This window comes from Pedobacter boryungensis (genome assembly GCF_013204825.1).
Classification (GTDB): Bacteria; Bacteroidota; Bacteroidia; order Sphingobacteriales; family Sphingobacteriaceae; genus Pedobacter; species Pedobacter boryungensis.
Map to the genome: position 1 here is coordinate 576494 of NZ_JABMKV010000002.1, position 57671 is coordinate 634164.

The 57671-nt window shown below is 34.7% G+C and carries 49 protein-coding genes (2 of these 49 running past the window's edge); 19 read left to right on the forward strand and 30 right to left on the reverse strand.

Going from position 1 to position 57671, the window contains the following annotated elements:
- The 4 genes from HQN85_RS09100 to HQN85_RS09115 form a co-directional block, all read right to left on the reverse strand.
- Positions 1-4914, reverse strand: partial view of a PKD domain-containing protein gene (locus HQN85_RS09100; protein ID WP_173271435.1) — the 5' portion only. It extends 1068 nt beyond the left edge of the window; the window shows 4914 of its 5982 coding nt (coding positions 1-4914); the start codon lies at positions 4912-4914; its stop codon lies off the left edge, out of view.
- Between the two features lie 112 nt (positions 4915-5026).
- A complete protein-coding gene (gene groL, locus HQN85_RS09105) occupies positions 5027-6667 on the reverse strand; it encodes a chaperonin GroEL (protein WP_173271437.1) in 1641 nt (546 codons plus the stop codon).
- A gap of 110 nt (positions 6668-6777) precedes the next feature.
- On the reverse strand, positions 6778-7071 hold the full coding sequence (gene groES / locus HQN85_RS09110; RefSeq protein ID WP_048907794.1) for a co-chaperone GroES: 294 nt from the start codon (positions 7069-7071) through the stop codon (positions 6778-6780).
- A gap of 372 nt (positions 7072-7443) precedes the next feature.
- Positions 7444-10152, reverse strand: coding sequence for a TonB-dependent receptor (locus HQN85_RS09115; protein ID WP_173271439.1), 2709 nt, complete (start codon positions 10150-10152; stop codon positions 7444-7446).
- A gap of 86 nt (positions 10153-10238) precedes the next feature.
- Between HQN85_RS09115 and HQN85_RS09120 the strand changes: the two genes are divergently transcribed.
- Positions 10239-11465 (forward strand): carboxypeptidase-like regulatory domain-containing protein, encoded by a 1227-nt coding sequence (locus tag HQN85_RS09120; RefSeq protein WP_173271441.1) that lies wholly within the window; start codon positions 10239-10241, stop codon positions 11463-11465.
- Between the two features lie 55 nt (positions 11466-11520).
- Here the strand turns inward: HQN85_RS09120 and HQN85_RS09125 are convergent, their stop codons facing one another.
- The 11 genes from HQN85_RS09125 to HQN85_RS09175 all read right to left on the reverse strand — a co-directional run bounded on the left by HQN85_RS09125 (position 11521) and on the right by HQN85_RS09175 (position 20906).
- Positions 11521-11970, reverse strand: coding sequence for a hypothetical protein (locus tag HQN85_RS09125; protein ID WP_173271443.1), 450 nt, complete (start codon positions 11968-11970; stop codon positions 11521-11523).
- Positions 11971-11982: 12 nt separating this feature from the next.
- On the reverse strand, positions 11983-12441 hold the full coding sequence (locus HQN85_RS09130; RefSeq protein WP_173271445.1) for a hypothetical protein: 459 nt from the start codon (positions 12439-12441) through the stop codon (positions 11983-11985).
- A gap of 61 nt (positions 12442-12502) precedes the next feature.
- Positions 12503-13036 (reverse strand): hypothetical protein, encoded by a 534-nt coding sequence (locus tag HQN85_RS09135; protein WP_173271447.1) that lies wholly within the window; start codon positions 13034-13036, stop codon positions 12503-12505.
- A 7-nt stretch (positions 13037-13043) separates the two neighbouring features.
- Positions 13044-13727 (reverse strand): lipocalin family protein, encoded by a 684-nt coding sequence (locus HQN85_RS09140; protein WP_173271449.1) that lies wholly within the window; start codon positions 13725-13727, stop codon positions 13044-13046.
- Positions 13728-13738: 11 nt separating this feature from the next.
- Complete coding sequence (locus HQN85_RS09145) at positions 13739-14188, reverse strand: hypothetical protein (RefSeq protein WP_173271451.1); 450 nt, start codon at positions 14186-14188, stop codon at positions 13739-13741.
- Positions 14189-14192: 4 nt separating this feature from the next.
- Positions 14193-15749: a hypothetical protein gene (locus tag HQN85_RS09150; protein ID WP_173271453.1), complete on the reverse strand. Its 1557-nt coding sequence runs from the start codon at positions 15747-15749 to the stop codon at positions 14193-14195.
- A gap of 154 nt (positions 15750-15903) precedes the next feature.
- Positions 15904-16281, reverse strand: coding sequence for a preprotein translocase subunit SecG (secG, locus tag HQN85_RS09155; protein ID WP_173271455.1), 378 nt, complete (start codon positions 16279-16281; stop codon positions 15904-15906).
- Positions 16282-16295: 14 nt separating this feature from the next.
- On the reverse strand, positions 16296-17483 hold the full coding sequence (locus HQN85_RS09160) for a hypothetical protein (RefSeq protein WP_173271457.1): 1188 nt from the start codon (positions 17481-17483) through the stop codon (positions 16296-16298).
- 33 nt (positions 17484-17516) lie between these two features.
- Positions 17517-18026: an LptE family protein gene (locus HQN85_RS09165; RefSeq protein ID WP_173271459.1), complete on the reverse strand. Its 510-nt coding sequence runs from the start codon at positions 18024-18026 to the stop codon at positions 17517-17519.
- Positions 18027-18109: 83 nt separating this feature from the next.
- Positions 18110-19339, reverse strand: coding sequence for a sigma-54 interaction domain-containing protein (locus tag HQN85_RS09170; RefSeq protein ID WP_173271461.1), 1230 nt, complete (start codon positions 19337-19339; stop codon positions 18110-18112).
- Positions 19340-19364: 25 nt separating this feature from the next.
- Positions 19365-20906, reverse strand: coding sequence for a MiaB/RimO family radical SAM methylthiotransferase (locus HQN85_RS09175; RefSeq protein WP_173271463.1), 1542 nt, complete (start codon positions 20904-20906; stop codon positions 19365-19367).
- Positions 20907-21041: 135 nt separating this feature from the next.
- Here HQN85_RS09175 and HQN85_RS09180 point away from each other — a divergent pair, with 135 nt between their 5' ends.
- Together HQN85_RS09180 and HQN85_RS09185 are read left to right on the forward strand one after the other, a co-directional pair.
- Positions 21042-22808, forward strand: coding sequence for a hypothetical protein (locus tag HQN85_RS09180; RefSeq protein ID WP_173271465.1), 1767 nt, complete (start codon positions 21042-21044; stop codon positions 22806-22808).
- A 330-nt stretch (positions 22809-23138) separates the two neighbouring features.
- Complete coding sequence (locus HQN85_RS09185; RefSeq protein ID WP_246249708.1) at positions 23139-24953, forward strand: hypothetical protein; 1815 nt, start codon at positions 23139-23141, stop codon at positions 24951-24953.
- A 77-nt stretch (positions 24954-25030) separates the two neighbouring features.
- On the opposite strand, the gene HQN85_RS09190 is transcribed toward HQN85_RS09185, so the two are convergent.
- The 5 genes from HQN85_RS09190 to HQN85_RS09210 all read right to left on the reverse strand — a co-directional run bounded on the left by HQN85_RS09190 (position 25031) and on the right by HQN85_RS09210 (position 30430).
- Positions 25031-26095, reverse strand: a complete 1065-nt coding sequence (locus HQN85_RS09190) for a branched-chain amino acid aminotransferase (protein WP_173271467.1) — start codon at positions 26093-26095, stop codon at positions 25031-25033.
- A gap of 63 nt (positions 26096-26158) precedes the next feature.
- Positions 26159-27118, reverse strand: coding sequence for a tryptophan 2,3-dioxygenase family protein (locus HQN85_RS09195; protein WP_173271469.1), 960 nt, complete (start codon positions 27116-27118; stop codon positions 26159-26161).
- Between the two features lie 235 nt (positions 27119-27353).
- Complete coding sequence (locus HQN85_RS09200) at positions 27354-27977, reverse strand: transposase (RefSeq protein WP_173271471.1); 624 nt, start codon at positions 27975-27977, stop codon at positions 27354-27356.
- 122 nt (positions 27978-28099) lie between these two features.
- Positions 28100-29398: an HAD-IB family phosphatase gene (locus HQN85_RS09205; protein ID WP_173271473.1), complete on the reverse strand. Its 1299-nt coding sequence runs from the start codon at positions 29396-29398 to the stop codon at positions 28100-28102.
- Between the two features lie 6 nt (positions 29399-29404).
- The gene (locus tag HQN85_RS09210; protein ID WP_317170031.1) at positions 29405-30430 is read right to left on the reverse strand and encodes an NAD-dependent epimerase/dehydratase family protein; all 1026 of its coding nucleotides are present in this window, start codon (positions 30428-30430) and stop codon (positions 29405-29407) included.
- 13 nt (positions 30431-30443) lie between these two features.
- Between HQN85_RS09210 and HQN85_RS09215 the strand changes: the two genes are divergently transcribed.
- Together HQN85_RS09215 and HQN85_RS09220 are read left to right on the forward strand one after the other, a co-directional pair.
- Entirely contained in the window at positions 30444-31625 is a 1182-nt protein-coding gene (locus HQN85_RS09215) for a formimidoylglutamase (protein WP_173272566.1), read from the forward strand.
- A gap of 75 nt (positions 31626-31700) precedes the next feature.
- Positions 31701-32840 carry a TlpA disulfide reductase family protein gene (locus tag HQN85_RS09220; RefSeq protein WP_173271475.1) on the forward strand — a complete coding sequence of 380 codons (1140 nt, stop codon included), beginning with the start codon at positions 31701-31703 and terminating at the stop codon, positions 32838-32840.
- 67 nt (positions 32841-32907) lie between these two features.
- On the opposite strand, the gene purD is transcribed toward HQN85_RS09220, so the two are convergent.
- A complete protein-coding gene (purD, locus tag HQN85_RS09225) occupies positions 32908-34179 on the reverse strand; it encodes a phosphoribosylamine--glycine ligase (protein WP_173271477.1) in 1272 nt (423 codons plus the stop codon).
- A 201-nt stretch (positions 34180-34380) separates the two neighbouring features.
- Between purD and HQN85_RS09230 the strand changes: the two genes are divergently transcribed.
- The 10 genes from HQN85_RS09230 (at position 34381) to HQN85_RS09275 (ending at position 46643) form a co-directional block, all read left to right on the forward strand.
- On the forward strand, positions 34381-34683 hold the full coding sequence (locus tag HQN85_RS09230; protein WP_173271479.1) for a hypothetical protein: 303 nt from the start codon (positions 34381-34383) through the stop codon (positions 34681-34683).
- Positions 34684-34829: 146 nt separating this feature from the next.
- Positions 34830-38132, forward strand: coding sequence for a preprotein translocase subunit SecA (secA, locus tag HQN85_RS09235; protein ID WP_173271481.1), 3303 nt, complete (start codon positions 34830-34832; stop codon positions 38130-38132).
- A gap of 109 nt (positions 38133-38241) precedes the next feature.
- Positions 38242-38682 (forward strand): SPOR domain-containing protein, encoded by a 441-nt coding sequence (locus tag HQN85_RS09240; protein WP_173271483.1) that lies wholly within the window; start codon positions 38242-38244, stop codon positions 38680-38682.
- Positions 38683-38698: 16 nt separating this feature from the next.
- Entirely contained in the window at positions 38699-39880 is a 1182-nt protein-coding gene (locus tag HQN85_RS09245; RefSeq protein ID WP_173271485.1) for a M20 metallopeptidase family protein, read from the forward strand.
- Positions 39881-39940: 60 nt separating this feature from the next.
- The gene (locus tag HQN85_RS09250; RefSeq protein ID WP_173271487.1) at positions 39941-40885 is read left to right on the forward strand and encodes a hypothetical protein; all 945 of its coding nucleotides are present in this window, start codon (positions 39941-39943) and stop codon (positions 40883-40885) included.
- A gap of 84 nt (positions 40886-40969) precedes the next feature.
- Positions 40970-42532, forward strand: a complete 1563-nt coding sequence (locus HQN85_RS09255) for a serine hydrolase (RefSeq protein ID WP_173271489.1) — start codon at positions 40970-40972, stop codon at positions 42530-42532.
- Between the two features lie 4 nt (positions 42533-42536).
- Positions 42537-43202, forward strand: coding sequence for an SGNH/GDSL hydrolase family protein (locus HQN85_RS09260; RefSeq protein WP_173271491.1), 666 nt, complete (start codon positions 42537-42539; stop codon positions 43200-43202).
- A 72-nt stretch (positions 43203-43274) separates the two neighbouring features.
- Entirely contained in the window at positions 43275-45215 is a 1941-nt protein-coding gene (gene dnaG / locus HQN85_RS09265) for a DNA primase (RefSeq protein WP_173271493.1), read from the forward strand.
- Entirely contained in the window at positions 45215-45580 is a 366-nt protein-coding gene (locus HQN85_RS09270) for a YraN family protein (RefSeq protein WP_173271495.1), read from the forward strand. Before dnaG ends, HQN85_RS09270 begins: the two co-directional genes overlap by 1 nt.
- Positions 45558-46643: a glutaminyl-peptide cyclotransferase gene (locus HQN85_RS09275; protein ID WP_173271497.1), complete on the forward strand. Its 1086-nt coding sequence runs from the start codon at positions 45558-45560 to the stop codon at positions 46641-46643. Before HQN85_RS09270 ends, HQN85_RS09275 begins: the two co-directional genes overlap by 23 nt.
- A gap of 2 nt (positions 46644-46645) precedes the next feature.
- Here HQN85_RS09275 and HQN85_RS09280 read toward each other — a convergent pair whose 3' ends face one another.
- From HQN85_RS09280 to pgi, 7 genes are all read right to left on the reverse strand, one after another.
- Positions 46646-47173: a DUF4251 domain-containing protein gene (locus HQN85_RS09280; RefSeq protein ID WP_173271499.1), complete on the reverse strand. Its 528-nt coding sequence runs from the start codon at positions 47171-47173 to the stop codon at positions 46646-46648.
- A gap of 146 nt (positions 47174-47319) precedes the next feature.
- Positions 47320-47790: a Rieske 2Fe-2S domain-containing protein gene (locus HQN85_RS09285; protein WP_173271501.1), complete on the reverse strand. Its 471-nt coding sequence runs from the start codon at positions 47788-47790 to the stop codon at positions 47320-47322.
- A gap of 11 nt (positions 47791-47801) precedes the next feature.
- Positions 47802-48743, reverse strand: coding sequence for a DUF5777 family beta-barrel protein (locus HQN85_RS09290; RefSeq protein ID WP_173271503.1), 942 nt, complete (start codon positions 48741-48743; stop codon positions 47802-47804).
- Positions 48744-48745: 2 nt separating this feature from the next.
- Positions 48746-49309, reverse strand: a complete 564-nt coding sequence (locus tag HQN85_RS09295; protein ID WP_173271505.1) for a YceI family protein — start codon at positions 49307-49309, stop codon at positions 48746-48748.
- A complete protein-coding gene (locus HQN85_RS09300; protein WP_173271507.1) occupies positions 49290-50501 on the reverse strand; it encodes an outer membrane beta-barrel protein in 1212 nt (403 codons plus the stop codon). Before HQN85_RS09300 ends, HQN85_RS09295 begins: the two co-directional genes overlap by 20 nt.
- A gap of 3 nt (positions 50502-50504) precedes the next feature.
- On the reverse strand, positions 50505-51056 hold the full coding sequence (locus tag HQN85_RS09305; protein WP_317170032.1) for an RNA polymerase sigma factor: 552 nt from the start codon (positions 51054-51056) through the stop codon (positions 50505-50507).
- Between the two features lie 193 nt (positions 51057-51249).
- Entirely contained in the window at positions 51250-52896 is a 1647-nt protein-coding gene (gene pgi, locus HQN85_RS09310; RefSeq protein WP_173271511.1) for a glucose-6-phosphate isomerase, read from the reverse strand.
- A gap of 132 nt (positions 52897-53028) precedes the next feature.
- Here pgi and prfB point away from each other — a divergent pair.
- The 3 genes from prfB to HQN85_RS09325 all read left to right on the forward strand — a co-directional run bounded on the left by prfB (position 53029) and on the right by HQN85_RS09325 (position 55643).
- Positions 53029-54103, forward strand: a protein-coding gene (gene prfB / locus HQN85_RS09315; RefSeq protein WP_173271513.1) for a peptide chain release factor 2 whose coding sequence is annotated in 2 segments (ribosomal slippage) — positions 53029-53088 and positions 53090-54103 — 1074 coding nt in all. Because the reading frame shifts where the segments join, the coding sequence is not laid out codon by codon here.
- An 85-nt stretch (positions 54104-54188) separates the two neighbouring features.
- Positions 54189-55097, forward strand: coding sequence for an alpha/beta hydrolase (locus tag HQN85_RS09320; RefSeq protein WP_173271515.1), 909 nt, complete (start codon positions 54189-54191; stop codon positions 55095-55097).
- 9 nt (positions 55098-55106) lie between these two features.
- Positions 55107-55643: an NADPH-dependent FMN reductase gene (locus tag HQN85_RS09325; RefSeq protein WP_173271517.1), complete on the forward strand. Its 537-nt coding sequence runs from the start codon at positions 55107-55109 to the stop codon at positions 55641-55643.
- A gap of 1 nt (position 55644) precedes the next feature.
- Here HQN85_RS09325 and HQN85_RS09330 read toward each other — a convergent pair whose 3' ends face one another.
- The gene (locus tag HQN85_RS09330; RefSeq protein ID WP_173271519.1) at positions 55645-56502 is read right to left on the reverse strand and encodes a transglutaminase-like domain-containing protein; all 858 of its coding nucleotides are present in this window, start codon (positions 56500-56502) and stop codon (positions 55645-55647) included.
- A gap of 5 nt (positions 56503-56507) precedes the next feature.
- On the opposite strand from HQN85_RS09330, the gene HQN85_RS09335 reads away from it, so the two are divergent.
- Positions 56508-57329 carry an O-methyltransferase gene (locus HQN85_RS09335; RefSeq protein ID WP_246249709.1) on the forward strand — a complete coding sequence of 274 codons (822 nt, stop codon included), beginning with the start codon at positions 56508-56510 and terminating at the stop codon, positions 57327-57329.
- A gap of 56 nt (positions 57330-57385) precedes the next feature.
- On the opposite strand, the gene HQN85_RS09340 is transcribed toward HQN85_RS09335, so the two are convergent.
- Positions 57386-57671, reverse strand: partial view of a hypothetical protein gene (locus HQN85_RS09340; RefSeq protein ID WP_173271521.1) — the 3' portion only. 173 nt of this gene lie beyond the right edge of the window; only the last 286 of its 459 coding nucleotides appear in the window; its start codon lies off the right edge, out of view; its stop codon occupies positions 57386-57388.

Consider the following 57671-nt stretch of genomic DNA (forward strand, 5'->3'; position numbering starts at 1 on the left):
AGGGGTAATTGTATTTGGTGAAACCTGTATCGAATATTGAGATACATCTGAACTGCAATCGTTTTGGGCAGTCATGGTAACGATATAAGTTTTAATGCTATTGCCTGTTGTATAGATGTGAGAAACCGAGTTTTTATTGTTGGTAGTTATGAGAGCACTTCCATCGCCAAAATCATAAGTATAGGTATTTGTTCCACCTGGAGAGGTATTACTAAAGTTTACTGTAAAAGGCGAGCAGCCAACAACTTTATCAGGAGAAAAGACTGAAATTGGATTTGCTTTTATAAACACAGTTGATGAAGTAGAACTAGAACCACAAGGTGTTGTAGCTGTTAATGTAATGGTATAGGTAATATCTTTTCCAGTCGGATCTACTAAAAATCTTATTGGCGGTGGGCTTGCTAGGTTAGATGTTGTACCATTGCCAAAATCCCATAGAAATGTTACTCCAGTTAACGATGTGGAAGTATTGGTAAAGGTAACGTCTAATGGACCGCAACCTTCTGTTGCTGTTTGTCTATAAGACGATGTAATAGTTTGCCTTGTGCTAAACGTATGTTTCATTTCGTCTTGAACACAGCCCAAGCTACTCGTTACAACTAATTTAATTTCTACACTACTATTATCTGTATTTATAGTATAACCTGCACTTGGGAAATTAACTCCTGTTCCAATCTGTGTTCCGTTTGCAAACCATGTGTACGTTGCATTACGAGTTGGATATGGTACTGCTTTAACGTTATTGCCATCAATTTTAAAAGGAACACAACCTACATCGGCAGTAAAAGTAAATTCTGCTTTTGCATTGAGGTTAACCGTAATTTTTACCACATTACTTATGCTTTGTTGGCTACCTGTACAGGCACCGCTACTAACTAAACGACGGTATACTGTTGTTTGTGTAATAGCAGGTGGAGAATAATTAGGTGAATTACCAGCTGGTGCCAAGCTCCAAGTTGTTCCATTATCTATACTTTGCTCCCATTGGTAAGTATAGTTTGTTCCATCTCCTCCCGTTGGTTGTGTGCCTGTAAGTTGAGTAGGAGTTGTAGTGATACAAATGGTTTGATCGCCAGCAATTGTATTTGTCGCAATTGGGGGTAAAACCGTTATTGCAATAGGGTTGCTAGGAGTTGAGCATGTTCCACTATTTACGATACGACGATACGATAAACTAGTAGAAACGGTTAGTGTAAGATCGCGGTTAGTTTGACCGTTAATTGTGTTCCAAGTTGTGCCACCATCTGCGCTGCTTTGCCATATGTAAGTATAGATATTATTTCCACCAGTTGGTGCACTACCTACTAAGGTGATGGTTTGACCGTTACATACTATAGTTGTTGGAGTAGAAATAATATTGTTTTGCAATGCTGATAAATTGGTAATGGTTACCTCGTCACTTGTTGCAGGACATGGTGCCAACCCAGAAACCGTCCAACGGAAAATATAAGTTTGACCACCAACTAAGCCAGTTACTCTAGTGTCAAATTGATTGGCTGTAAATAATACTCCGGTTTGTCCAGAAATTAAGGTCCATACCCCAGTATTTGGAGAAGGGTTATTTCCAGCAAGGGTAGTTGTATTCTCATTACATAGAACTTGATCCATACCGGCACTTGCTGCTACTGCGCCTTGATTTACAGTTATTATAGAAACGCTAGAGTTTGCAGGTGCGCATGCTCCACTTTGTACAACCGCTCTATATTGAGTTGTAGCATTTAAATTGTTATATGTTAATGTAGTTGTGGTATTTGTTATTGGTGACCATGTAACTCCATTATCTGTAGAACTTTCCCATCTTATTACATTCCCAATTTGACCGCTCAATGTAATTGTACCTGTATTACTGCCAGCACATACAGGTGCATCACCAGACGTAGTACCCCCAACAGACACAGGATTAACGGTTATTAAAACATCATCAGAGGTTGGTGTGCAACTCGCAGATCCAGTTATTGTCCATCTAAAGGCATAGGTATTGCCAGGTTGTAAACCACGAGCAGTTGTATTGTACAAGGTTTCATCATCAAAAGTAACTCCCCCAATGTTAGAAATCTCAGTCCATTTCCCCGTGCCTACATCAGGTCGATTTCCTTTCAAGGCATAATCATTAGCATTGCAAATACTTTCATCTACTCCTGCATTTGGAGGAGTAGGTTGGGGTTCAACAGTTATGGTAATTGGTACTGGTGTTCCAGGACATCCATTGGCAGAAATAGGAGTGATGGTATAGGTTACTGTGCCAGTCGCATTGCCTATGTTTGTTAAAATTTGGTTTATCCTAGCTGTTGTAGTAGGAGTAGCGTTAGGTGTATTTCCGGTTACTCCTCCTGTTGCACTAGTTGTCCATGTGTATTTTGTTGTAGGTCCAAGGTTAGAAGTTAACGTAATTCCAGCACCTTGTCCACTACAAATAGTTGGATTTGCAGCAGTTGGCGTAACAATTGGATTTGGAGTTACTGTAACTGTGAATGTAAAAGGATTGCCTACACAGCCGTTTGCAGTGGGAGTAATGGTGTATGTTACGGTTGCATTAACATTAGGGTCGCTATTTGTAAGTACATCCGAAATAGTTAAGCCGCTCCCATTGTTGAAACCGCTCGCATTTGTATTCCCTGATGCTGTCCAAGTAAAACTAGCTCCAGCAGTTGTAGAAGTGATGTTATAGTTTACATTATTTCCTGTACAAATAGTTTTAGCATTCGCACTGCTTACAATTACGTCCTTTCTAATCGAGATAATTATATCATTATCTATTTGATTACACGGAGCTGGTAAAGAAGTTGTAGCTCTTAAAGTTAATGTTACCTGACCTGCATTTCTCTCAGTAGTTGTTGGCGTATAAGTAGCATTTATTGCATTTCTATTAGGTAGGAAAACTCCATTACCACCTACCCAAACTACATTTGTAGTAGTGCCTGTAACACTTCCATTTAAATTTACTAATGGATCATTATAACAAATAATTTGATCAATACCTGCATCTACAACTGGTGCACTTGTAAAGGAAATAGTTTGACTTCGTGTAAGCGTACCACAAGAATTAGTATGGGTAACAGTTACAGTATAAGTGGTATAATCAGAAAATTGAATGGATGGATACTTTGTGTTAGCATTTGTTCCACCTGTGAAAGTATAAGCCCCTCCTGTAACTGTCCATGTATATGTTGTTGGTAAATCAACCTGTGTACCTGTAAATGAAGTTTTGGTTGGCCCATTTGTAGTTGGGTTAAAATCGTATGTGCTTATATTACAAAGAGCAGCATTAGGAGATAAACTTATGGTAGGTGGGCCATTCACTATAACAGTTTGTGATGTAGAAGATACTGTGCCACATGATGCTGTTGAAACAGATAAAACCACTTGATAAATGCCAGGTGTTGTAAAGTTGAATTCTGGCTCGGCGCTGTTTGCGTTTGTTCCGTTTGAAAATGTAACAGCAGGTGATACCGACCATGAATATGTATTATTTGGATTACAAATATTATCTATAATAGATGTATTTGTTGGTTTTAAAATACTTGGAACACAAACTGTTGCACCATTATTTCCATTAAAGTTAAAACTTGGCACAGGTGGGTCTTGAATACAAATGGTTCTTATTTCTTCAGATGGTGTACAAATTCCAACATTATTCTTTGCTATTAATTTAACTTGATAAACTCCGTGTGTCGTGAAAGTGTGTGTGAAATTTTGTGATACCGCTGTTAATATGCCATTTACATACCATTCATATAACATTGTTGTACTACAATTAGAGTTATTACCTGCTACGGTATTATTGGTAAAAGTAACGGGCTGATTTGTACAGGCAGTTGGTAAGCTTGGGTTTATTCGTGCAATTGGCTTAATAAATATTTTAGCAAAAGTTGTTGCTGAATTCGGGTCTGCTGAACAGAAGGGATTTATCGTACTGATACTTACATTAAATGCATTTTGGACAATATTACCATTGCCTAAATTGATTGCAGGTTGACCGCATGAGGTTGCCATAAAATTATGGGAAATAACCCCATTTTGATTAATTAACTGACAATGGGTAAATACATCAGAAGATGTCCCATCACCCCAATTGATGCTATATCTAGATCCTGGATAATTATTTCCAATCCCAGTTGTTGTATTAATATTTACTGAATAAGAAACCATAGCGCCAAGTCCAGTAGTAGGATCAATACATCCAAAGCCATCGCCTGTTGATTCTATACTGACTTTAGAGGAACTATTAAGAAGTAAATATGATTTTATTGATTTAATAGTTTCCCCAAGAACAACACGAGATCCTTCTAGAACTGCTGTGTAATATGAATTATTGATATTAGTTATTTGAAAGCCAACTGGACCAGGAGCATAATTTTGAGTTGTATTTGAAAGCTCATTTTTAACAGTCAAATTTAAACTGGTCCATGAACTATGACTGTTATTTGTTAATATGATAGATTGATTATCACTAATTGAGCTTCCGCAGTAACCGTAGGTATCTATTCCAAGCACTTGATCTGCTTGAGACGGTGTTACTGCAGCGTTCTGAACTGCAATCGCTCTAATGCGTATCGTTCCTGGATAAGTTACAATCGTATTGTTTCCTGAAACTTTAATCCTTAGTTTATAATTATCACTTGGGAGTAGAGGAGGCAATGTAGGAATGACTCCATTTATAAAGGTGGAATAAAACCCATTATATTCCCCAATTTTCTGTTCAGTTAGAAAACTTCCTGTTGCATCAGAAATAAAAAGTTCAAATCTATTGTTTATCGGTAAGCAATTGCCTGTAGTAGGAACAATTATGGGGACTGTAATATTACTCCCATAACCATATGGCCCTGGGTCTACTGTGCCAATCGTGATTTGTGCAAACGCAGGAAACGCAAGCGCACAAAAAAAGCTGATAAGCAGTATACGGGCTAATTTCACGATAAAACAAATAGGGTATCGTAAATATAAAAAATTAACTATAATTTTTGAGCACAAAAAAACCCTTAGAGCATATTGCTCTAAGGGTTTTTATTAGTGTGAATTGGAGGGATTACATCATTCCACCCATACCGCCACCACCCATTGGAGGGTGAGCACCAGCTGCACCAGCTTCTTCTGGTTCATCAGCTAAAACAACTTCTGTAGTTAATAACATTGCTGCAATAGATGCTGCATTTTCTAATGCTACACGAGAAACTTTAGTTGGATCTATAACACCAGCACCAATTAAGTTTTCATAAACATCGGTACGAGCATTATAACCATAATCTGCAGTACCTTCTTTTACTTTTTGTACAACGATAGAACCTTCAATACCTGCATTTTCACAGATTTGACGTAATGGCTCTTCGATAGCACGTTTTACGATAGCGATACCGGTGTTTTCATCTTCGTTAGCACCTTTTAAATAAGATAAAGAAGCAACAGCACGGATGAAAGCAACACCACCACCAGCAACAATACCTTCTTCTACAGCTGCACGAGTTGCATGTAAAGCATCATCAACACGGTCTTTTTTCTCTTTCATTTCAACTTCTGAAGCAGCACCAACATAAAGTACAGCAACACCACCAGAAAGTTTAGCTAAACGCTCTTGTAATTTTTCTTTATCGTAATCTGAAGTAGTAGTCTCAATTTGAGCTTTAATTTGTCCAACACGAGCTTTAATATCTTCTGATTGACCAGCACCGTTAATTACAGTTGTATTGTCTTTGTCAACAACAACTTTCTCAGCAGAACCTAAATATGTTAAATCTGCGTTTTCTAATTTATAACCTCTTTCTTCTGAGATCACGATACCGCCAGTTAAGATAGCGATGTCTTCTAACATTGCTTTTCTTCTATCGCCAAAACCTGGAGCTTTAACAGCAACAACTTTCAAAGAACCACGGATTTTGTTAACTACCAAAGTAGCTAAAGCTTCGCCATCTAAGTCTTCTGAAATAATTACTAAAGGTTTACCAGTTTGAACAGTTTTTTCTAAAACAGGCAACAATTCTTTCATGTTGCTGATTTTTTTGTCATAGATTAAAATGTAAGGGCTTTCTAATTCCGCTTCCATTTTATCCGCATTAGTTACAAAGTATGGAGATAAATAACCTCTGTCAAATTGCATACCTTCTACTGTTTTAACTTCAGTTTCAGTACCTTTTGCTTCTTCAACAGTAATTACACCATCTTTACCAACTTTGCTCATTGCTTCAGCAATTAACGAACCGATAACGTCGTCGTTATTAGCAGAAATTGAAGCAACTTGTTTAATTTTATTATTGTCATCACCAACTGCTTGAGATTGAGTTTTCAAGTTTTCAACTACTGCAGTAACCGCTTTATCAATACCACGTTTTAAATCCATTGGATTTGCACCAGCAGCTACGTTTTTAATACCTGCAGTTACAATAGCTTGCGCTAAAACAGTAGCTGTAGTAGTTCCATCACCTGCAATATCTGCAGTTTTAGAAGCCACTTCTTTAACCATTTGAGCACCCATATTTTCGATTGGGTCTTTTAATTCGATTTCTTTTGCTACAGTTACACCATCTTTAGTGATTGCTGGTGAACCAAATTTCTTATCGATAATTACGTTACGACCTTTTGGTCCTAAAGTTACTTTTACTGCATTTGCTAAAATGTCAACACCTCTTTTCAAGGCGTCTCTCGCTTCAACGTTATATTTTACTTGCTTTGCCATTTTTACTCTTTGTTTGAATGTTTGAATGTTGGAAGGCTGAAATGTTAATCCAACGGTTAATGATTTACGCTAACATTGCAACATTAAAACGTCGCAACATTGCAGCGTTTTTAAAGTGTTCCTAAAATATCAGAATCTCTCATGATTAAATACTCTGTACCTTCTATAGTAACTTCAGTGCCACCATATTTGCTGTATAAAACTTGATCACCCACTTTAACGCTTAAAGGGATTAAATTTCCAGTTTGATCAGCATATTTTCCTGGTCCAACAGCAACAACAATACCTTGCTGAGGTTTTTCTTTAGCAGTATCAGGGATATAGATACCAGAAGCCGTTTTTTCTTCTGCAGCAGCAGCTTCAACAACTACTCTGTCTGCATTAGGTTTAAAGTTTAAAGCCATAAATACTTTTATTTTTAGTTTTCTGTAAATTAAATTAATTCGTAATGTAATACGATGAAAAGGAATAAACAGTTTTTATGCCAATACGTTTTTACTTGTCAAATTTACATTTGATGTCAGTTATTAGATTTTAGGATATAATTTCGGGTGTCAGACTGGCAGAAAATAAAAAACTCCTTAGCGTAAGCTTAAGAGTTTTTACTTAAAAGATTAATCAACAAACTTTACTATTACATTATTTTGTAATGACATCTTTTTATTTCGGCAATTCTATTATTTTTTGAAATATTGATTGTATCACTAAGAAGTGCACTTTTTTCTTAACTATAACCTGTATTTGCAAGAAAGATAAAGCAACATATTAAAATTATTTTAAATCCCACTTTTTACTTGATAATTAAAACTTACTCTCGATAACTGTCCGATCTTGTTCATGCCCTCGATTACCACACGATAATTGCCCTTTGCCTTGGTATTAAAAAAGCTGATGTCGTAAATCCCTTTTTCTTCTTTTATAATGTTCGGATCCCAAAATACCGTTGTCCGGTAATCAGCAGGAATGTTATTCCCATCTTGGTTATACTGTGGAACATAGAACTTCCTAGCCGTATAAAAACCTTTGGGCTGGATGTTAGCATAATTAAAATCAACTCTCGCGGGTTTTTTTGAGGAGTAGCCGGGCCCTCTTTTGGTGGTCACTAATATAATGGCGATGTCATTAGGGTCATAGAGCGCAACTTTACCAGGGCTGGTTAACACCTCAACAGCCTGTACATCCATTGCCATGATATTACTAAGATCACTATCAGAATATCGGGTACCGTTAACATATAAAGCCATTGCTTTGGTGTTTGCCCAACCCCTGTAGTTCCTTATCAAATAAGCTTTTCCTCTAATAATTTTAACACCATGAATCATGTTGCCCAGTGCCAGGTCCAAGAGTGAGTAGTATGGTGGTAGTTCATCTGCGGTAATGGTCTGATCTGCATTTCCAGGACCATTTAAGTTGGCTGAGTTCTCGAAGTGCTTTTGGCGTTTTTCGGTGGTGATCGTTACCGTATTAAGCTGTATGGTCTTCTTCAAAAAACCCATTTGTTCCATTCCGCGGAATAAGGGCTCGCTTTGTCCCACATATTTCTTTAAAGTACTGTTCACATTCGGGTCCATCTCTGCTGGAGTTCTGTTATAGGTCATGGCCTGGTTAATTTGCTCATCAACCCTAAGCTCTAAAAAAGAACCCTTCTTTAAAGGACTGGCCTGAACCAGGAACCGCAGACTGTCTTTAAAAACCAGCTGATCGAAATTGAATTTCCCTTCTTTGTCAGTGAGTGTATCTCGTACAATATTCCCTCCGTTCTTGGACATCAGGAATACAGGTATCTTTGACAGCACTTTCTTTCCGTTTACCACTTTGCCAGATACGGCAATTGCTGTCTCGGGCTTAAAACTGATCGTTGGTGTATTGTTCTCAATTACGTCTTGCCAGCTAAACCTTCTCCATCCCTGAGTCATCATTAGGTTATCGAGCTCTCTATTGGTTTGTTGGTCATCGTTGAGGAAATAATGATTGGGCTTTTCGATATACCCTACAAGGTCGCCAGTAAGCAACAAGGAAGTAAGGATGTTTCCTTCGCTATTCAAATCGGGGGCTACAAGGTCGCTGTTGGTAACTGATACAGAAAAACTACCGCCAAGTTCACCGGCGGTAAATTTGATATGCGATTTTCCACTTGGGGCATGCGATAACCCTGAAGTATCTATCTTCAGTTCTAGGATATCGGAAGGCTGTTTGATGAATACCAAGCGTTCTGCAACGGGTTTGTTATCTGGCGAAAAAATAGTGATCTGTGTAATGCCGGCAGTGAATTTCTTCTTTGGTAAGGTAGCTACCAATGTTTGACTATTCAATTTTCCGCTTAAAACAAAGCGGATGTTTCCTGCCTGTTGACCTACGATTTTGATCTCACCACCATTAGCAAGGGCTGTACTAGCCGTTACCCTAACGCTTAGGTTGGTAGCGTCCATGTTGTTTACCGATAGCGTATACCCTTGGGCAGATACCGCTGGTAACTGCACTTTCTTTTGCGAACCATCTGTAAACCTAACATCGGCAAAATATTTCTTATCTGCCTGTAACTGTGTAACAAAGCTGCCCATGCCAATATAATCGGTACGAAAACTGGTAATAAGGGTACCCGATTCATCCACTACATTGCCCGTAACATCTATTCCATGACCTTTAGGGTCAGTAGCTTTAATGGCTATTCGCTGTGGATGATCCTCTACTAGCTGTCCGCCTTCAGGAAAGAACTGAACATCCGAATTGGTGGCAAAGGAACTAATGGCAATGGTTTTGGAAACGGTCTTGTTGCGATCTATACTTATCTCTAGTTTGATGGTGCCAGCCTTAGTTGTGCTATTTGGGCTTGAGAAAGCAATTTCTACATTCCCTGCTGCATCTGTTCTGGCCCAGCCTTTGTCAACCACCGTAACTCCAGAAAAGACTTCATAGCCTACGCTCTTGTTCTGGTAAGGTTTTTCATTTTGATCATTTAAGCGGATGCTTGCAATTGTCTTTTCAATGTTTTTATCTTTTCTATAACTGAAATTGGTATTCACAAAGACATTGTTCGACCAACTTTTCCCTATTTTGATGTTTTTTTCGAAAAAGAAATCGCTGGAAAAGTTTCTCATATAGGGAGTATATGCCCTGATGCGGTAGTTGCCCTCTATAAGCGAATCGGGTAGACTGAAATCGCCCCAGCCAGCTCCTTTATTCAGTGGAAGTTTGATAGATGCTTTAATCCGATTCATCTCGTCTATCAGCTCAATGTCCAGCATCCCACTCAGTTGCGAGGGTTCTTGGCTTTTGGTATTCAACACGTAAGCCTTCAGCCAAATATCATCACCTACGGCATAATAGGGCTTATCAAATTGAATGTACACTTTTTCCTGTGGATAGGTGGAGGTAAAGGTTTCGAACCTTTTCAGTAGTTCTAAGAATGGATCGATGTCTTTTCTAAAACTTAGGGTGATCACCCCAATCAAAAGTAGTAAACAGAGCTTGATTGTTAATTTCATAAGGTTATGATGGCTTACATTGAAGATAGTTAAAATTAATATATTAGCGATGGTTTTTTCTATTCATTGATTGGCAATTTTTTTAAATGAGATCTACATTCTTTCTGTTCATAGCTATTATATGTTTTTTAAACGCAAGAGCACAGCAATCATTTACTATAAGTGGTACTGTTGAAGATTTAAAAGGTAGAAAATTACCTGGAGCAGGGGTGTATATTAGCGGTAGTAGATTTGCTACATCTACAAACAACAATGGTAGTTATAGCCTCACCTTAACACCAGGGAGCTATGAATTAGGAGTGAAAATGATAGGGTTTGAAACTAAGGTCGTTAAAATTGTGATTAGCAGTCAATCTGAGAAAATGGATTTTAAGTTGGTCGAGCAAATAACAAACTTAGCAGAAGTAACCATTAGTAACCGTCCTGCTAATTCAAAATATGTAAGTCAATTTACCGAGCTATTTATAGGTACAACACCTAATGCGCAATTATGCCATATTTCTAATCCAGAAGTTCTTGTTTTTGATTATGACCGAGTTCGATCAAAATTAAGTGCTCATACAACAGATTTTCTGGTCATTGAAAATAAAGCGCTTGGTTACAGAATTAAATATATTGTTGAAACGTTTGTATATGATGAAGAAAAAAAGAGCATTTCGTATAAAGGATCTTCATACTTCGAAGAATTAGAGGGCACAGTAATTGAGCAAAAAAAATGGAATTTAAACAGATTAATGACCTACTATGGTTCTCCTCGTCATTTTTTTACGAATTTATATCGCGGAGAGGTTGAAAAAGATGGTTTTTTTATCGCAAAGATTACCAATAAGCCTAATGCAGACAGACCACCTGATAGCTTAATCAAATCGAATATTAAACGACTTATGTTAAGTAAGCAAACAGAATCAGGTTTGGTTGATTTTTCGAAAGGAGATTCTTTAAGTTATTGGATGAAGCAAAAAGAAAAACCATTATTTTCTGCCGAATTGGTAGCGAAACAAATTTTAACAGATACTTTAGTGCATGATGCTGGAAATCAATTAAAAAAGATAAGTTTTAAAGATCAACTATATGTAGTCTATAAAAAAGACAGAGAAGATCCACTATATAAGAATAGCCTCAATCCCTTTTTAATAAAGGTGTTAAATATGCCGAAAACTCAAATGTCAATGATCATGATGCTAGAAGATGAGGCTACTTTCTCTTCAAATGGAAATCTAGCAAATCCACAATCCATGTTCTTTTCTGGTTATTGGGGTTGGAAAAATGTAGCGGACTCTTTGCCAAGCGATTATATACCAGTTGCTATGTAAATACAGAACAAAGATATCAGCTCTTTCACTACCTAAATTTTAGACAGAAAAAGATCTAATTTTTCCTTATACGTGAATCTTCCATTTTTTCAATGAATGCATTAGGATGCTGCATATACAAACTAATATTTGTGCTCATTGAATAAAGTCCGAAATCAATAAGCGAAGTTTCTACAATTCCACCTCCAGGATTTACAGCAGAAATTTTGAAAGCTCCCGATTTCCATAATAATTTATAGCGCCCCTTATTATCAGATGTTGTATATGAAACGACCTTGTCATTCTCATCAATAATTCGGACTATAGTTCCTTTTGCTATAGTCTTATCATCACAATACCTAGTTACACCTTGTATAGTTACACTATCTTCAGCGCTGTTTTTTCGAGCAAACTTAAAGTCGTGCAGGATAGTATATCGAGCACAATCAAAGTTGTCATTTGATTGCTTGTTAAATAAAGAGCAAGAAGATAATAACAGCAAAAGTAACATTGATATCTTATTCATGGCAATGTTTATCTATTTCTGCTTTATAATAACACCATCAGTAGTAGGAGCAGTTTGTGGCATCAATTCCACCTTAATGGTTTGATATCTATTTTCTGACAGAACTTCTATGATATATAAATCGTACTCGTCATTAAAATATCGAAAATGCCCATTAACTAAATTTAATAATTCCTTTAAACTGATATATTTAAAACAAGGTTTCTTAGACTCAATTTTAGGCTTGGGATTTTTTTTGTCAACCCAACAAGAAAATTCGAGGTAATTATAGTATGGTGCTTTATAACTACTTTTAAAAATAAATGAATAGTGAAATGGGCTTGTCCATTTAATTTCTAAAATCTTATCACTTGATTTTGCTGTGTTTATTATTGTAGTATCAGCGAGAAAATATAACTTCTTTACATTTCCTTGCGAAAAGGCATGGTGAACAAGAAATATAAATAACCAACTTAGAAATATTTTTTTCATAGTAAAGCGCCTTGTCAAACTGGTGGAAAGCAAAAACTTCTTTAGATTTTTTACTTAGAGATTAAATTATATAAGGAGCTATAGTTTTTATAAGTACCCATTTATCAGACTGTTTGATAAAAAAATAAACCTTTACCTCATAAACTTCAATTGAAGAATTTTTCTGACAAATTAAAAATGCTTTTTTATTATCTTCTGAAAATATTATTGGACTAAGACTGTAACTAAAATTTAAATTACTCTTAATAGTCATATTGTCTATGAATAGATTTAATCGCCTCGTGTGAATTTTCTTGAATCTCCTCAATAAACCCAAAGTATCTACATCTTTAATGAAACCCCAACCATTTTCTGTAACGTATTTTTTAACACTAAGAGATGTGGAGTTCTTTCCTAAAAATTCACTTATATATGATAACATATCCCCATTTACCGTAAATGTTTTTGGTAAGTCTTTTTTCAATATCATATTTTTCTCAATTTCCTTAAACGTAATCGCGTATAATTCTAGGTTATCTTTCCCATCAAATGAAACTACTTGAGAATAAGAGAGCTTACTAAATAATAAAAACAATATGATTATACTAATTTTCACAGCGTTTTTATTCTAAAATCGGTGTATAAGTCCATTTAAGGTTTAGCTTTTTTCCCTCTTTGGATTTCAATATCAATTCCTTATTTGATTTTTTCAATATATCATAATATATCACAGTTTGTTTTTGAAAATTTTGGGCACCTTGCTCATTTAGAAACACATTTAAAACAACATTATTTCCCATGATTTTAGAAATGGGGATTTCAACAGAATTATATCCAATGCTTCCTATCACAACAGATTTGAAAATTTTAGAATCATATAGTGATAGCTGTGCTTTTCCTATTGTATCAGTAATGTATAATGCTACCATTTTGTTTTCAAAATTATTTAAGGCGCAAAATGCCGAAGGAAAGGGTTTGTTATTATTCGCTATGTCAAAAACTTTTATTGAAAATTGAAGAATTGAAGGATTATTAATTTTACTTAGTTTTAGTACATATTTCGAACTATCAATGGTTTTTGAATTTTCAAAATTTAATATAAGCTTTCCATTCTCAATTTTATAAGTACCATAGCCTTCTGTTCTTCCAATATTATCGTCAAGGTATATTTGATAAAAGTTATTGCCATTAAAAGTTATTTTAATTTCATTATTAAGCAATTTTTGTTGATAAGTTCCACTTAATACTTGAGCATTGATTTGCGATGTAAAAAGAAATAAACCTATTATAAAATATAAGATTCTCATACTACGTTTTACTATTCTACTTTGCTATACTTTGCCAACTTAACAAGATTCATTTTGTACCTCTTGCCGGGCAATACTTCCACAATATATAAGTTATACTTTTGGTCAAAAGCGTTTTGATGCTTTTCTATAAGTGCCATTAGTTCTTGCCAACTTAAATAATTGTGAATAGGTTTTGCATAAAAAATTTCTTCTTTGCTGCCCCTCTGTGTATTGATATAAAAGAACATTAGATTTTGTTTAAAAGGAGGAAGACATTTGCAAAAAAACTCGTATTTCTTTTCATATAAGGTAAAAGGGACACTTTTGTTTATATTCAATAGTCTTTGGTCTTTAGGTATATTGACAGTGTCAGCCAAAAAATAGAGATTTTTGTCTTCTTGTGCTTTTAAATCCTTATGAACTATAGAAAGTAAAATTAAGGTTAACAAAAATGATATTGAGTTTAAGAATTTTTTCATTGGATTAAGGGCAATTGTTGGGTAATCTGTTGGCAATTGGTGTATTAATTAGATTATTTCTATTAAAAGTGTTTAACTCTACTGATGTAATGTTATACTTAGTTAAAATATTATTATAAGTTTGTTGCAAAGTATTTTTATAAATATTGAACAAATCGATACCATTATAATTTGTTAAAAGAGGGTCATTAGGACGGTCACCCGCATTATCCATACCATATAAAGCAGCCATACGATATTCATTATCTGTATAGGCATTGCCATTTATCGATTTCAAAATTTCTACTGTCTTTTCAAAATAATTGTTCAATAGAATAGAGTGATCAATAAAATTACCCATTTGCATCTCTCCATCAAGGAGGGCTCCATAATTAATTATACCCATAGACCATGTTAATCCTTCTCCTATAGGTGGAGCAATATTGTATTGGCCATTTTTGATATAATAATGAGTATATGCATGCCCTAATTCATGAATAGCTGTCACTTGGAGAAATAATTGGGATGCATTTGCCATAGCAAATGTATTAAAGTTAATGGTAGAATTCCATGAAGTATTAATGTACTCTGTTTCTCCTAGGCTATATTTATTATTAGGCCCCCAGGTTTGACTAGAGAAACCAAAAGTTAATTCTGGCAGACCCTTAAAATTAACGTTTCCAATTCCAGGCACATATACACTCTGAAATGGCTGTATTAATTTTCCGTAAGAGCTATTAGCCAAAAGTTTATTCAGTACTTCTTTTACCATGCATGGATAATATTTCTGAAGAGAATCTTGTTTTGTTTCAATAGCTGGCGGGCACTCCGTTATTCCTGTAGTTCCACCCATACAGGTTTTGCAATCTGTACTCCTGTAAGCTGTGCCATTTACTACGCCCGCACAATCCACTACTCCTGTGCCACTGCCATTTCCAGTACCATCTCCATTAGTAGATGAACATGTTTTGTAAAGATATGTTTCTGTAGTATACGCTATCGTACCATCAGAATACCAAAAAGTCTCTACCAGGTACCAATATGTACATTGTGGCTCATCGCTCATGCCACCACCACCTTCGTCTGACATCAGTTCGCCATTCCTGTTTACCGATAGGGATTTTCCGTTCAAAGATATTTTATTAAGGCTTTTATAAAGCTGCCCAATTTCGGCAGTAGAGAAACCGGCTTTAAAATAGTTGCCTTTTTCGTTGTAAGCTATCTGAGATTTAAATGATTCACCAGCCCTGCTTATCAATAACATATAGCTTCCCTGTGCATTGCCCTGTGCCATTTTTATGGACATGGGTACGCTAACAATCTCGGTGCCATCATCAAGTTTATGGGCCCTTGCCTCATCCCATTGTATCACTTGCTCAACTTTCAATATAATACCTTTATTTGATTTAAGAACTGATGTCTCTTTCGCATTAGATCCCATATACCATTTCTTTGCACTGCTTAATAAGCTTTCTGGTTTTTCTTCTTTTTTGCAAGAATTTACTAGTAGTAACAGGCTTGATAGGCCAAAAATTAACAGGTAGTTAATTTTTTTAATAAAGAGCTTAAATAGTTTCTCCATAGTTGGTTTGTGTTTATCTGTTATTAAAGATATTTAAAATCTATAATAAACACATGAAATCTATAATAGTCTTTTAGGGGGATATGAAGAAAAAAGGCATAAAAAAACTCCTTAGCAATTAAACTAAGGAGTTTCTATTTCCGGTTAAGAAAAATTATTTTTTAGTGCTATCTCCAGTTTTAGGAGTTGCAGCTGGAGTAGTAGTCGCAGCAGGTGTAGTTGTTGCAGGTGCACCGCCTCCTAATACTGATGGAGTTGCAGCTTTATTAATTTGCTCATCTATTTTAGAACCTGTTCCCGTAGAACCGTTACCAGATTTACCTACAGTTGTAATCGCTAATGATGCAACTACAATTAAGGTTAACAATACCCAAGTTCCTTTTTCTAAAACATCGCCTGTGCGTTGCACACCAAACATGTTACTGCCAGATCCACCAGTTGCTAAACCACCACCTTTTGGGTTTTGTATTAAAACGAAAAAGCCCATTGCGATGCAAAAAATAATTAATAAAATGATTAATAAGGTTACCATACTATGTTATGTTGTTAAATTTTCTTTTCTAAAGACTGAATAAGGTCGGCAAAGTAACGGCTTTTTTCTGGAAACTTCAAACTTAATTTTTCATAAGTGTCTATCGCCTTGTGATAAAGCATTTGCTCGATATAAATAGCGGCCAAAGTTTCAGAAACTAAATCGTAATTATCTTCAGCACTTTTCTTGGCTTTATTTTCATTGTTAATTTGCTCTGGTTTCGGTGCTCTAATTTGTGGTTCGTTCTTAATAAATGAATCAATAATTTCTAAACCTTTTGCGGCTACTTGTCGGTTTTGTGGGCCTTTATTGGCTTCATCGGCAACATTAAATGGAGTTTGAATATGAAAAATATGCTCCACATATTGTTGTTGTAATTCGCCAGGAGCAGCTGGAGCTGGATTATCGTTCTTTTTAGGGGTAACGTAAGGTTGAAATATTTGGTCGTGTTCTTTACGTGTTTTTGCTAGCCACCATAAAAAAGTATAGGGAAGTTTGTCGTCATCGTATTTACTTACCGTTTGTGCTTCTGCTTCCTGATTATATTCTTCTGGCATTGCAACATTTACAGGCTCTGTTTTAAGATTTTCGACAGCTTGCTCTGTGCTAAAACTTTTTTCAAATGCGAAAAAATCTGTAGCAACAATACTTTCAATAGCTAATTCATCTGGAACGGCTTCTGCTAAAGGTTCTTCATTTTCACTTTCTTTTGCTGTTGCTTGAGCTACAAATTCTGAAGAATCTACTTCAACAATCTCATCGAAAACTTCTTGTTCATCGGTTTTACTTTCTGTTGTAGGAATAGTTTGGATCTCAGCAATTTCATCAAAAGTTTCCTGATCATCTGTTAAATTGTCTTCAATTGGAGTAGGTTCAATCAACTCAATATCTTCTGCAGGTTCAATTTGTTCATTATCAATTTCATCTGCATTAAATGAAGATGAAAAAACAGTAGCTAAAGTTTCAGGCTGATAAATTACACGATGCACTAAACTGCCACCATTATAGAGTGCTGCGGTAGCTAAGCTATTGGAATGATTGGCTTCAAGTGCATTGGCTTTTGCGAGCAATAAATGCAAAGGCTGATAATATGGATATTTTTTAACCAGCGTAGTCAACATACCAGCATGCGCTTGCGTTACCATGGCTGGCTTTGCAAGTAAATCTGCTAGTTGTTCTTTCGTGCTTAAATCGATCTCCATGCCGCTAAGTTAATAATTGAAAGTTCAATTTCTTTACCATTGTGCAAAAGCACGGTTAAAAATATTATCGGTCAGTTTTGCATTAACCTTTTTAATGAGTGCCTGCTCTTGCGATTGTAAAGATTGACCAGCTAAAGAGAAATCTTCGAAAGCAGTAAAGCTCTCATCAAAACTTTTGCTCAGCGTTCCTTCAGTTTTAGTGTTATTAGTGTATTTAACCTGAACAGTAATAGTTAATCTATTTGCACCTGCAATTGGCCTAGCATTATCTTGTATCGCAATAGGTTTAATGTCGTAACCCGTAATTCTGCCTTCGAAAGTAGCATCAGCTTCGTTTTGTGTAATGCTCAGCTTACTTTGTGTACGAATTCGCTCCTTTAAATCTTCAGTAAATAATTGACTCATATTTGGAACAACCAATGGTGCATTGTTTTCGAAGAATTCAACTCTTATCGTTTTTAATCCTTCTGTAGAAGCGCCATTAAATTTATAACCACATCCGCTGAGGGCGATAACTACTAAAATGAATAGTGCTTTTTTCATCTGTATCTACTTTTTAATGGTGATGAAGCTATCATAATTTATCATGCCACGGTGTGCTTTTGAAAATCATGATGGTTCATGCTTTATAAATTTAATTCTTTGATTTTACGGTACAATGTACGTTCGGAAATTCCCAACTCTTGTGCGGCAAATTTGCGTTTGCCTTTGTGTTTTTTGAGCGCTTTTTTAATTAAATCCGATTCTTTATCAATTAAGGATAATGATTCTTCTACTTCTTCCGCATCATGCGCATAATTGTACTCAGTTGGTACATTTTGCGAAGGATGTTTAATGGTTAAAGTAGGTTCGCTATGATTAGGAAGATCTACTTCTTGGTACAGTTGACTGATGTATTGCGGATTATCTGCCATGATATGTGAAGTATTACCTCCATTCTGGATAATCTCAGCAACCAATTTCTTCAATTCCATCATGTCCTTTTTCATATCAAAAAGAACCTTGTACAAAATATCTCTCTCCGAAAAATCTTCTTTGCTACTTCCGTTTATCGCCATTGGCAAATTACTCGTTTGCTCATTCGGAATATAGTTTAACAAAGCTTGCGCACTAACATTTCTGTCTTTCTCTAAAACGCAAATCTGCTCTGCAATATTTTTTAATTGACGAACATTACCTGGCCAACTGTAATTACTTAAAATTTGGATAGCTTCAGGTTCTAATTGAATACCAGGACTACGGTATTTATCACTAAAATCTGCTGCAAACTTGCGGAAAAGCAGATAGATATCTTCTTTACGCTCATGCAAAGCAGGAATACGCAATGGAACTGTATTTAAACGATAGTATAAATCTTCACGGAATTTGCCAGATTTTACACGATTATAAACATCCACATTTGTGGCTGCAATAATTCGCACATCTGTTTTTTGAACTTTAGATGAACCTACACGTAAATACTCACCACTTTCTAAAATACGTAATAAACGAGCTTGCGTTCCCAGTGGTAATTCGGCAACTTCATCTAAAAAAATAGTACCACCGTTGGCAACTTCAAAATAACCCTTACGAGCTTCATGAGCGCCAGTAAACGAACCTTTTTCGTGTCCAAATAATTCTGAATCAATAGTACCCTCTGGAATGGCACCACAGTTTACTGCAATAAAAGCACCATGTTTGCGGGTGCTCATTTGATGAATTATGTGAGAAAAGACTTCTTTACCACTACCACTTTCACCAGTAATTAATACTGACATATCGGTTGGTGCAACTTGTCTGGCTGTATCTATAGCCCGGTTTAACAGCGGCGAACCACCAATTATTCCGAACCTATTTTTAATATCTTGTATATCCATTTAGTGTCTAGTAGTTCCTTAAATATTAAACTATTCTTCCCAACAAAGTGGCAGATGTACAACGTTCAATATAAACATTTGCATAATCGCCAGGTTTTACAGAGTCGGTAACAGGAAAAACAACCATCGCGTTTTCATCATTACGACCTCTATATTCTTTGTCGGATTTTTTAGAAAAACCTTCGATTAAAACTTTAACTGTTTTACCTACAAAATCTTCTAAACAGGCCAGTGAATCTTCTTGTTGTTTTTTAAAGATCTCTGCCAAACGACGAGCTTTTACGTCTTCAGGAACATCATCTTTATATTTACGAGCAGCTAAAGTTCCAGGTCTTTCTGAATAAGAGAAAGTGTAAGCAAAATTATACCTTGCATAATCCATTATACTCAAGGTATCTCGATGTTCTTCTTCAGTTTCAGTACAGAAGCCTGCAATAATATCCGCCGAGATGGCGCAACCTGGAATAATACGACGAATAGCATCAATTCTATTCATGTACCATTCGCGAGTATAAGTACGATTCATTAGCGCCAAAATTCTCGAGTTGCCCGACTGAACTGGCAAGTGAATGTAATTACAAATGTTATCGTATTTAGCGATGGTGTATAATACTTCATCGGTAATATCTTTTGGATGAGAAGTAGAAAAACGAACTCTCAATTCTGGGCTAATTTCTGCAACTAAAGCTAATAATTGTGCGAAGTTCATCGATCCTTCTTCATTAACTTCATTTTCATTTCTACGCGTTGCAGGTAAATCAGTTTTATTGGTTAAAGCTTCTAACAATGCATCGCCAGTTAAGGTGTTCATTTCGTCTGCCAAATCATCAATAGCAACTTTTTCTGCTTTAGGCTTATTCCAATGATATGAATCTACGTTTTGCCCTAATAAAGTAACTTCACGGTAGCCGTTTTCAAATAATTCTCTTGCTTCATTAATGATAGAAAAAGGATCTCTGCTACGCTCACGGCCGCGAGTAAATGGTACTACACAAAATGAACACATATTATCGCAACCACGCATAATGGTTACAAAAGCTGTAATTCCGTTACTGTTTAAACGAACAGGACTTACATCTGCATAAGTTTCTTCACGAGATAAAATTACATTTACCGCTTTATGTCCTTCTTCAACCTGACTAATTAGCCCTGGCAAATCACGATAAGCATCCGGTCCAACCACAACGTCAACTAACTTTTCTTCTTCTAAAAATTTAGCCTTTAACCGTTCGGCCATGCAGCCCAAAACACCTACAATTAATTTCGGATTTCTTCTTTTTTCTACACCAAATTGCGATAAACGATTACGCACACGTTGCTCTGCATTTTCGCGAATAGAACAGGTGTTTATAAAAATCACATCAGCCTGATGATAATCTCCAGTCGTTTCAAAACCTGTATCAGATAAGATGGAAGCAACAATTTCACTATCTGCGAAATTCATTTGGCAACCATAACTTTCAATGTACAGTTTTCTTCCATCGCCTTTTTGTGGAGTTTCTAATACTAAAGCCTCTCCTTGGCGTTCTTCATCATGTTTCTTATCCGTAAGCTGTAAATCAATCATCAAATATTCAAATTTTATGGGTTTCAAAAATACTAAATTTAATTTGTAAATGACAAATTGTCAGCATCAAAAATATCTCTCCTTACAAATTTCAAACAAAACAACTCCGTTTTAAGTTATTAGGTAAATCATTTTATGCCAGCCAAAAAACGCAACACAAAGAAAATACTTGGATGGGTTGGAGGCATTTTCCTTCTCCTTGTTCTTTTAATTGGTGGAATAGCTATTTATTTAAGCGCCAAATGGAAACCATTGTTAACTGAGAAGATTAAAGAAGGTGTATATAATAGCTCAAATCACTTATACCAAGTAGATTTTAAAGACATTCATTTAAATATAGTTACTGGAAATGTAGTATTGGATAGTATTTCGCTAATGCCTGATACAAATGTGTTTAATCAGTTGAAAGCAGTAAGAAAAGCGCCTACGCATTTATTTAGAGTAAAATTAGCGCATTTAAAATTGAGTAGAATTGGAATCTTAACAGCTTATTTCGACAAAAAGATAAAAATAAATACCATTCAATTGGATCATCCATCCATTGATATGATTTATCATAAAGTGCCAAAAAAAATAGACACAACTGAAGTCGAAAAAACACTTTACCAACAAATTTCTAAGTCAATAAAATCGATTAGAATAGGAGGGATTAATGTGATAGATGCTGATTTCGATTATTATAGTGGATTGAAAAAGCTGAATGGGGTAAAACATCTCACCATAAACGTAAAAGATATTTTAGTCGATTCACTTTCTCAGTACGATACTACTCGTGTTTTTCATGCAAAAAATATTGGCTTCGAATCAATTGGTTACAAAAGCACTACGAAAGATAAAATGTACACCATTACGGTAGATACAGTTCGTGGTTCATTAAGTAAAAAAACACTTAATGTATTGGGTGTAAAACTTACGCCTTTGTATCCTGATTTAACGTTTAGCCGTAAATACAATACTCAAAAGGATAGATATGATATAAAGTTTACTGAAATTAATTTAACTGGTGTAGATTTTATAGCCTTAAATAATGATGGAAATTTACATGCAAAACGATTAACCATAGGACCGGGGAAAGTTGCGGTATTTTTAAACAGAGAATTACCACCATCAAATATTGATAAAGGGAGAAACTATCCACATAATGCTTTAAAAAGGTTGTCGATTGAAACTTTAATAGATACGCTAAGTATGCACAAAGTTGATATTGATTATACAGAATATAACCCCAAAACTAAAGAAAGAGGAACGTTACACTTAACAGATTTAGGGGGAAAAATCTTAAACATCACTAATGATTCGTTAAGGTTAGTGAAAAAAAACCATGCATATGCCGATTTAACTACTCATGTGATGGGTACAGGAAAACTGAATGTTAAAATCGACTTTAATTTAACAGATAAAGCAGCATCGTTTAGTTATGTTGGTCATGTAAGTCCATTTAATTTAAAAGTATTAAACCCACTTTCTAAATCGTTAGGCTTGGTTAGCATTGAAGATGGTAATGTTAAAAGCGTAGATTTTGCAATTTCTGCTAATGAAAGAGGGAGTTCTGGGACAGTTAAATTTGCGTATAACGATCTTAAAATTAATTTGTTGAAGGAAGATGAAAATGGCGTAAAAGAAAAGAAAGGACTATTGTCTTTTCTAGCAAATACCATTTTAATTAAAAATGATAATCCGACTAAAGGCGAAGCCCTCAGAACAAGCAATGTTACTTTTGTACGTGTGCCACAAGCTTCATTTTTTAATCTAATGTGGAAAAGCGTTTTTATAGGCATAAGGGAAACTGTGGGAATTGGTGTGGTACCTATAAAGCCAATGGAAAAACCAATTTCTAGTAAGAAGGCTGAACGTCTAAAAAAGCGAGCAGAGCGCAGAGCCGAGCGAGAAAAGAATCAATAGAATTTTTTGAAAATTAACGAGAAAGAAGATTCACTTAGTGCATTTTCTTTAAAGTATAATTTTTACGCACATTCACTATTTAATTATTAAAATATGATAGGGAAATAACAGGAATTATCCAAGGTCAATGACACTGTTTACACCCTGTTTGCACCCTGTTATCACCTTGTTAATACCCTGTAAAATCGGGCGCAGTTGCGAAGCTTTAATAAGGGTGATTTGACAAGGCTTTGGTATTAACTATAACGATAATCTTAATGCATTTAAAATAGTATTAAGTGACATCATTTCTTAAATGCCCATATTTTTACTATATTGGAACACACAAAAATGAAATCCAATATGGCTGAAAAAGCACCAAGAAAATTTAAAGTTTTAAAATGGTTTGTTGGAATTGTACTGTTCATTTCTTTAATTTTAGTTGGCGCATCTTGGTATATCAGTGTAAAGTTTAAACCTTTAATTAGGCGAGAAATAACTGAACTGGTGCAAAAATCTACTCATGGTTTGTACCGTATAGAATTTTCACAAATACACACCAATTTTATTACGGGTTCTGCTACAATTAGTGATGTAAATATTACGCCAGATACAAATGTTTTTAAATTGTTGGTGGCAGCAAAAAATGCACCTAATAATCTGTATTACATTAGGTTAAAAAAACTTTCCATTAATAGATTTCATCCTTATGGTATCTATTTCAATAAAAAAATTGATATCAGTTTACTGTTGTTCGATAATCCAGATATCACAATGGTAAATAAGCATTTTGATTTTAATGACAACCGTCCACCTAGACCGCGAAAGTCACCGTATGATTACATTAAAAAATTATTTAAATCTTTAAGAGTTGAAGTAGTAGATTTTAAAAATGTGAGATTTAAATATGTGAACAACAATGAGCTTTTGCCCGAAGTAGATTCTGTTTCAAATCTTAATGTAACCTTAAAAGATTGGTTAATTGATTCACTTTCTGCACAAGATACAACAAGACTATACCTGCTAAAAGATGTCAATGTAAATCTTAGAAATTATACTTATGCTACACCCGATAGCATGTACCACATTAATGTTAATCAACTAGATTTTAACGCATCTAGCGGAAAAGTAAACATTAAACAATTCGGATTAGTTCCTCGTTACAGCGAAAACAATTTTGCAAAAGTTGCAGGTTACGCTCGTGATCGTTTTAACATTCAACTGAATAATATCAGCCTTGATGGCATTGATTTACCCGCTTATATCCAAAAAAGAGAATTAATTGCAAATCAGATGAATATAGCTGACGGAGGGGTTGCGGTTTTCAATAACAATACTTTTCCAAAATTGGAGAAAATAAAAACCGGAAGATTTCCTCATCAGCTTTTGCAGCAATTAAAAACACAGTTAACGGTAAAGAAAATAAAATTGAGTAATATCAATGTTAGTTATACGGAGTTTGATAAGGGCAGTCAGCAAAGAGGAAAAATAAGTTTTGAAAACACATCTGGAACCATAACAAATGCAACCAATGCAGTAAAAGTGAAAACAGTAAACCCGATCATGCAAGCTGATTTGCTTAGTTATGTAATGGGACACGGGAAATTAAACATCAACTTTAAGTTTGATCTAAATTCGCCAGTTGGAGCATTTACCTATAAAGGCGCAATTACCAATTTAGATGGGCGACAGCTCAACCAAATTACTAAACCTTTGGGCATGGTACAGGTAAATAAAGGGATAATTAAAAGTTTAGCTTTTGATATCAAAGCAAATCAAGATGTTGCTAAAGGAAAAGTCGATTTTGCTTTTAATGATCTTTCGGTTGCATTGTTAAAAAAAGAAGAAGGAAAGACAAGATTAGTTAAACAAGGGTTATTGTCTATTTTGGCTAATGCATTGGTTATTTATTCTGATAACCCTAGTAAAGATGGCAAGTTTACCTCTGCGCCCATTAATTTTACCAGGCAACCTACAGGATCTTTCTTCAATTTTATTTGGAAAACACTTTATCAGGGTGTTAAATATAGTGTTGGAGTTACGCCGCAAAAAGAAGCAGAAATTAAAGCGCAAGTAGCCAAGTTTGAAAAAATGAAAGAAGATAGAGATGAGCGGAGAAGGCGTAGAGAAATACGAATAAAGAAAAGGGAAAGAGAACAGCGTTAAATTAAAAATCCCTTACATATTTTAAAATGTAAGGGATTTTTATTTATAGATCCTTCGACGAGCTCAGGATGACAAAATTATACGATCCAGTTCCAGCCAAATCTATCTTCAGTTAAACCATTTCTAATGTCATTTAATTCTTTTGCAAGACTTGTAGAAACTGTACGGGTGCTCACATCACTTAATTTGTGCAATTCACCTTCGTAACCTATTTCGCCAATTTGGGTAACTGTAGCTGCGGTACCCACTGCAAATGCTTCTGTTAATTTTCCGTTTTTAGCACCTTCAATAATCTCTGCAATCGTTACTTTTCTTTCTTCGACAGTAATTCCTTTGTCTTTTGCTAAAGCAATAATTGTATCACGTGTTACGCCATTTAAAATGGTTTCACTTACTGCGGCAGTAATTAATTTGTCATCTAAAACAAACATCACATTGGCTGCACCAGATTCTTCAATTAATGTATGTGTAGCAGAATCTGTCCATAATAGCTGATCAAACCCTTCTTTTTGCGCTTCTGCAAATGGATATAACGAACGAGCATAATTGCCTGCGGTTTTGGCATAACCAACACCACCTTCATTTGCACGAGTATATTTTGTTTCGATTTTAACTTTTAAAGCTTTGGTATAATATGGGCCAGTTGGCGTAGCCAGTAAAACGAATTTATAGGTGTCGCTTGCTCTCACACCTAAAGAAGAATCGGTAGCAAACATTACTGGTCTCAAGTACAATGAGTAATTTTCTTGCGTTGGTACCCAACCTTTATCAATATTAATTAAAGCAGAGATAGCTTGCATAAAAATCTCTTCCGGGATAGTAGGCATCGCCATGCGATCAGCAGAAATATTAAAACGCTCAAAGTTTTTGTTGGCTCTAAACACACTAACATCACCATTTGGTAAACGATATGCTTTCATACCTTCAAAAATTGCTTGTCCGTAATGTAAAGCAGAAATTGCAGGACTCATTGGAATTGGTCCATAAGGTAAAATCTGCAAATTCTTCCATTCTCCATCTTCAAAATCGGCCATAAACATATGGTCTGTAAAAATTTTTCCGAATGGGATGTCTTTAAATTCTGTTTCAGCTAATCTAGGATTGCTGGTTTCAGTAACCTTAATTTGTAAAGTATCTATCACTGCCTTAAGTATTAAATTAAGCTGCAAAATTAAGAAAAAAATGGCTCTAAACCCAAATTAATCTTATTTCCGAAGTGTTTGCAATACACTAAGCACCCATCCTTTTCCCCATTCTTCCATTTGCTCAGTAGTCCATAAAAACGGATAAAAAATGCGCTTTTGAAAACGGGGAGGCAAATACTTTTGCCAATTTGTTCCGCCTGTTGCAGCAATATCAGTTGGGTCTTTCTCTAAATAACGCACAGCGGATTTATAGTGAGATAATGGCCATTCCACGTTTACATACAAATCTAATTTTCGCAATTCTTCTCCCAACTCGCTTACATCTTCTCCTTTTGCTTTTAATTGATGATACAAAGCAGAGAAATTGCTGTTTTCACGCTCTTTTGCCAAGGCTAAAAACTGAGCTGCGTATTTTTTGATGAATTGTTTTAAGGTTAAGGTTTGTTTACCGCTAGCTAATTCAGTTGCGCCAAACTTCCAATAAATGAATTCAAATCTTTGCTCAATTGTTGCGTTTCTTAATGCTTCACGCTGACTTTTATCTATCAGTTGTGTAAAATCTGTAGCGTTAATTTCAATCATTCTATATTGGCCCGATTGAAAACCACTTGCAGGTAATAATGACATTCGGAATTTTAAGAATTGTTCTTTTTCCATTCCATTTACCATCACCTCAAATGAACTGGTTAAGGCATTAAAATAAGCGTTAATTCGTTTTAAACGTTGGGTAAAGAATGCGGCTGTTAATTCTTGGTGTGTGGATATTTGGTTGCATTCGTGTAAGCAAAGTTTAAAGTACAGCTCCGTAATCTGATGATACATGATGAAAATTTCTTCATCAGGGAAAGGTGTTTTTGGGCTTTGCAAACTTAGCAAGGTATCTAAGTGAATATAATCCCAATAGGTTAAAAAATCTGCATACAATAAGCCATCTAAATAAGCGGACATATCTTGGCCCATTGCTTCGTATTTTTCTTGAAGCTTGTTTATTTTGTCTTTTATTTCTGGTGTAAAATCCATGGTAGTTAAATTTGGTACTTTGCCAATCTTTTACAGATTGACAAAGTTTATTGATATAGTTTACTTATGATTCAAATATTGACAATCTAAAAAAAGAAATATCAATGTAATTTAACTAATCAATTAACTTGGTCTAGATATAATTAGACTAATGAAAGAAGTTGATTTCCAAGTTTTAAAATCCATGTGCACAGTTATTACTTTATCAATCTACTGAAGATTGACAAAGTTCTAATTAAAAATCATCAATTATAAAATTATAATTTAATAAATGTTTTCCTACGTTGTGAAAGTTTAGATATTCTTGTTCATTTCCAAACCACTTAATTACTTCGGTTTTCATTAATCGGGTAGGTTTGTTGCTAATTATCCCTTTATACGAGCTCCATTTCCAGTCTTTAAAATCATTAATAAGATTATGCTTCTGTGGATTGCAGTGGATATAATAAATTAAATGTGCTAAATAGTTATCGTCATTTACCAATGCTCTTTTAAAAGGAGTTTGAAAAAGTGTGCCAGATCTATTTTGCTGTTTGTTAAAAGCTAGGGCATAACTCTGAAAAAACACTCGAAACTGTTTGCTTACTATAGAATGAACATCAGTTGCATCATCAATTTTATTTATAAATCTATACTTACTCAAATTTTCATTAACCCTAATTAAAAGATGAAAATGATTATCTAATAAACAATAAGCATAGACATCGGCAACATCTGAAAGATAAAGTCGTAATTTTTGTAAGAAGAATTCCTTATTCCCATCATTAAAAAACATTGGTTTTTTATCAATTGTACGATTGTAGATGTGATAAAATCGACCTTCTTCAAACCTGGTATAATAATGTTCTTCTTTAGCCATATTGAAAAATTGGTTTGCTTAATTGTCAATCTTTCACAGATTGACAAAGTTTTATTAACTAATGCAGCAAAATGCTTCAAACTTTGACAATCTAAGAAAAAGATTGTCAAAGTAGATATATCCTAATACAACACTCTAAATTTAATGGTATGATCTATCTTTTTTAAAGATTTGAATAATTGTTTATCGTATTCGGCATTGATATCTGTTATGGCATATCCCAAAGTGGAGTTTGTCATTAAAAATTGTCCAACAATGTTGATATTATGCTTTGCAAAAATAGTGTTAATCTGCGCCATAATACCAGGAACATTTTTGTGAATGTGAATTAAGCGATGTGATTTATCAATAGCTGGTAATTGCAAATTGGGAAAATTAGTGCTCATGTAAGTTGTTCCCTTATTCATAAAATCTATTACACGTTTTGGAATAAAGGAAGCGCTTCTTGGATTACTTTTTGGATCATCAAAAACTACAATCCCCATATCGGTGCAAGTTTGAAAAGAGAATTTATTTTTGGCGCTCCCTAAATAACCAACGGTTTTAAGTTTAACAGCTCGTTCTAATTTATCATTTTCTATTTTTTCACCATCAGCTAATAAGATCATCCCAACATCAGCAACATATTTTTCTTCAAAAGAAGATTTATGTCGAATAGAAAAGCCATCTTTTTTAAGTAGCGCAATACTTTCAGTCGGAACATTACCAATGACCAAGCACAAAATTCTGTTTTTAGGGTAGGAGATCGCCCTTGGCAAATTATTTACATACAAAAACTCATCAAAGCTAGGAGTAACGTGATCGGCTTTTGAAACAATACTTTCTCGAGCAATATTTTCAGTAAAGGCAAAAAACTTTTTAATTAATCCACTTTCTCTAAGTTGAAAATCCGAATACCCATCACCTATTCCATACAAATCTCCCTTTAAATCCATTTGGCGCATTAGCTTGACTTTTCCACCTTCTTCACTTAATGGATTTGCATGGTCGTAATCTATAATCTTTCCATCACCTGTGGTTACAAAAGTGTTGGCATAGATATTTTCTTTCTTAATGTGATATTGACTTACAACGGGTGTGATAAATTCTTTAAATCCGCCAGAAACAATTAAAACTTCATCTGCATGTTTTTTGAAAAACGCAGCATTACGAGAAAACGAAGCCGAAACTTTCTTTTTCAACCGTGTAATTAATTGCTTTAAATGATCTTCGTTAGCTTCTAACAATTGAACACGTTTTGCTAAACTTTCAGAGAAAGAAAGTTTACCTTCCATAGCTAAATTGGTATAATCTTCAATTTTCTTAAAAATCGCTTCCTTATCTGGATGTTTGTTTAACGAAATACGGGCCAGTTCATCTAATGCTTCTACTTGGGTAAAAGTGCTATCAAAATCAATAATGTAAAAATTCTGCTGTTTCATCTAAAATTATTTCAAAGCTTGGCAAACTTCCAGAATGCTCTCTTTTAAAGGTTTAAAATTAATATTAATCGCTTTTTTAACTTTGTCATTGCTGTAATAACTTAAATTAAAGCTACTTCTAGCCGCATCTCGCGTTAAGGCTGGTGCTTTTTGCGTAAATAGTGCAGCTAGTTTTGCCGCTCTCCAAGCAATGCCGAGCATCCAAGGTTTTGCTTCAATTTTTGGAGGTTTAATTCCAAATCCTTTAGCAATTTCTGCAAAAAAATCTTTGTAATTTAAATTATCAGCAGATAAGGTATATCGTTCGGCGGTAATTTCGCTCTGCATTAAAAGTATCATTGCTTTTGCAACATCTGCTACATCAACAATTCCTGTTGCACCATCAGTGTAAAATTTTAAGCCATCTTTTACCAATTTAAAAATTGCACCACTACCTTCAAAACCAGCATTTTTACCAATAATTACCGCCGGATTCACAATAACGGCATCTAATCCTTCGGCTATGCCACGCCAAACTTCCATTTCACCTTCGTATTTAGAAATAGCATAGGCATGAACTTTCGAATCGTATTCCCAAAAATCTTTCTCGGTAACTTGATCACCTTTTTTTGCATTTCCCAAAGCCGCGATAGAACTTACATGTACCAATCGAGCTTGATGCTCAGCACAAAGATTTACAATATTTGAAGTTCCCTCAATATTAATTTTTAGCAATTTAGCTTTATCCTTAGGGTCGAAAGATATAAAAGCAGCGCAGTGATAAACTTGAGTAACGTTTTCAAAAGCATCTGCTAAACTTTCTGTCTCGTTGATATCAGCTACAAACCACTCTATCAATTTATTTTCTTTTAAAGAATCTGGAATAATTGAGGTAGTTCTTTTTAGTGCTCGGACATTTAAATTTTGAGCCGTTAGCTGTGTAATTAATTCTGCTCCTAAAAACCCTGTAGCGCCAGTTACCAGTATCATATCATTTTTTTTAGATAGCTCATTAATATATGCGCCCAAAAATAGATATTTGATGCCAAACATTTATATCGCTTTTATGTCTTTATCAGATTTTTTTTCGCCTATTAACCCCGATAAGTTTAGCCCTAAACAGGGATTTTTAACTAGTCAGCTGGGATTAAAGGCTAATTTTTATACCGATCGTTTTCCTGATTTGGAAGAAAACACCTATGATATTGCCATTTTTGGAGTGAAAGATGATAGAGGAGCGGTAAATAATAATGGCTGTGCCTTAGGTGCAGATCATTTTAGATCTCAATTTTATGCCTTAAACGAAGGTGCTTTTACGAGTAAAATAATCGATTTAGGAAATATTATTGCAGGTAAAGAAATATCGGATACTTATTTCGCAGTAAAGACCGTAGTAGCTGAGCTGATAAAATTGAATGTTTTACCTGTAATTATTGGCGGAGGTCAGGATATTACGTATGCTCAATACATGGCATATGAAAGTTTAGAGCAAAAGGTAGATTTAGTGGTTGTCGATTCTAAATTTGATTTAGATGAAGACGAGCATGAAGGAATTGCAACTGGTTCTAATTCGTATTTGAGTAAAATATTTTTACACCAACCTAATTATTTATTCAACTTTAGCAATGTTGGTTATCAAACATATTTTGTAAATCAGGATAGCTTAAAAGTAATGGATAAGTTGTATTTTGATGTACATCGCTTAGGAGAATTTTTATCGGATATTTCATTGACGGAACCAATTATCCGTAATGCGAACATGATGAGTTTTGATATTGGAGCTGTCCGTTCTGCAGATGCTGGAGCAAATATAAATGCTGGTCCGAATGGTTTTTATGGTGAAGATATTTGCAGAATTACACGTTATGCGGGGATGAATGATAAATTAACTTCAATCGGTTTTTACGAGTTTAACCCAGCGTATGATCGCAATGGTCAAACAGCAATGCTTTTAGCCCAAATGGTTTGGTATTTTGTAGATGGATTTTACAATCGAAAACAAGATTTTCCTTTAACGCCAAAATCTCAATATATTATTTACCGAACAAGTTTGAAAGATGGCTCTGGTGAAATGAATTTTGTTAAGAGTAAACGCTCAGATCGTTGGTGGATGCAGGTGCCATATCCAACTGGAATTTCTAAAAATGAAAGATATCACCTTGTGCCATGCCGTTACGAAGATTACAATACTGCTGTAAATGGTGAAATGCCAGATTTATGGTGGAGAACCTACCAAAAGCTAGGATAATTTTACAAATAGAATTCGCTTTAAAAAAAATCGTTTACTATTTTTGATAAATCACCCCCCTAAAACCTATTGATAATGAAAAAAATAATTTTATCTGCCTTTTGCCTATTGCCACTAGGCTTAATGGCGCAAGATTTTACTGTAAAAGGTAAAGTTGGTAACTTAAATCAACCAGCCAAAGCATTTTTGGTTTATCGTGTTGGCTCAAACAGCATCACAGATTCTGCAACGTTAGTAAATGGAGCTTTCGAATTTAAAGGCACGATAGATGGCCCGACCTCGGCATCTATACGAGTTAAACATGATGCTACACCAGTTGATCCTAAAAAAAGAGTTCCATCTGATGTGATTTCTCTTTATTTAGAAAAAACTACAATTAATGTTAACGCGACGGATTCAATTAAATATGCTAAAATAACTGGATCAAAGGTAAACGATGACTATGCTAGGTTTAGAGGTTTATTTAAACAAATGGATGCTGATGTAGCTGTTTTAATGAAAGAGTACAACGGATATACCACTGAGCAGAAAAAAGATACAGTGTTCATGAAACCTTTTATGGACAAGTACAATGCTGCAAATAAAGAGAGAGATCCATTGACTAAGAAATTTGCATCTGAAAACCTAGATTCATACATAGGTTTAGTTGCCTTTAGAAGTTCAATGGGATATGATATTGATCCAAAGGTTGTTGAGCCAGAATTTTTAAAATATTCGCCAGCAATTAGAGCGACTAAATTTGGTAAAGATATTCAGATGGTAATTGATGGAGCTAAGAAAACTCAGATTGGAATGGTAACTGATTTTACACAAAACGATCCAAATGGTAAACCAGTTAAGTTATCTGATTTTAAAGGTAAATATGTTTTAGTAGATTTTTGGGCTTCTTGGTGCGGACCATGTAGACAAGAAAATCCTAATGTAGTTGCGGCATTTAACAAATGGAAAGACAAGAACTTTACTGTGTTAGGTGTTTCTTTAGATCAGCCAGGAAAAAAAGATGCTTGGTTAAAAGCAATTGCTGATGACGGCCTAACTTGGACTCATGTTTCAGATTTGAAATGGTGGGATAATGAAGTTTCTAAAAGCTATGGTATAAGCGCTATTCCATTTAATTTTATGGTAGATCCGACTGGAAAAATTGTTGCTAGAAACATTACTGGTGAAGCTTTACAGAAAAAACTAGAAGAGCTTTTAGGCACTAAATCAAAATAGATAAATGATTAAATAAACAAGAAAGGCTTCGAGATATTCGAAGCCTTTCTTGTTATTAGGATTTGCTCTACATTAAATCAAATCCTATATCTTCTCTAAAATATTTACCATCAAAATATATACGGCCAGCATCTGCAGTAGCTCGTTGTAATGCATTAAACTGATCATCTTGTAAACTCGTAATGGCAATCACTCTACCGCCATTTGTTTTAACATTACCACCTTCTAAAGTAGTGCCGGCGTGGAAAGCTAAAGAATCACGCAGGTTTTCAATTCCAGAAATTGTTTTCCCTTTTTCGTATTCACCAGGATAACCACCTGCAACAATCATAATAGTTGCTGCACTTTTCTCGCTGATGTTCAATTGGTAATCAGCTAATTTCTTATCCGCACATGCGATAAATAATTCAACTAAATCGCTTTCTATCCTAGGAATAACACTTTCTGTTTCTGGGTCACCCATGCGACAATTGTATTCAATTACGTAAGGTTTATTGCCAACTTTAATCAATCCGAAGAAAATAAAACCAGTATAATCAATGTTGTCTTTTAATAAACCATCAATTGTTGGCTGAATAATTTCTTCCTTTACTTGAGTCATAAATGCCTCATCAGCAAATGGGACTGGAGAAACTGAACCCATTCCACCAGTATTTAATCCTGTGTCACCTTGTCCAATTCTTTTGTAGTCTTTCGCTTCTGGCAAAATCACATAGTTTCTTCCGTCAGTCAACACAAAAACTGAAAGTTCAATACCTGTTAGAAATTCTTCAATTACAACAGTACTACCAGCGTTACCGAACTTTCCGCCTAGCATTAATTTTAATTCTTCTTGCGCTTCTGCAACATTATCTAAAATTAAAACTCCCTTTCCGGCAGCTAAACCATCAGCCTTTAATACAATTGGTGTAGCATGGTTTTGTAAATATGCTAATCCATCTGCCAAGGTTTCATTTGTAAAAGATTTAGAAGCTGCAGTAGGAATACCATGACGTTCCATAAATTGCTTAGAAAAATCTTTACTCCCTTCTAAAATTGCTCCTTCTTTTTTTGGTCCGATAACAGGGATATGAGCTAATTGTTCATCATTCGTAAAAAAATCATGAATACCATTTACCAAAGGCTCTTCTGGTCCAACTACTAAAAGACTAATATTTTCATTTAGAGCAAAAGTTTTTACAGCCTCAAAATCATTTGGGTTTAGTGTTACATTTTTACCGTAAGCACCAGTGCCAGCATTACCAGGAGCAATAAATAGTTTTGAGCAGTGAGCAGATTGGCTGATTTTCCAGGCGAAAGCACATTCTCTTCCGCCAGAACCTAATAATAAAATATTCATGAGAGCAAAGATATTGCTTTGGATTAAAAGCGCAGTAAATAAATCGGCTAATTCCTAAATACTTGCAATTAACTAATTAGATTTCTGTATGTAAAAGATTAAAATTAGATTTGCCGCAAGAATGAACTAGCCATGTGCCAAATAGAATGCATTAATACATGGCGTACTCCATCTAACAATTAAAAACAATAGAATCTATAGATGAAACACGTTGTTGCCATATCACTCGTATTTTTTAGCCTTACTCATCTCGCAAAAGCGGAAGATGTAGGGAGGTTAAAACTATTAACCGAAAGGTATTGTAACAAAACTCAAAATGATTCTCAAGTTGTTAATTCTGATGTTAATCAGCTTAATGATCATAGAAATCCATTCTTATTATCTTATAGTGAATTAACTTTAATTGGTTTATTACCAGAAATTAAAGTTGCTAAACGCGTTAACTATAATCACATCGTTGCCGATTTAACGATAAGGAAAAAGCCTAAAAACAATAGCCCCTAGTTAATTCCTCTTTACTATATCTCCCAATCTCATCAGATTAGGGAAGGAATTTATATGCCTCAACTGCCAAGTTGACTTAATTTAAGCAATGGCTTGGTTGTTGCAAATCGAATAATTTAGAATAATATAAAACACAATCATAAAACATGTTAGGATTTTTAGCCAAGATATTTGGGAGCAAATCAGAAAGAGATATTAAAGCATTACAGCCTTTAGTACAACAAATTAATGAAGAATACGCAAAACTTTCGTCTTTAAGTAACGACGAATTACGCCATAAAACTGTTGAGTTTAAAGCAACTATAGCTGATGCATTAGCCGATATAGATGCGAAAATTGCAGATACTAAGCTTAAAGCAGAATCACAAGATTTAGCATTACATGAAAAAACCGCTCTATACGATGAGGTGGATGCACTTGTTAAGGAACGCGATGTAGAATTAGAAAAAGTGTTGTTGCAAATTATGCCATCTGCTTTCGCAGTGGTAAAAGATACTTCTCGCCGTTTAAGCGAAAACGAACAATTAGAAGTTACCGCAACTCAATTTGATAGAGATTATGCAGCTCGCAAAAGCAATGTGAAAATTGTTGGCGATAAAGCTTATTGGGCTAACAAATGGGATGCATCTGGAACGGAAGTAGTTTGGAATATGGTTCACTACGATGTACAGTTGATAGGTGGTATGGTTTTAAATAGTGGCAAAATCGCCGAGATGGCAACTGGTGAGGGTAAAACCTTGGTAAGTACATTGCCTGCCTATTTAAATGCATTAGCTGGACAAGGTGTTCACATTGTAACAGTGAATGATTATTTAGCTCGTCGTGATAGTGAATGGAACGGACCATTATTTGAGTTCCACGGTCTAACTGTAGATTGTATAGATAAGCACGAGCCAAACTCACAAGAACGTAGAAATGCTTATTTAGCAGATATCACTTACGGAACAAACAACGAATTTGGTTTCGATTATTTACGTGATAACATGTCTCAAACGCCAGATCAATTGGTGCAGCGCAAATTGCACTTTGCCATGGTAGATGAGGTCGATTCAGTATTAATTGATGATGCTCGTACACCATTAATTATTTCAGGCCCAGTTCCTTTTGGAGATCAACACGAATTCCACGAGTTAAAACCACGTATCGAGCGTTTGGTAAATGCACAAAAAACGTATGTTTCATCAGCATTAAATGAAGCAAAAAAATTAATTAATGAGGGCAAAGTAGGAACTGAAGAGGGTGAAGGTGGTTTAGCATTATTACGTGCTCACCGTGGTTTGCCAAAAAGTAAAGCCTTAATTAAGTTTTTAAGTGAAGGAAGTGTTAGACAAACTTTATTGAAAACTGAAAATCATTATATGGCTGATCAGTCTAAGAATATGCCTAAGGTAGATTCGGAGCTGTTCTTCTATATTGATGAGAAAAATAACCAAGTTGAATTAACAGAAAAAGGTATTGAGTTAATTACTCAACAAGGTGAAGACCCTAACTTTTTCGTTTTACCAGATGTAGGTACAGCAATTGCTGAGATCGAAAAATCTGATTTAACTAGTGAACAAAAAATTGCTCAAAAAGATGCCTTGATGCGTGATTATTCTGTAAAAGCAGAGCGTATTCATTCAGTAAATCAGTTGTTAAAAGCTTATACTTTATTTGAAATTGATGTAGAGTATATCATCGATGAAGGTAAAATTAAAATTGTAGATGAGCAGACTGGTCGTATTATGGATGGTCGCCGTTACTCTGATGGTTTGCATCAAGCAATTGAGGCTAAAGAGAATGTTAAAGTAGAAGATGCTTCACAAACTTACGCAACAGTAACCTTGCAAAACTTCTTCCGTATGTACCACAAATTGTGCGGTATGACGGGTACAGCAACTACAGAAGCTGGCGAGTTTTGGTCAATTTATAAATTAGATGTGGTAGAAATTCCTACCAACCGCGTAATGGCTCGTAAAGATGAGCAGGATTATGTGTACCGTACTATTCGTGAAAAATATAATGCAGTTGCAGAAGAAATCGTAAAATTAACTGAAGCTGGTCGCCCTGTATTGGTAGGTACAACATCAGTTGAGATTTCTGAATTATTAAGTCGTATGCTTAAGCTTCGCGGAATAAAACACAATGTGTTAAATGCCAAAATGCACCAAAAAGAAGCAGATATTGTTGCAGAAGCTGGTCAGGCTGGAACGGTTACTATTGCAACAAACATGGCTGGTCGTGGTACAGATATTAAATTGGGCCCAGGCGTTAAAGAAGCTGGAGGTTTAGCAATTGTAGGTACAGAACGTCATGAATCTCGTCGTGTTGATAGACAGTTACGTGGTCGTGCTGGTCGTCAGGGAGATCCAGGAACTTCGCAATTCTTCGTATCATTAGAAGATAACTTAATGCGTTTATTTGGTTCGGAGCGTATTTCTAATATCATGGTGAAAATGGGAATTGAGGATGGAGAAGTAATTCAACATTCAATGATTACCAATTCGATCGAGCGAGCTCAGAAAAAAGTAGAAGAAAATAACTTCGGCGTTCGTAAACGTTTGTTAGAATATGATGATGTAATGAACTCACAACGTACAGTTATTTACGCTAAACGTCGCAATGCTTTATTTGGCGATCGCTTAGATGTAGATATGAACAACATGGTGTTTGATGTTGCTGAAGATATTGTAACAGAATACAAAGAGGAAGGTAATTACGAAGGTTTTAGATTAGAAGTAATTAAAAATTTCTCAGCAGATACTGCAATTTCAGAACAAGATTTTAATTCGAAAAATATCCATGCTTTAACGGATACATTATTCGAAGAGGTTACTGCTTTTTATGCTCGTAAATCTGAAGGAATTATCAATCAGTCTATGCAAGTGTTAAAACAAGTTTATGCAGAGCGAGGACAACAAATTGAACAAGTTGTGGTGCCATTTACAGATGGAATTAGACATATACAAGTTCCTGTTAACTTGCAAAAAGCAATTGATAACAACGGTCGTGAAGTAACAAAAGCATTCGAAAAAACCATTATTCTTGCTTTAATTGATGATAGTTGGAAAGAGCATTTACGTGAAATGGATGAGTTAAAACAGTCTGTACAAAATGCTGTCTATGAGCAAAAAGATCCATTAATTATTTATAAAATGGAAGCCTTCAACTTGTTCAAAAGCATGTTAAATGTGGTAAATAAAGAAGTTGTAAGTTTCTTATATAAGGGTGGTATTCCAGTTCAACAAGAGGTTGATGATGTTAGAGAAGCTCCAGCAGCTAAAAAACAACCAAAATTACAAACCACTAAACAAGAATATGGCTCAGAACAACCAGGTGTTGAATTTGGCGATACTCGTGAGTCAGTTCCACAACAACCAATTCGTAAGGAAGCTACAGTTGGTAGAAATGAGCCTTGTCCTTGTGGTAGTGGCAAAAAATATAAAAACTGCCATGGTGTAAACGGATAATTTGTAATACCAGATAAGAATGCCGAATTTTGTAAAAAGTTCGGCATTCTTTTTATACTACCTGCTCGTCATTCTAAGAAGATTGACAAAGCAATCTATCTTAATAACTATGATGAAAATTTATCTATCTATTATTTTTCTACTGTGCATTCAGTCTTCTTTTGCTCAGACTAAAGGCGAAGTTACGGTTGTTAAAGATCCTTTAATAGATAGCCTAATTGCAAAACGGATCGAGTTAAATAGAGCAAAACCAACAACTACTAATCCTACAAGCAAGGCAATAGTGTCTGATATGGGTTACAGAGTACAAGTTTTTTACGGTTCTGATCGGCGAGAAGCATTTAATGAACAAAGTAAATTTAAAGCACTTTTTCCTCAACACAGAACATACATTACGTATAAAGAACCTAATTATTATTTACGCGTAGGCGATTTTAGAACTCGAATGGATGCCCAACGTTTATTAAATGAGTTGAGACCAAATTTTCCCACACTATTTATTTTCAGAGAAAAAATAAATGCACCAGAACTAGATGATGTAAATAAATAGCCTAGCAAACAGATCTATGAAACAGAAGATACAAGAACTATCCGCTAAAATATATAACGACGTTGTTGGTTATCGCCATCATATTCATGCAAATCCAGAACTCTCTTTTAAAGAATTTCAAACTTCTTTGTTTATCAAAGAAAAGTTAACCAAATGGGGCATTGAATTTACCGATATGGCAAATACGGGAGTTGTTGGTTTAATCAAAGGCAAAATTCCGTCAGACAATATCATCGCCTTGCGTGCTGATATGGATGCTTTACCTATTCATGAAGCAAATGATAAGCCTTATCGTTCTAAAAATCAAGGTGTAATGCATGCATGCGGACATGATGTACATAGCTCCTCACTTTTAGGTACGGCCTATATTTTAAATCAATTGAAAGATGAGTTTGCAGGTACGATAAAACTAGTTTTTCAGCCAGCAGAAGAAGTTTTGCCAGGTGGTGCAAGCATCATGATAAAGGAAGGAGTGCTCGAAAATCCAAAGCCTCAAGCGATAGTTGGCCAACACGTTATGCCACTAATCGAAACTGGCAAAGTTGGTTTCCGTTCTGGTATTTACATGGCATCAACAGATGAATTGTATGTAACTGTTCATGGAAAAGGTGGTCATGGTGCACAACCACATCAAAATATAGATCCAGTTTTAATTACGGCTCACATCATCGTAGCATTACAGCAAATAGTTAGTCGTAATGCAGACCCTCGTTTACCTTCAGTACTTTCTTTTGGTAAAGTAAATGCGAATGGCGCAACTAACATCATTCCTAATGAGGTAAAATTAGAAGGAACCTTTAGAACGCTAAACGAAGATTGGAGAAATGAAGCGCATAAGCTGATGAAGAAAATGGCAGAAGGCATTGCAGAAAGCATGGGTGGAAGTTGTGAATTTACAATCATGCGTGGATATCCTTTTTTAATTAACGAAGAAAAGCTAACCGATAATGCTCGTACTTTTGCTGAAGATTATTTAGGCAAAGAAAACGTTATCGATTTGGATATTTGGATGGCAGCAGAAGATTTTGCCTATTATTCGCAAGTGACTGACGCATGTTTTTATCGTTTAGGAACAGGTAATGCCGAAAAGGGAACTACTTATTCAGTTCATACGCCAAACTTTGACATTGATGAAGATGCTTTAAAAACTTCAACAGGATTAATGGCCTATATTGCGCTAAAACAGCTTGGAAATTAATTAAGGACTTGCAATTTTAATAATTTATTAAAGGGGCAAGATTTTTGTATTTAACTCACTATGAAAAAAATAGTTCTATTATTAGCCTTATCTATTCTCTTTTTAAAAGCTAATAGTCAAGAAATTCCGCGTTTTAATCCAGATACCATCAAAACTATTCAATTAGATTCTGTAGTAGTAATTAAAGCGCAGCGTTTAAATGTAGAACGATTTATCAATGCAATTATCAACGATACTAGTTTTTATCAGGCATTTCGCAATATGAAAAAGTATACTTTCATAGCCGAAAATAGAATTTACACTTATGATAAAAATAACAAAGTTGATGGGAAGGTATATCGGAAAATCAGGCATAATAACGATGGCCCTTACAAAATGGAATATTTGGTAAAGGAAGATAACGGTAAGATTTACAAGAAGAATGGTAAATACCAATTGTATACGGTAGAAATGTTTGATTACATTTTCATGAATGCCTACAACACAGATTTTGTACCGAATGCACCTAGTAGTGATGGTAAAGGTGGCTCGAATGAAAGTTATAAGGATAAATTAAAAACATTAATTTTCAATCCTGGTCGACCAATTAAGGGATTGCCATTTATAGGAAGTAAAACTCAAATATTTACTGCCAATATGCGTCAGTATTATGATTATACTTTTTATAGCGGCACTTATTTAGATTCAATTCCTGTATACCGATTTAAAATTTCTGTAAAACCAGATTTAAGTAGCTGGACAAAAGATGGCTTAATGATTAAAGAATTGGTAACCATTTTTGATAAAAGAAATTTCGAGATATTGGGTCGTTATGTCGACATGAAATACAGTAATATGTTGTTTGATTTCGATGTGCAAATGAATATCGAAATGAGCTATTTTGATGAAGTTAAACTGCCTACCAAAATTACCTATCAAGGTAACTGGGATTATCCTTTTAAGAAAGAAGAAAGAGCTAGTTTCTTAGTTGTGCACAAAGATTATAAATTAGCCAGAGGCAAATAAACGAGGTACTTAAATATTGGATTGTTAAAATGCTAATTACAGTTCTAACAATTTAATTATCTTTAACTCTCAAAACCCTCATTTATGCAATCACTTTATCGCACTAAAACAAAGTTGTTATTAGCCATTGCGCTATTTTCAACTAGTAGCTTACATGCTCAAATCTTAACCTCCAAGCAAATAGATAGCGTAGCTGAAAAAACGCTAAGTACATTCAATGTACCTGGAATTGCAGTTGCTGTTATTAAAGATGGAAAAGTTATTCATGCTAAAGGTTACGGTGTTCGTTCGATCAAAACAAATTTAAAAGTTGATGAAAACACGCTTTTTGGAGTGGCATCAAACACTAAAGCATTTACAGCTGCGGCTTTAGGTATGTTGATTGATGAGAAAAAATTAACATGGGATACGAAGGTAATAGATGTTATCCCTGAATTTAAAATGTACGACCCTTACGTAACCAGCGAATTTACAGTAAGAGATTTGTTAACGCACCGTAGTGGTTTGGGTTTAGGTGCAGGCGATTTAATGATTTGGCCAGATTCATCAACAGTAGATAAAAAACAATTGATTCATAATCTTCGCTACTTGAAGCCTGTTTCTTCTTTCCGCACAAAATACGATTATGATAATTTAATGTATATCGTAGCTGGTGATGTTGTGGCAAGAGTTTCTGGAATGACCTATGAAGATTTTATAGAAAGCAGAATTATAAAACCTTTGGGCATGTCAAAAACTGCAGCATCGTGGTATCGCTTAAAAGATAAATCTAATGTAATTGATGGTCATGCACCTTATGAAGACAAATTATTACCAGTTGGGTTAAGTTTTGGTGAAATAGCTAATGCTGCTGGCGGAATTTATTCAAGTGTAACTGATATGAGTAAATGGGTTATTGCGATGATTAATGGAGGTAAATACGGCGATAACTTAGATAAAAAATTATTTAGTCCTGCGGTAGCTCGAGAACTTTGGACGCCACAAACGATTATTGCTGGTGGTAACCCGAGTAGTTTTAGTAGCTATGGATTAGGCTGGTTTTTGAGCTCGGTAAATGGAAAATTTCAAGCAACACATACTGGCGGTTTATCCGGAATAGTTACTCAGGTTACTATTTTACCAGAACTTAAATTAGGGATTATCGTTTTGACTAATCAGCAATCTGGTGCTGCATTTAATTCTATAACCAACTCTATAAAAGATGGTTACTTAGATATTAAAGGCATGAATAGAATTAAAACGTATAATGATAATAGATTAAGAAACGAGAAAGAAGCAAAGGAAATTGTCGATAAAATTTGGGCAGATATAGCGACAGCACAAAAAGCTAATAATGCAAAACCTGAGATTAAAAATTACTTGGGTACATTTAAAGATGCATGGTTTGGAGAAGTGACCATTAGCGAAGTAAATGGCAAAATGCATTTTCAAGCAAAAAATTCACCAAAATTAAGAGGCGATATGACTTATTATAAAGGCAATACGTTTATAGTAAAATGGTACGATAGGAGTTTAGATGCAGATGCTTTTGTAAACTTTAGTTTGAACAATAATGCAACGGCGGATGGATTTAAATTAGAAGCAATTTCTCCACTAACAGATTTTAGCTTTGATTTTCAAGATTTAGATTTTAAAATAATCAAATAAGACAATGAATAAATACATTAAATCAGCAAGTACAGTAGCACTAATTGCTATTTTATTTTTATCAATGGCGATGAAAGCTAAACCTAAAAAAGTAATTTTCTTTGGCGATTCAATTACACAAGCAGGAGTTCAAGGTAATGGTTATATCAACTTATTAAAAAAGACTCTAGATCCAAATCAATATGAGTTAATTGGAGCTGGTATTGGTGGAAATAAAGTTTATGATCTTTACTTAAGATTGGAAGATGATGTGCTAAATAAAAAGCCTGATTTGGTTATTATATATGTAGGTATAAATGATGTTTGGCATAAGTTAGGAGCGCATACAGGAACCGATTATGATAAATATTTAAAGTTCTATCAAGCCCTAATTAATAAAATTCAAGCGAACGGAAGTAAGATTGTAATGTGCACACCTTCAGTTATTGGCGAAAAGAAAAACGATGCAAACGAAGTGGATGCGGATTTAAATAAATATGCTGCTGGCATTAGAGAATTAGCTGCAAAAAATAATATTCCACTTTGCGATTTAAGAAAAGCTTTTACAGCATACGAAGAAAAGAACAATACTGCCGATATAGAAAAGGGCGTTTTAACTGTCGATAAAGTACACTTAAATGATGTAGGTAATCAATTAGTTGCCGATACCATGTTGCCTTTTATAAAATAATGTTACAAGTTATAGGGTATGATTACAAGTCTGTTTCATGCCCTTAGCACGCACTTGTAACCCATAACTACTATGATAAACCGCGAAACGATAGACAAAATAATGGATACTGCCAGAATAGAAGAGGTAGTAGGCGATTTTGTACATTTAAAAAAACGTGGGACAAGTTTAATTGGTAATTGCCCTTTTCATGGGGAAAAAACACCATCATTTCATGTTTCGGTAACCAAAGGAATTTATAAATGCTTTGGTTGTGGTAAAGGCGGAGACTCCGTTCGCTTTATTATGGAGCATGAGAAATACTCCTATCCAGAAGCACTTAAGTTTTTAGCTCAAAAATACAACATCGAGGTTGAAGAAACCGTTGAAACTGTACAAGACCTGGAGGCCCAAAACGCGAAAGAAAGCTTATACATTGTCTCGCAATTTGCGGCTACTTTTTTTGAAGATCAATTATGGAATAATTCAGAAGGTAAGGCAATTGGATTAAGTTATTTTAAAGAGCGTGGCTTTAGAGAAGATATCATCAAGAAGTTTAACCTAGGCTATTCGCCAGATGTTTGGGATGCACTAACTCAAGATGCTGTTAAAAATAAACATGCAGAAGAATACTTAGAAAAAACAGGTTTATCTATCAGAAATGATAAAGGTAAATTGTACGATAGGTTTAGAGGAAGAGTAATGTTCCCCATCCACAATTTTACAGGTAGGGTAATAGGTTTTGGCGGACGAACGTTAAAAACTGATAAAAATGTTCCGAAATATGTAAATTCTCCAGAAAGTGAAATATATCATAAATCAAACGTACTGTATGGGCTTTTTCACGCTAAAAAAGCAATTAGAGATTTAGATAATTGTTATTTGGTAGAAGGTTATGCAGATGTACTTTCTGTGCATCAGGCTTATATAGAAAATGTAGTTGCCTCTTCAGGAACGTCTTTAACAATTGAGCAAATACGTTTAATTGGTCGTTTTACACAAAATGTAACTATTCTTTATGATGGAGATGCAGCAGGTATAAAAGCATCTTTACGTGGATTGGATATGATTTTGGAGGAAGGATTAAATGTAAAAGTGGTTTCTTTCCCTGCTGGAGATGATCCTGATTCCTATATGCACAAAGTTGGTGCGGGTGAGTTTAAAACGTATATAGAAAATAATCGTCAAGATTTTATTCTGTATAAGGCAAATATTCTTTTAGCAGAGGCTGGTAATGATCCGATAAAAAGAGCTGGAATTATTAGAGATATTGTAGAAAGTATCGCTAAAATCCCCGATAATATTAAAGCATCAGTTTTTATTCGTGAGTGCAGTAGTTTGTTGGCCATTGAAGAGCGAGTTTTGTTAAGTGAATTGAACACAATGCGAGCTGCGAAGTTCAAAAAGGCATCATCTCCGCAAGCAAGACCAGCTCAATATGAAGATATGCCACCAGCAGATCTGATGGCGGATAATGAACCTCAGGTAACGGCTACTGCTACAACAAATGACGACCTGCAAGAACAAGAAATTGTACGTTTATTATTAGCTTTTGGACATGAATTAGTCAGTTGGGATAAGATAGATAACATGTACATTGGCTCTTTTATCATGCAAAATTTAACAGATGTTACATTTGAAAACGCACTTTGTAAAAAAATTATCGACCATTATAGAACTGAAATTGAAAATGGACAATTACCAACTGCAAATCAGTTTATAAAAAGTGAGGATAGAGAAGTTGCTGATTTAGCCATTACACTTTCTACTTCGCCATACACGTTAAGCGAAAATTGGTATAACAAACATAATATATACGTTCGTGATGAGACCATAAACCTAAAAGCAACCATTTTAGGGGGATTATATCATCTTAAAAAGAGAAAAGTAGATCGAATTTTATTAGACTTATTAAAAGAAATAAAAATGGAAAGCGATGCTGCTAATCAAGAAATTTTGATGCAACGTTATGCTTTTATTAAAAATGTAGAAAAGGAAATTTCTAGATTTCTAGGTTCTGTAATTGTAAAATAATGGCAACTCATAATGATTTAGGTGTTAAAGGAGAAACCATTGCAAAAGAATATCTAGAAAAAATCGGCTACGAGATTTTAGATGTAAATTGGGTTCATGGAAAAGCAGAAGTAGATTTGGTGGCATATTTAAACAGACAAATCATTTTTGTAGAAGTAAAAACCCGGAGCTCAGTAGCTTTTGGTTTCCCCGAAGATTTTGTAAGCAATGCCAAGCAAAAGCAACTAGAATTAGCCGCAAATGAATATATAGAATTGATGAATCATCAAGACGAAATACGTTTTGATATAATCTCTGTTCTTTTTGATAAACAAAATAACCACACTATAAAACATATTGAAGATGCATTCTGGCCAGAAGATTAGTCAAATCAAAAACTTATTATCTATTGCAATCATTGTCACTTTTTTAAGCGCTTGTAAAAATTCATCGACTTATCGAAGCTTTATTTCTCCAGAAGTTGGGCAAAATGTTTCTTCGGGAAGTGAATTTGAAGTTAAAATTCTATTTGGTAAAGAGAAAAAAGTAGATTCTGTAGTGTACGTTATAGATACTGTAAAAGTTGCTTCAAAAACAGACACTACAGTCATCAAGTTGAAAACGGAAGGTTTAAAATTGGGTAGCCATTTGTTAACGGCTAAGATTTACGGTGAAGGAGACCCTGAAGAGCTAACTGCAAATATTAATATTTTAGCGGCTAAAGCTCCAATAACATATACTTACAAAATAGTTAAGACTTTACCACACGATACCTCATCTTATGTAGAGGGTTTAGAATATCACGATGGTTTCTTTTATGAAAGTGCTGGAGATTATGGGCATTCTAGTCTACGTAAAGTAGAACCATCTACCGGAAAAGTTTTGCAATTTACACCTGTAGATAAGAAATATTTCGCAGAAGGGATTACGGTAATAGGCGATAAAATTATCCAGCTTACCTATCAGGAAAAAACAGGTTTTGTATATGATAAGGCAACATTGAGAAAGATTTCAGAATTTTCTTACACTACAGGAAGAGAAGGTTGGGGTTTAGCTTTTGATGGCCAAAAAGTATTGAATACAGATGGTTCTAATACTATTTTCTTTTTAGATCCAAATAAGTACAATAAAATCGGATCAATAGATGTTTACGACAATAAAGGTCCAATTGAAAAGCTAAATGAACTTGAGTTTATAGATGGTAAGATTTATTCGAATGTTTATACTACCAATACTATTTTAATCATTAACCCAGAAAATGGCGCAGTTGAAGGAAAAATAGATTTAACTGGTATTTTCCCTTTAGATTATTTTAAAACTGATTATGAAAAAGGGAATAATGTACTAAACGGCATTGCTTGGGATTCTAAAGGAAAGCGACTGTTTGTAACAGGTAAAAAGTGGCCAAAAATATTTGAGATAAAATTGGTTGAAATTCCGACGAAATAGTGTTAATCTTTAGTTTTGTTTTCTCTTAAATATCCACTGTACATAATCGACTGCTTATTGTTGCTAATTACGGTTAAAGTGGCATAACCATTAGTGCTTATTGCAAATGACATGCTCACATTGTCTTTTACATCTTTTGTATTAATGCTTACATCCCAACCACCTTTTTTAGTTTTTGTAGCATTATATGTGAATTTTTTAGCTGTAAACTTATATCCATTTTCATCAGGATTCATAGAAGCCGAATACGATCTTCCATAGTAAGGCAAATAAGAAACTATGCTATCTTTAGTAATACGTACATCATAGGAACTTCCATTAAGGTTAATACTTCCTCCGCTAGTGTTGCCAGGCATTTTCCGCAATACATCATTAATAGCTGCACTATTTGTAGGCATGGCTGAAGTAGCAACGAAGGTGTAATTTTTTTCTTCAACAATTCTTAAAGTTGTTGCTTTATCTGTTTGTGCACTAGCTTTAAAGCTAATAAATGCCAAAATTGCAAGTGCTATTGTTTTAATCGTTTTCATAGCAATAAATCTATATATCAATTAAACAAAATAATGAGGTGAAAGTTTAATTGAAAACGACAACTAAAAGTGATTAGTATAAATACACTAGACAATAAGAATGATCAAGGAGAGAAAATTGCAACCCTCCCTGACCAACCTTAAAACTATGATATAGTAGCTGTTAGCACAGTTCCGGTAATAGAAGTGGCATAAACTTTTAATGCTGTTGTTGCGCCTCCATCGTTAGGTTGTGCAAGTACCGCTCCTGATGAACTATATTGAGAACTATGTAAACTACATTGAATAAGATTGCTGGCTTGTACCCAATTTAATGTACCCCCTTGGTGAGGGCAAACAGCTTGTGTGGCTACAAAAGATGAAGTTGAGTTTCCAGCAGCAAGACGAACAAATAACACGCCTCCTGTAGAAACAAAAGAGCCTACAGACGTTAATTGTGAGTTTAAGTCTACATTAACTTTAGTTCCAACAGTGCCACCACCGCCGCCTCCGCCACCTCCTCCAGGTGTTGGACTAGGGTCATTTGATTTACTTCCGCCGCAGCTAGAAAGGCAACTTCCTGTGCATATCAAGGCCACACCAAGCCCTAAGGATTTGATAAATTCATTACGTTCCATAATTTTCTTTTTTAGTAAATGGTTGATTTAGTATCTGGATTCTTGTTTTTGAATAAGCTGAAGTTCCTAGAGATGGTGAACCCAAAACGTACACCACCATCAGTCCATGATTTTCTGGTATTTCCGATATAATTATTTTCTACAATATATTCTGAATTCATGAAATTGAGGGAGAAAATATGACCACCAGTTTCAATTTCTAATCCTACACCGAGGGGGTTATAAAATACAATGGGTAAATCTTTAGGCCTCGATAAACCATTAACAAGCGTATAATCTGCTACAAAGGAGAGACGTTTGGTTAGCTTTATTCTTCCAGCGAAGCCAAGTGAAAATAAATTTTTAGGATCATCTGGGCCTGTTGTTACTGAACGAATTAATAAGGTAGGCATCGCTTGCAGCGACAATCTCGATGAAAATTTCCGAGAAAAAATAGGTTGAATAAGATAAGTTAATCTATCAGAATAGTTATCGAATTCATTTGTCGCAAACGGCTCTCTTGCCACCAGACCAATTTGTGCTAGAAAGGTGAGGTTAATCGGCATACCTCCATCGCTTTTTTGTTGAAGCAATTTCTGTTTTACATATAAATCATAAAGTTCATCATGTTTACTTCTTCCAAACCCAATGGTTAATTTATCAGTAATGCCATAATCTAATCCAATAAATAGATCTGTAGCAACATCTAAACCGTATAAAGTATGCGCACTACCAAATTGTCCACCAATATCTCCAAAATGATGGCGAATTCGAAGATCCAAATCATGCTTTTTTTGTGTTTCTGTAGAATGCGATAAAACAACATGCGTTGATTTAAAAGTTGCTTCTACTTTATTAAACTTAGATGTGCTACCTAAGGTATTAAGTAGCGAATCTGCTTGTTGCGCACTCGCTCTTAAAGCGATGACAATTAAGATTAGAAACAAATAAATAAATAGTTTAGGCTTATTCATAATTACTTATTTAGAGGGTTTAATGTGCCTTGAAAGGTTACTTTTATAGTCTCAGCAATTTTGGTAAAAACTATACTAGGAATTTTAATTTCATGTGCAGCACAGACTACTTCGAAGGTTGAACTTAATGTCGGAATTCCATTTTTAATGATAATTCTTCCAGCAATTGTTCTAGACTTATCTACACCATGAACCGTAAGTACACCTTTGGCAAAAACTGGATATTCACCATCTTTTTTCCAATCTACTTTTGGCTCAATTATTCCTTTAAACTTAGCTGCAGGATATTTTTCGCTTTCCATGTAGTTTTCATTAAAATGTTCCTGCATCATTTTCTTATCAAATTCTAAACTTTTAATGGGAATTTGGATTGCTAATTCTTGATTTTGTACCACCAACACTGCCGTTCCTGCATTACTAACTGCTTTAATATCTTCTACCGGAGTAGATGAAAAAATGCTAGTTTTAACGTTTTTACCAACGTAAGTTTGTGCGCTCGCAGAAATTATGAATGCGAAATAAAGCAGCAACAACAAAATCAGACTATTATTTTTTATTGAAATCATAACGTAGTTTTAATGATACACCACTAGATTTTAAAGGCACATTTCCTTCTCCAATTCCTGTTAAAGGAATTTTAACATAAGGTTCAATACCAAAACCTAATTTTTTATTTAATTTAATATTGTAGGTAGCGGATAAATCTATTACACTTAAAAAGTGCTGATTCTCATTTGTTTTTTCAGTAATTCTATCTTTTCGGCCAGATGCCGCAGTATATTTAAAAACATAATCTTCTTTTAACATCAAATAGCTAGACAAACCTGCGTTAAGATCAATGCTATTTTTCTGATGATTTGCTACAGTGTAAGATGCTCTTAATGGAATTTCTAAAACCTTACAAGCTGCATTAATTTGTGTAATAGTGGCTGCTACTGCAGGATTATTAAATGTATAATTATAGTTGTTTGCAGTATAATTTTTAGAGCCGTAGATGATACCAGTTTGTACACTCAATTTTTTTGTTAAACCTACGCCAACCCCAATTCCAAAAGCTAATCCGCTTTTGCCACCAACAAGAGCGTTTGTAGAACTAAAATCTGGTCCCACGCTTATTGCTAGACTAATAGGGATTTTACGTTTAACTTTAATATCTCTTATAGTTTTAGTGTTATTCGCATTCTCCTCTAGAGTTTTGGTCTCTGTAGCAGCAGTTTGTGCAATTATGTTTTCTTGTTTGCTAGTTAGTGGTTGTAGTGGAGTAAAAACATCTTTAGCATTTACAGCTACTACATCTTTTTGTATAGCAGAACTATCAACGGGTTTAATAATTACATTTTGTGAAATTAATGGAGTAGATTCTTTTTCTTTTTTGAAATGTAATGGTATTGTAGGATTAGCATATTTCACATAATTGCTCGTTTCGTCAATAGCATTACTTTGATTTTTAGCAATTCCTGTTTCATTTTTTGCTATTGGATCTGGTTTGCTGTCTAAATCTTCAGGTTTTTTAGTTTCATGGTTTTTTACAGCAATTGCATCGTTTTTAATTTCAGTTTTACGATTAGTTAAATAAAATCCCAACCCAAAAGAAAGAAAAAGTAATATGATGCTAGCATTTCTATAAAATACCAATCGATCTCTTTTTCGTAACTTCTTCTCCATCTTCAACCATGATTCTTCCTCAAACTCAGGATACTCTTCAGTTATCCTAGTTTTAAAGGCTTGATCAAAGTCTTCATCATTCAACTCTTTCATTTCTTAATAATTAATTTTTTGTTTGCTGGGCTCAGGTGCTTCAGCTATCATTTTTTTTAAATTTTCTCTAGCTTTAAATAAGTTAGATTTTGAAGTACCCACAGAGATCGAAAGCATACTCGAAATTTCTTCATGTGAATAGCCATCTATTGCGAATAAATTAAAAACCGTTCTGTAAGCATAAGATAGTTTTTGAACTAACTTAATGAGATCATTATAATGTAAATGGGAGAGAATGTTTTCACTATCTTCCACTTCATGTTTATCGTTTAGTTCTTCCATTTCTAATTTTTTTATTCGGCTTCTGTAATAATCAATTGATGTATTGATCATGATTGTACTTAACCAGGCTTTAAAAGAACGCTCCTTATCATATCGATGGATATTCATAAAAACCTTCATAAAACCATCGTTTACCATTTCAACAGCTTCATCTTTATTTTTCGAGTAACGCAAACAAATCCTCATGGCATACCCATAATAAAGCCGATAAAGTTCTTTCTGACTTCGTCGATCTTTTTTTATACAGCCATTAATTAGTTCAGGTGTCAACAAAATAATTTCAGTCTAGATTTGTTCAGTTATAAGTAGTTACGGCGGTTAATTCTTAAAGGTTGCCTATGCTTAAGAAATTTATGAATAAAAATTATCGTATAAAGAAAAATCGCCATTTAATTGATTATTTCAACTAAATGGCGATTAAAATCTTGGAACTAGCCCCAATGAACCAGTGAACCAATAAACTATTTTATCTCCAATCTTTATATAAATTTATTAGCCCATTTGTAGAAGAATCATGTGTGCTAACTGGCTGATTGTCTTTTAATTCTGGTTGTATTTTTTGCGCTAACTGTTTGCCCAATTCAACTCCCCATTGGTCAAAGCTGAAAATATTCCAAATTACTCCTTGCACAAATATCTTATGTTCGTATAAGGCAATTAAGCTTCCTAAGCTATATGGAGTTACTTTTTTTAATAAAATGGAATTAGTAGGCCTATTCCCATCAAATACTTTAAAAGGAGCTAGCTCTTTGATTTGACTTTCTGATTTTCCAGAATTTTTCAATTCTTTGATCACTTCTTCCTCACTCTTGCCATTCATTAAAGCTTCAGTTTGGGCAAAGAAATTAGATAATAAGATATTATGATGATCTCCTAAAGGATTTAAACTTTGTGCAGGGGCGATGAAATCACAAGGAATTAATCGAGTACCTTGATGAATGAGTTGATAAAAAGCATGCTGACCATTTGTTCCAGGTTCTCCCCAAATTACAGGTCCAGTTTCGTAATCTACAGCGTTGCCATTACGGTCTACATGTTTGCCGTTGCTTTCCATATCTCCTTGTTGAAAATAGGCTGCAAAGCGATGTAGGTATTGGTCATAAGGTAAAATAGCATGCGTTTCTGCATTGAAAAAATTGATATACCAAACACCTAATAAACCTAAAATTACAGGAATGTTTTGCTCAAAAGATGTGTTTTCAAAATGCTGATCGCTGGCATGTGCACCCGCTAATAATTGTTTAAAATTATCAAAACCTATACCTAACGAAATAGAAAGTCCAATGGCGCTCCATAACGAATAACGACCGCCAACCCAATCCCAAAATTCGAACATATTTTCCGTATCAATTCCGAATGCTGCAACATCTTTAGCATTTGTACTCAAAGCAGCAAAATGTTTAGCAATATCTTCGGTTTTAGCGCCACTATTTAAAAACCATTCTCTAGCACTATGTGCGTTTGTCATGGTTTCTTGCGTAGTAAATGTTTTTGAAGCCACTAAAAATAAGGTAGTTTCAGGATTTACACTTTTTAAGGTTTCTGCTAAATGAGTTCCATCAATATTAGAAACGAAATGCATATTTAAACGTGTTTTATACGCTTTTAATGCTTCGGTCACCATTACCGGACCTAAATCTGAACCACCAATTCCAATGTTCACAATATCTGTAATTGCTTTGCCAGTATATCCTTTCCATTCTTCAAAAATAATCGCATTGCTAAATTTTTGCATCTTGGCTAAAACAGCATTTACATCAGGCATTACATCTTTCCCGTCAACCAAAATGGCTTTATTACTTTGGTTGCGCAGGGCGATATGTAATACAGGTCTACCTTCAGTCTGATTAATTTTATCGCCATTAAACATCGCTTTTATAGCCTCATCTAATTTGCATTCGCGGGCCAGTTGAATAAGCAATGCTAATGTGGTATCGTTAATTCTGTTTTTAGAAAAATCTACTAAAATATCTTCAAATAAAATGGAGAATTTCTTAAAACGCTCATCATCTTCTGCAAATAAGCTCTTTAAGTTGGTTTCGTTAATGTCTATAAAATGATCTGCTAAATATTTATAAGCAGAAGTGGTTGTAAAATTAATAGTAGGAAACATAAGAATGCGGTTTTTAATTTAGTTGTAAACACCTATACAAAGCAACTAAAAAATTAAACATTATGTTTGAAAATTTATAAATCTTACTAAAAGAACATAGTGTACACCTAAACAGTTTGTTATATTTGTGCTATGACTAAAGAACAAATTCAGGATTTAAGGGACAGAGTAACGTCGCTGAGGAGGTATCTTTGACGTTGAAAACCGACTAGAAGATATTCGCATTGAGCAAGAACTCACCTTGCAACCAAATTTTTGGGATGACCCGAAAAAAGCTGAGAAACACATTGCCGAAATTAATTCTAAAAAAGTATGGACAGATGGCTGGCAAAAAGCCAACGCTACTGTCGAAGACTTAGAAGTATTATATGAGTTTTTCCAAAATGGCGATGCTACCGAACAAGAACTTCAGGAACAATTTGATATAAGTTTAAAAGAAGTTGAAGATTTGGAATTGAAGAATATGCTCAAAACCAAACAAGATTCATTAAACGCAGTTGTTCAAATTACGGCAGGCGCAGGCGGAACAGAAAGTTGCGATTGGGCGTACATGCTTATGCGAATGTACTTGATGTGGGCCGAAAAAAATGGCTATAAAGTAACTGAACAAGATTATCAAGAAGGAGAGGTTGCAGGAATTAAATCGGTAACGATAGAAATTGCTGGGCAGTTTGCCTATGGTTACCTAAAAGGAGAAAATGGTGTGCATCGCTTAGTGCGTATATCTCCATTCGATTCAAATGCTCGTCGACATACTTCATTTGCCTCTGTGTATGTTTACCCATTAGTGGATGATACAATACAAATTGATATTAATCCGGCAGATGTAGAATTTGAAACGTTTAGAGCAGGCGGTGCAGGTGGACAAAACGTAAACAAAGTAGAAACCGCAGTGCGTTTATACCATAAACCTTCTGGAATAATCATCAAAAATCAAGAATCGAGATCGCAGTTACAGAATAAAGAAAATGCTTTACGTTTATTGAAATCGCAGTTGTACGAAATAGAACAACGCAAGCGTGATGAAGAAACAGCATTGATAGAAGGTTCAAAAAAGAAAATTGAATGGGGATCTCAAATTAGAAGTTACGTGCTAGACGATAGACGTGTAAAAGATCATCGCACAAATTATCAAACTTCAAACCCACAAGCAGTGCTTGATGGAGATATAAATGAATTTCTTAAAGCGTATTTAATGGAGTTTTAAGAGTATTTAGTAGTTAGTATAAAGTAATTAGGCATAATAACAATCCAACAATATTTTATACTTTTAAATTGTAATCAATTATTCAATGAAGAAGCTATTCATTTTTGTATTTTCTCTTTTTATCGTAATGGAAGTAAACGCACAACAAGTAATTCCACTGTACAATGGTGCAATTCCTGGAGCAAAAACTCCACCTGCAGATTATAAAGAGACCACGGTAACAGGCGACGATGGAGTGAAGAGAGTGAGTAAAGTTACAGATCCATCATTGACTGCCTATATCCCTGCAAAACCAAATGGTACAGCTGTGATTATTTGTCCAGGTGGTGGATATGGAATTTTAGCCATTGATAAAGAAGGAAATAATGTAGCTAAAAAATTCAATGAAGTTGGAATAACAGCTTTTGTATTAAAATACCGCTTGCCTAGCGATATAATTATGGATGATAAATCGATGGGGCCATTACAAGATGCATTGCAGGCTATTTATTTAATACGTAAAAATGCAAATGTATGGGGAATAGATCCTACTAAAATTGGTGTAATGGGTTTTTCTGCTGGTGGACATTTAGCAGCTAGTTTAAGTGTTCATTACAACGACATGAAAGTTCAAAACCAAGAAAATATTAGTCTAAGACCTAACTTCTCTGTGTTAATCTATCCTGTTATCAATTTTGGGAATTATGCACACGCTGGTTCTGTAAAAAACTTAGTGGGTGAACAACCTACAGATGCTCAGCGACGTTATTTTTCTGCAGAAATGCATGTTGATGCACAAACTCCACCAACTTTTTTAGTTCATGCTAATAACGATGGTTCTGTACCGGTAAAAAATAGTTTAGCCTATGATGAAGCTTTAGCAAAGCATAAAGTACTATCAGAAATGCACATTTACCAAGCTGGTGGACATGGCTTTGGCTTAAATAATACCACTACAAAAGAAAATTGGTTTGAAACATTGAAAAATTGGATGCGGACTAACAACCTGCTGTAAGCATAAACTGTGATTGCTAAAAACAAAATCTTCGCAATTATTGGAAGTACAAGAGCAGATTCGTCCAATCTTAGGCTAGTTGCTAAAATAAAAACACTTTCAACAGCTATTTTCGATTTGACGATTTTCGATGGTAATGCAAGTCTCCCACATTTCAATCCAGATCTTGATCATGAAAATCCACCAGAAAGTATAGTTAATTTCCGGAACAAGATTGCTGAAGCAGATGGAATATTGATTTGCACACCAGAATATATTTTCAGCTTACCTGGAAGTTTAAAAAATGCAATTGAATGGTGTGTTTCTACAACAGTTTTTTCTCATAAACCAGTTGGCTTAATTACAGCATCAGCATCTGGAGATAAGGCACAAGAAGAATTACGTTTAATCATGCAAACACTAGAGGCTAGATTTAACGATGATACTACATTACTTATTAAAGGGGTCAAAGGAAAAATTAACGATCAGTTGGAAATTGCAGACTCGGAAATGTCAGCCAACTTATTAAAATTTATACATGCATTTCACGATTTAATAAATCACTAAACTACTCCGATAAAATTTCCTGTAATTCTTTTAATTCCTCTACTTTTTCTGCAGCACCCAAATTTTCGTAGGCCGAAATAAGATTGCGAATAATACGACGAATAATTTCTGTATTGCTACATGGTGAATAAAACCCAGGTTGGGGTTCTAAATTAAGTTGACGTAAAAACTGATCTACATCATGTTTGCCGAAAATTGCACCTTTATTAAAAGCATTAATGTAAAAAAGCACACCGTATTCCTTTTCAGCATTGCTTTCATCTATATAACCTAAAATAAAATGCTGTGGTAAATTCACACCATAAACAGGAATATCTAGTTTTTGCGCAAGCGTAGCGTAAATAATAGCTAAGGATATTTGATTTCCTTTTTTACTTTCTAGAACCTGATTTAAATAGGAGTTTTGTGGATCGTGATGGTTTTTAGTGTTTCCGCCAAAGCCATACTGATTATAAAACACATGATTAATGAGCTTAATCTTTTCAATAGAACTCATTTCATATTGCAAACCTATCCAAATCTCTCGCTTTATTTCTTCAATCTGGTTAATGATCGCTTGCTCATCTAAATCTGGATATTGATAGCGATTAATAATTAAAGCACCCTGCAGTAAATCAAATGCACCACTTTGATACCATAAATTAAGATCTTCTTTAACGTTATTAAACTGGATCGTATGAACGATATTCTCGATACGCTCTTGCAGTAAAGTATCTAACGATTGCTCCCAAGCGCTTTCCAAATAAGTGATTACCTCATTACCGTAACTTAACAGGCGCTGTTGCACATGCTGATAGATTTCCTCATCGGGATCATCTAATAATTTAACTAAAGCATCTATTTCTGCAAGATTTTCCATTAAAAATGCAAATTACAATTTTCTGTTTACCTATTTTTGCGATTATGGTTTTTCAATTTTTTGTCGATTATCTCCAACATCGTTTTACTGCTAAGAGCAGACACGGTACGCATTCGCCCTTTGTTTATAAGCTCACTGATGAGGTAATTTACGACTTTTCTGCAAAAAAAGTATATAACAGCATTGAAGATCAACGAAAAAAACTTTTAAATGACGATAGGCTAATTACAGTAACTGATTTAGGTGCAGGATCACATTTAAATAAAAATAGAACAAAAAAAGTAAGTCAAATAGCCAAAAATGCTTTAAAAACTTCACGTTTGGCACAACTGATTTATCGTTTAGTCGAAAACCAAAAACCACAAAACATAATTGAGTTAGGCACCTGTTTAGGAATTACAACTTCGTATTTAGCAAAAGCAGCACCAGAAGCAAATATACTTACTATAGAAGGTTGTCCAGAAACTGCAGCAATAGCCTATCAAAACTTTAATGAACTTGGCTTAAACAATATCGAGTTACAAGTAGGTAATTTTAACGATTTATTGCCAAAGGCAATAAATGAAGCTGAAAAATTAGATTTTGTATATATAGACGGCAATCATACTAAAGAAGCAACGCTGAATTACTTTAATTGGTGTTTACCGAAAACCTACGAAAATTCACTCCTTATTTTTGATGATATCTACTGGAGCAAAGGCATGAAAGAAGCTTGGGAAGAAATTAAAAACCATCCTCAAGTTGCTATAACCATCGATTTATTTTGGATTGGATTAGTATATTTCAAAAGGGGACAAGCCAAAGAACATTTTAAGATAAAGTTTTAAGCTACAACTTCTTCTAAAATTATTCCTTATTGATAATTAATACAGAATATAAGTTTTTATTTAGCTAAGTAAAAAACACCTCTTACCGTACGCCCAAACGAATCTACAAGTCCTTGACTAGCATAAATTAATGTATGTTCATCGACTTTAATTATGGTATATGTGAACGTTTCAAGATTGTCGTCTGTTTTAAAAGAGAAGTTTTTTTGGTCTCTAATACCCCAAGTAAAAATCCTATCTGAAATTGCTTCATTTAAATGAACAAAATGTTCTAAGCCATTTCCAGCATCTTTAAATTCTATATAACAATCTCTTAAGCTGTAGTCTTCTTCTCCTAATTTT

Coding starts and splice junctions, on each gene's coding strand:
- HQN85_RS09120 (WP_173271441.1), top strand. CDS start 10,239: ATGAGATCTACATTCTTTCTGTTCATAGCTATTATATGTTTTTTAAAC.
- HQN85_RS09280 (WP_173271499.1), bottom strand. CDS start 47,173: ATGAAAACGATTAAAACAATAGCACTTGCAATTTTGGCATTTATTAGC.
- dnaG (WP_173271493.1), top strand. CDS start 43,275: ATGATAAACCGCGAAACGATAGACAAAATAATGGATACTGCCAGAATA.
- HQN85_RS09250 (WP_173271487.1), top strand. CDS start 39,941: ATGAAAAAAATAGTTCTATTATTAGCCTTATCTATTCTCTTTTTAAAA.
- HQN85_RS09140 (WP_173271449.1), bottom strand. CDS start 13,727: ATGAGAATCTTATATTTTATAATAGGTTTATTTCTTTTTACATCGCAA.
- HQN85_RS09170 (WP_173271461.1), bottom strand. CDS start 19,339: ATGGATATACAAGATATTAAAAATAGGTTCGGAATAATTGGTGGTTCG.
- secA (WP_173271481.1), top strand. CDS start 34,830: ATGTTAGGATTTTTAGCCAAGATATTTGGGAGCAAATCAGAAAGAGAT.
- HQN85_RS09260 (WP_173271491.1), top strand. CDS start 42,537: ATGAATAAATACATTAAATCAGCAAGTACAGTAGCACTAATTGCTATT.
- HQN85_RS09220 (WP_173271475.1), top strand. CDS start 31,701: ATGAAAAAAATAATTTTATCTGCCTTTTGCCTATTGCCACTAGGCTTA.
- HQN85_RS09290 (WP_173271503.1), bottom strand. CDS start 48,743: ATGAATAAGCCTAAACTATTTATTTATTTGTTTCTAATCTTAATTGTC.
- HQN85_RS09195 (WP_173271469.1), bottom strand. CDS start 27,118: ATGGATTTTACACCAGAAATAAAAGACAAAATAAACAAGCTTCAAGAA.
- secG (WP_173271455.1), bottom strand. CDS start 16,281: ATGGTAACCTTATTAATCATTTTATTAATTATTTTTTGCATCGCAATG.
- HQN85_RS09245 (WP_173271485.1), top strand. CDS start 38,699: ATGAAACAGAAGATACAAGAACTATCCGCTAAAATATATAACGACGTT.
- HQN85_RS09165 (WP_173271459.1), bottom strand. CDS start 18,026: ATGAAAAAAGCACTATTCATTTTAGTAGTTATCGCCCTCAGCGGATGT.
- HQN85_RS09255 (WP_173271489.1), top strand. CDS start 40,970: ATGCAATCACTTTATCGCACTAAAACAAAGTTGTTATTAGCCATTGCG.
- HQN85_RS09175 (WP_173271463.1), bottom strand. CDS start 20,906: ATGATTGATTTACAGCTTACGGATAAGAAACATGATGAAGAACGCCAA.
- HQN85_RS09185 (WP_246249708.1), top strand. CDS start 23,139: ATGAAATCCAATATGGCTGAAAAAGCACCAAGAAAATTTAAAGTTTTA.
- HQN85_RS09215 (WP_173272566.1), top strand. CDS start 30,444: ATGTCTTTATCAGATTTTTTTTCGCCTATTAACCCCGATAAGTTTAGC.
- pgi (WP_173271511.1), bottom strand. CDS start 52,896: ATGTTTCCTACTATTAATTTTACAACCACTTCTGCTTATAAATATTTA.
- HQN85_RS09230 (WP_173271479.1), top strand. CDS start 34,381: ATGAAACACGTTGTTGCCATATCACTCGTATTTTTTAGCCTTACTCAT.
- groES (WP_048907794.1), bottom strand. CDS start 7,071: ATGGCTTTAAACTTTAAACCTAATGCAGACAGAGTAGTTGTTGAAGCT.
- HQN85_RS09210 (WP_317170031.1), bottom strand. CDS start 30,430: ATGTTTGGCATCAAATATCTATTTTTGGGCGCATATATTAATGAGCTA.
- HQN85_RS09160 (WP_173271457.1), bottom strand. CDS start 17,483: ATGGAGATCGATTTAAGCACGAAAGAACAACTAGCAGATTTACTTGCA.
- HQN85_RS09295 (WP_173271505.1), bottom strand. CDS start 49,309: ATGATTTCAATAAAAAATAATAGTCTGATTTTGTTGTTGCTGCTTTAT.
- groL (WP_173271437.1), bottom strand. CDS start 6,667: ATGGCAAAGCAAGTAAAATATAACGTTGAAGCGAGAGACGCCTTGAAA.
- HQN85_RS09150 (WP_173271453.1), bottom strand. CDS start 15,749: ATGGAGAAACTATTTAAGCTCTTTATTAAAAAAATTAACTACCTGTTA.
- HQN85_RS09275 (WP_173271497.1), top strand. CDS start 45,558: ATGCATTCTGGCCAGAAGATTAGTCAAATCAAAAACTTATTATCTATT.
- HQN85_RS09320 (WP_173271515.1), top strand. CDS start 54,189: ATGAAGAAGCTATTCATTTTTGTATTTTCTCTTTTTATCGTAATGGAA.
- HQN85_RS09300 (WP_173271507.1), bottom strand. CDS start 50,501: ATGAAAGAGTTGAATGATGAAGACTTTGATCAAGCCTTTAAAACTAGG.
- purD (WP_173271477.1), bottom strand. CDS start 34,179: ATGAATATTTTATTATTAGGTTCTGGCGGAAGAGAATGTGCTTTCGCC.
- HQN85_RS09335 (WP_246249709.1), top strand. CDS start 56,508: ATGCAAATTACAATTTTCTGTTTACCTATTTTTGCGATTATGGTTTTT.
- HQN85_RS09145 (WP_173271451.1), bottom strand. CDS start 14,188: ATGAAAAAATTCTTAAACTCAATATCATTTTTGTTAACCTTAATTTTA.
- HQN85_RS09285 (WP_173271501.1), bottom strand. CDS start 47,790: ATGGAACGTAATGAATTTATCAAATCCTTAGGGCTTGGTGTGGCCTTG.
- HQN85_RS09130 (WP_173271445.1), bottom strand. CDS start 12,441: ATGAAAAAAATATTTCTAAGTTGGTTATTTATATTTCTTGTTCACCAT.
- HQN85_RS09270 (WP_173271495.1), top strand. CDS start 45,215: ATGGCAACTCATAATGATTTAGGTGTTAAAGGAGAAACCATTGCAAAA.
- HQN85_RS09240 (WP_173271483.1), top strand. CDS start 38,242: ATGATGAAAATTTATCTATCTATTATTTTTCTACTGTGCATTCAGTCT.
- HQN85_RS09180 (WP_173271465.1), top strand. CDS start 21,042: ATGCCAGCCAAAAAACGCAACACAAAGAAAATACTTGGATGGGTTGGA.
- HQN85_RS09205 (WP_173271473.1), bottom strand. CDS start 29,398: ATGAAACAGCAGAATTTTTACATTATTGATTTTGATAGCACTTTTACC.
- HQN85_RS09125 (WP_173271443.1), bottom strand. CDS start 11,970: ATGAATAAGATATCAATGTTACTTTTGCTGTTATTATCTTCTTGCTCT.
- HQN85_RS09115 (WP_173271439.1), bottom strand. CDS start 10,152: ATGAAATTAACAATCAAGCTCTGTTTACTACTTTTGATTGGGGTGATC.
- HQN85_RS09200 (WP_173271471.1), bottom strand. CDS start 27,977: ATGGCTAAAGAAGAACATTATTATACCAGGTTTGAAGAAGGTCGATTT.
- HQN85_RS09330 (WP_173271519.1), bottom strand. CDS start 56,502: ATGGAAAATCTTGCAGAAATAGATGCTTTAGTTAAATTATTAGATGAT.